This is a genomic window from Caballeronia sp. DA-9 (assembly GCF_051615025.1).
In the GTDB taxonomy this organism is placed as follows: domain Bacteria; phylum Pseudomonadota; class Gammaproteobacteria; order Burkholderiales; family Burkholderiaceae; genus Caballeronia; species Caballeronia sordidicola.
Window position 1 is genome coordinate 1,192,272 of record NZ_CP195132.1, and the last position, 57,671, is coordinate 1,249,942.

Sequence of the window (57,671 nt, forward strand, 5' to 3'; positions counted from 1 at the left end):
ACGGCATGACGATCACGCGCAGCTTCTCGTATTCGCTGGTGATCTATATCGCGCAGATTCCGGGGTATTTTTCCGGCGCGTGGCTCAATGAGAAAATCGGACGGCAAGCAACGATCGCCTCGTACATGGTTCTTGGCGGCATCTCGGCGCTGGGCCTCGCGCTTACGCGAAGCGATGCCGGCATCATGGCGTCCGGCGTGCTGTTATCGTTCTTCATGAACGGCACATACGCGGGCGTCTATGCCTATACGCCGGAAGTGTTCCCCACCGACGTGCGCGCGACGGGCGCGGGCATGGCCTCGTCCATCGGACGGCTTGGGGCGATCGCGGCGCCGATCCTGGTCGGCTATGTGTATCCCATCCTCGGCTTCGGCGGCGTGTTCGGCGCAACAACATTTGTGCTGGGAGTCGGCGCACTGGCAGTCGTGCTGATGGGCGTGCAAACGCGTGGCCGTTCGCTCGAAGACATCGCGGCCGCACAATTGCGTGGTTAGCGCGGCACGTTCCTGCGCTCTTGGGACCGTTCTTCAGCAAGTGGCCCCGCTATCAAGCCAGGCCTATTTTTAGATGGATGAATCCCCGCTTTAATACTGCGACTCATAGGATGGCCTTGAGCGCGATTGGACTTAGCATTGGCGTTTATACAAACCCTCTCCCGGCGTCTTACACTGATCCCAAGCTCATTGCGCACGCCGGGCCGCACAATCAAAGGACTTTCTCATGGCGCTCGTTCTCGAACGGAAGGAACTGATCTGTTCCAAGAATTTCATCGATGGGCAATGGCTTGCCGCTTCAAGCGGTGAGCGCTTCGCCGTCACCGATCCGGCAACGGGCGAACGCATTACCGAAGTCGCGGACAGCGGTCCCGACGATGCGCACGCGGCCACGGACGCCGCGGCGCGCGCGCTGCCCGCGTGGCGCGACTTGCTGCCCAAGGAACGCGCCGCCATTCTCCACAAGTGGAACGCGCTGATGCTCGCGCATCAGGACGACCTGGGAGCGCTCATCTCGCTCGAACAAGGCAAGCCGTTGGCAGAAGGCCAGGGCGAAGTCGCGTATGGCGCGTCCTATGTCGCATGGTTCGCCGACGAAGCCACGCGCATCTATGGCGACATCATTCCGCAGCAGCAACGCGGCAAGCGCATGACGGCCGTGAAGGAACCCATTGGCATTGTCGCCGCGATCACGCCATGGAACTTCCCGCTTGCCATGATCGCGCGCAAGATTGCGCCGGCGCTGGCCGCCGGATGCACGGTCGTGGCCAAGCCCGCTGAAGATACGCCGTTGACAGCGCTGGCGCTCGCGCTGCTGGCGCACGAGGCAGGCGTGCCGCCGGGCGTGTTGAACGTGATCACGGCATCGCGAGAAAAAGCCGTGCCCGCGGTCGGCGACTGGCTCGAAGATGCCCGCGTGCGCAAGATCACGTTCACGGGCTCGACGCCCGTTGGAAAATACCTCGCGCGAGAATCCGCGAATACGCTGAAGAAGCTGTCGCTTGAACTCGGCGGCAATGCGCCGTTTATTGTCTTCGATGACGCCGATCTCGACGCCGCCGTCGCCGGCCTGCTCGCGGCGAAGTTCCGCAATGGCGGACAAACGTGCGTATGTCCGAATCGTGTCTATGTGCAGTCGGGCGTCTATGCAAAGTTTGCTGAACTGCTGAGTCAACGCGTCGGACAACTCAAGGTCGCGCCGGCTTCTGATCCGTCCGCGCAGATCGGCCCGATGATCAATTCCCGCGCACTCGACAAGATCGCACGTCACGTTGACGATGCAACGTCACACGGCGCGCGCATTCTCGCCGGCGGCAAGCGCCTGCCTGAACTCGGGCCCAATTATTTCGCGCCGACCGTTATTTCGGATGCGACAGCGGACATGCTGCTGTGTTCAGAAGAGACCTTTGGTCCCGTCGTCCCGCTCTTTCGTTTTGAGGACGAAGCCGAAGCAGTCAAGGCCGCTAACGACACACCGTTCGGGCTCGCATCGTATTTTTATAGCCAGGACGTAAAGCGGATCGACCGCGTGTCGCGTGCATTGGAAGCGGGTATTGTCGGCGTCAACGAAGGCGCCCTTGCGAGCGAAGCCGCGCCGTTTGGCGGCGTCAAGGAATCGGGATATGGCCGCGAAGGCTCGAAGTACGGCCTCGATGACTACCTCTCGATCAAGTACGTTTGCCAGGGCGGACTGGACTGATGCGTTCGGCATGAGCGCCGGTTTGCGCACGCGATAAAATACCCGGAGTTCCCAACCGGCAAGGATCATTGTGAAACTCACCGACTACAAGGCGCTCACGTTCGACTGCTACGGCACGCTCATCGACTGGGAAAGCGGAATCATGAAGGGCTTGCAGCCGCTGATCGAGCGCGCGAGCCACCCGCTTACCCGCGACGCCGCACTCGAAGCACACGCGCGCCACGAATCGTCGCAACAGCTTTATACGCCCGCAATGCGGTATCGCGACCTGCTTCCCATTGTGTACAAGCGGATCGCCGAGGAATGGAATGTCCCCGTGACACGCGAAGAGTGCGTCACTTACGGGCAGTCTGTTCAACACTGGCCCGCGTTCGAAGACTCGGCACAATCGCTGCAATACCTGAAGCAGCATTTCAAGCTGGTGATTCTGTCCAACGTCGACAACGAAAGCTTCGCCCATAGCAATGCAAAGCTCGATGTCACGTTCGACGCCGTGATTACCGCCGAGGACGTGGGTTCGTACAAGCCGTCGCCACGCAATTTCGAGTACATGCTGGACAAGCTCAGCGGGATGGAAATTCAAAAGAACGCCATTCTTCATACTGCGGAAAGCCTGTTTCATGACCACAAGCCAGCGAATACGTTTGGACTGGCGTCGTGCTGGATTTATCGGCGGCATGCGCAGCAGGGCTTTGGGGCAACGATGAATCCAGGCGAACAGCCTCAAGTCGATTTCAAGTTCAAAAGCATGGCGGAGCTAGCACAGGCGCATCGCGAAGCACTGGCCAAGGCTTGAAGTGGTTTTAGTGCGCGATGTTGGTCGCGGGCCATCCCCGCTCAATAAACATCGCGCACGTAGCGCTTTTCCTTGACCATGCGGCTTACGTATTCGTGGGCCTTGTCCTCGCTCATTCCGCCCGCCTGAGCAACAATGGATTTCAACGCGGCATCGACATCCTTCGCCATGCGGCTCGCGTCGCCGCAAACATAGAAATACGCGCCAGATTCAAGCCACGCCCACAACTGCGCACCATGCTCGCGCATGCGGTCCTGCACATAAATCTTGTCGGCCTGATCGCGTGAAAACGCAAGGTCAAGACGGTTCAGCAATCCCTTGCGGCGCATCTCGTCGAGTTCATCGCCGTAGTAATAATCCGTGGCCGCATGCTGCTCGCCAAAGAACAGCCAGTTGCGGCCCGTATCGCCGCGCGCTTCGCGCTCATGCAGGAAACCACGAAATGGCGCCACCCCCGTGCCGGGGCCGACCATGATCATGGGTGCATCGCCGTTGCGTGGAAGCCGGAAATGCGCCGACTTCTGCACGAACACAGGAACATTGGCGTCGGTCGCTCGATCGGCGAGGAATGTCGACGACACACCCTTGCGATGCCGCCGCCCATTGTTGTACCGAACCGCCGAAACGGTCAGGTGAATTTCGTTTGCATGCGCCTTGGGGCTCGATGCAATCGAATACAAACGCGGCTGCATGCGCTTCAACATCCCGGTCAATTCGCTCGCGGAAAGCCTGACCGGAAACTCATGCAAGACGTCCGCCAACTGCTGGCCCCAGAGCCACTTCTTGAGATCCACCTTGCGATCGTCTCCGAGCATCTCCCTTAGCGCGCCGTTCTCCGCGCGCGCCGCGATAAACGCCAATGCGTCAGCGCTCGGACGGGCGATTTCGTAATGCTTGCCGAGCGCATCGGCAAGACGCATCTCGCCAGCGCCCGCTACTGTGACCAGCGCGTCCGCCGAAAGATGGCTCAGGCCAATGAGTTCATCGACCAGTTCAGGACAGTTGCTTGGCCAGACGCCCAATGCATCGCCAGCCTCATATTCAAGGCCCAAATCCTTTGCAAGCGAGAAGTAGCGCGTATCCTTCGTCGCGCCCTGCTTGTTAAGCCGCACGTTCTTCACCAGCCGCGACGCAGCCGGATGTGCCTTCGACGCAGCCGTTCCCGGCAGCACCGCGGGAATCATTCCGTTGGCGGAAACGGCATGCAGCGCTTCGTCTTCTTCCTTGATACGCGCGACGATTCGCTCGATCCATGCGTCGGCGGCGGCTTGATATTCGGTGTCGCAATCCACGCGATCGGCCAGCCGTTTCGCGCCGCGCTCGAGCATGCGCGCATCGAGCTTGCGGCCATGACCGCAGAATGCATCGTAGTTGCGATCGCCGAACGCGAGCACCGCGTAATGGACATTGTCGAGACGTGGCGCATGCTCGGCCTGCAGACCCGTCCAGAAAGCCTGGCCGTTGTCGGGCGCATCGCCGTCGCCGAACGTGCTCGTCATGAGCAACACATATTGCGCATTGGCGAGACCCGATACCGCGTAGTCAGCCATGCACGAAGTACGGATTTCGAAGCCGGACTCCATCAGTTGCGTGGCATAGCGCTCGGTCAACGACTCGATGTTTCCCGTCTGCGATGCCCACAGCAACGTGACCTTCGGCCGCGCCCTGACAATACGTACGCCTGATTCATGCCCCGCTTGTTGAACAGAAGTCAACGTCGCAGCGGCCGCTTCGGCGCGGCTGAACATGCCGGCAAGCAGGCCGTCGAACCATAGACGGGTCGCCGGAGCAAACGGCGCGCTGGCGGGAAGTACCGGAACACCGGGAGCCGCACGGCCTTCATTCGAATGCAAACCGCTCATGAAACCGGCGGCGTATAAACGTTCTGCATCGCTTAATTGGGGTGGCGGCGTCTCTGGAATGCCGAGCAATGTGGAGAGCGCATCTATGCGGGACATGTCCAGTTCCTGAGTGACGGCCGCGTGATCGGCGGCGGATTCATCATGCGTATCATCGGATATGGCCGTGCCGGGCTCGGGCGTCACGCGACTGAGCGTAACCGCGCAAAACTTGAATTCGGGCTGCTGCGAAATCGGATCGGTCGCATCGTTGGTCACGGCGTTGATGCACAGATCATCGCCATACACATCGTTCCAATGCATGGGCGCAAAGCAGTTGCCGGCGCGCACCCGGTCCGTCACGACCGCCGGCAACACGGCGCGGCCACGACGCGACCTGATCTCGACGGAATCCTTCGTTTCAATGCCAAGCGCCGCCGCGTCTTCCGGATGAATCTCAACGAATGGATTCGGGTTCAGCTTGTTGAGCATTGCGACCTTGCCGGTCTTCGTCATGGTGTGCCACTGATGCTGCAAGCGCCCCGTGTTCAGCACGATGGGATGCTCCGCGTCGGGCATCTCCGCAGGCTGACCATGCGGACGGGCTAGAAACACGGCCTTGCCGCTGGCGGTCGGGAAAACCAGTCGTGGACGGCTGCCGTCTGGCTGCTCCTTCAGCGTCTGATTCACGCCGTCATTGATGTACCGGAGAGGATTGCGGTCGGACGCACCATCTCGCGCAATGGGCCATTGCAGCGGCGTCTCGCGCAGCCTTTCATGGCTCGCGCCGCGAAGGTCGTAGCCGGTTTTTGGATTGGACGTGCGCACGATCTCCGCAAAAACCTCTTCCGCCGACGCATAGCTGAATGCATCGGCGAAACCCATTTCGCACGCCACTTCCGCCACGATCCGCCAATCGGGCATGGCCGCGCCCGGCGGTTCGATGGCCTTTTGCGTGAGCGTCATGTTGCGCTCGGAGTTGATCATCACGCCTTCGGCTTCGGCCCATAGCGCGCCGGGCAGCAGGACGTCGGCGTATCGGTTGGTCTCGGTATCGAGGAAGGCGTCCTGCGTGATGACGAGTTCCGCCGCCTGCAATCCCGCTATCACGGTCTGGCGATTTGCGACGCTCGCCACCGGATTGGTGCAGATGATCCAGCACGCCTTGATGTCGCCCGCGGCCATACGCGAGAACATGTCGATGGTGCCCTTCCCTAACGATGTCTTGAGCCTGCCTTCGGGAATGCGCCACAAATCCTCCATGAACTTCCGGTCTTCATCGACCAGCACAGAGCGCTGCCCAGGCAACCCCGGGCCCATGTAACCCATCTCGCGTCCGCCCATTGCGTTGGGCTGGCCGGTAAGCGAAAACGGTCCGCTGCCAGGACGGCAGATCTTGCCCGTCGCCAGATGAAGATTGCAGATCGCGTTCGTGTTCCACGTGCCGTGCGTGCTCTGGTTCAACCCCATGGTCCAGCAGCTCATCCATTCGGGCGCTTCGCCAATCCATTGCGCCGCGAGACGAATCTCGGCTTCGGCAATACCAGTGATCGCGGCGACTTTCTCCGGCGTATAGTCCGCGAGAAAGGCAGGCATCGCGTCCCAGCCTTCCGTTGCTTCACGGATAAAACCCGCATCCGTATGCCCGTTTTCGTGCAGCAGATGCAGCAGTCCATTGAGCAGCGCGAGGTCCGTGCCCGGCTTGATCTGCATGAAAAGGCCGGCTTTGTCGGCGGTGGCGTTGCGGCGCGGATCGACCACGATCAGCTTCGCGCCCGCCTTCACGCGATCCATCATGCGCAGGAACAAGATGGGATGGCAGTCCGCCATGTTCGCGCCGATCACGAAAAACAGATTGGTTTTATCGATGTCCTGATACGAACCCGGCGGTCCGTCCGCGCCCAGCGAGAGCTTATAGCCGCTGCCCGCGCTCGCCATGCAAAGGCGCGAATTCGACTCGATGTTGTTCGTGCCAACAAACCCCTTCGCCAGCTTGTTGACGAGATACTGCGCTTCTATCGACATCTGGCCGGACACATAGAACGAGAGCGCGTCGGGGCCATGTTCGTCGAGTATGGCGCGTAGCCGGCGGGCGGTATCGGTCAGCGCCTGAGTCATGGGCAACGGAGCCGGGTCCTGGCCGCGCGCGTGGCGAATGAACGCGCTTTCAAGCCGGCCCGATTGGCGTAGCGCGACATGCGCCGATTGCCCCTTGGTGCAGAGCCGACCGAAGTTGGCGGGATGCTCCTTGTCACCCGACACCTTGACCACTTGCCCGTCCTCGACGTGCAGGACCATTCCGCAGCCAACGCCGCAATAGGGGCAAACGGTCTTGACGCTGCCGGTGTTCATATCGGTCAAAGCCGGATTGTTTTCAAGCGGCGACCCATACATGTCCGTCTTCGACGCGCGCGGCAAATGCGTTGACCGAGTTCTCCGGGATCTCGAGACATTCGCCTGTGCGCAGATCGAAGTGATGCTTGTAGATGAGCGATGCAACCACAATGCGCTCGCCCAGATTGCCGATCAACCCGCGTGAGAGCACGGAGGCTTGCGAGCCCGGATCAAAGTTGTCGATGGCAAAGACGCGGCCGCCGTCATCGGCGAGATGGAAGACCGCGACCTGCACGCCGTTGACCAGCGCACACACGCCGGTGTTCGGCAGGATGTCGCTGAGCGCACACACAGGAACCCATGCAGCCGGGATTCGATCGATGTTCATGGGACGCTCCATCAAACAGTTTCAACCATCACAGGAATGCCGATCAATTTGCGCTCGGCGGGCGTGGCAGGACGAATCTGCCCGCGTTCCTCGACAAAACTCACGTTGTTGTCCGACGCGTCGCTGTTCACGAAGTGACGGAAACGCTTGCGGGTTTCAGGATCGGTGACGGCTTTCTTCCACTCGCATTCGTAGGTGTCGGCGACGTGCTGCATCTCGGCTTCGAGCTCGGCGGCGAGACCCAGTTTGTCGCGTACGACGACATCGATCAGATAGTCGAGGCCGCCCTCCAGGTTGTCGCGCCATACGCTCGTGCGCTGCAAGCGGTCAGCAGTGCGGACATAGAACATCAAGAAGCGGTCGATATATTTCACGAGCGTCACCGCATCCAGATCGGATGCAAGCAATTCAGCGTGGCGCGGTTTCATGCCGCCGTTACCGCATACGTAAAGATTCCAGCCCTTCTCGGTCGCGATGATGCCGACATCCTTGCCCTGCGCTTCCGCGCATTCGCGCGTGCATCCGGAAACGCCGAACTTGATCTTGTGCGGAGCGCGCAAGCCTTTGTAGCGGTTTTCGATATCGATCGCGAGGCCGACTGAATCGCCCACGCCGAAGCGGCACCATGTGGAGCCGACGCACGACTTGACCGTGCGCACCGCCTTGCCATACGCGTGACCCGATTCGAATCCGGCCGCGATCAGTTCTTCCCAGATGAACGGCAATTGCTCGACACGCGCGCCGAACAAATCGACACGCGCGCCGCCTGTCACCTTGGTGTAAAGCCCATACTTCTTCGCCACCTGTCCGACTGCGATCAGGCCATCGGGCGTCACCTCGCCGCCGGCCATGCGCGGCACGACGGAGTACGTGCCGTCGCGCTGAATGTTGGCGAGGTAGTAGTCGTTCGAGTCCTGCAGGCTTGCGTGCTCCTTCTTCAGCACGAACTCGTTCCAGCACGACGCAAGAATGCTGCTGACCGTCGGCTTGCAGATATCGCAGCCCAGTCCGCGACCATGCCTGGAAAGCAGTTCGCCGAAGGTTTTGATGCGCTCGACGCGCACCATGTGATAAAGCTCCTGACGCGAAAACGCAAAGTGCTCGCACACATGATTGTTGACCGCGAGCCCCTGCTTTTTCATCTCCGCCTTCATCACCTGCGTGACAAGCGACACGCATCCGCCGCATGAAGTGCCTGCTTTGGTCGCCGATTTCAACGCACCAATGCTCATTGCGCCCGCAGATACAGCCTCGCAAATCCGTCCCTTCGATACATCGTTGCACGAGCAGATTTGCGCAGATGCAGGCAGCGCGTCGACACCAAGCGCGGGTTTCTGTTGACCATCGGACGAAGGAAGAATCAGGAATTCCGGCGACGCCGGCAACTCGATGCGGTTCAGCATCATTTGCAGCAACGTGCCGTATTCGTTCGCGTCGCCGACCATCACGCCGCCAAGCAGGAACCTGCCACAATCGGACACCACGATCTTCTTGTAGACCTGCTTGCGTTCGTCGCTGAACTGATACGCGCGGCTTCCCGGCGTCTTGCCATGTGCGTCGCCAATGCTCGCCACGTCCACGCCCATCAGCTTCAATTTGGTGCTCATGTCCGCGCCCGCGAACGCGTGCTGTTCGCCGAGCAATTGCCTGGCGACCACGCGAGCCATGTCGTAACCCGGCGCAACAAGACCGAATATCTGTCCTTGCCACAACGCGCATTCGCCAATGGCGTAGATGTTTTCGTCGCTGGTCATGCAGTTGTCGTCAATCACGATACCGCCGCGCGCCCCCACTTCCAGACCGCTTGTGCGGGCGATTTCATCGCGCGGACGAATGCCCGCGGAGAACACGATCATGTCGGTATCGAGATGCGTGTCATCGGAGAATTGCATGCGGTGCGTACCCGCTTCGCCATCCGTGATAGCGACCGTATTCTTGTGCGTATGGACCGTCACGCCCAGCGCCTCGATCTTGTTGCGCAGCACGCGCGCGCCGCCGTCGTCGACCTGCACGGCCATCAGGCGCGGCGCAAATTCAACCACATGCGTCTGCAATCCGAGATCGCGCAGCGCCTTCGCGCATTCGAGTCCGAGCAAGCCACCGCCCACGACCGTGCCGGTCTTCGAGCGTGCGCCGCATGCCTTCATCGCCTCCAGATCTTCAATCGTCCGGTACACAAAGCAGTCGTCACGATCGCTGCCTGACACCGGCGGCACGAACGGATACGAACCCGTCGCGAGCACGAGCTTGTCGTAGCTCAGGACTTCCCCGCTCGATACCGTCACGGTGCGCGCGGCGCGATCTATCGATACCGCCTTTGCATTGAGTTCCAGCCGTACGTTCTCGCGCTCGAAGAATCCCGCCTCTACGAGCGACAGATCATGCGCCGTCTTGCCGGAGAAAAATTCCGACAGATGCACCCGGTCGTATGCGGGCCGCGGCTCCTCGCACAACACGGTGATATCGAGCCCATGTCCGGCTGTTTCAGCGAGGCATTCGAGCAGCTTGTGGCCCACCATTCCATGACCGATGACTACGATTTTCATGATCTGAGTGCTCTCAGTTTGCAATGCGGTTGTTGATGCCCAATGCATGCGCGCGCAATTCGTCCTCGCGTGCCTTGTGCTCGGTGCTAAAGCGCACGGCCAGCGCGCACAACGCGGAGATCGAGACCAGCACGCCAAGCGTCGCCAAGGTTTGCTGAACGTTGCCCAGGCCTTTCATCAAAAAGCCCGCGGCCACCGCGCCCACGTTTCCGCCCGCACCGATAATCCCCGCCACGCCGCCAAGCGCCTTGCGGTCGATGAACGGCACCAGCGCATACGTCGCGCCGCACGCCATATGCGTGAAGAGGCCAAAGCAGAGCATGGCGACCACGGCCAGGCCGACGCTGGTTTCATGCGAAAACCAGTACAGGCCAAGACCTTCGCCCGCGATCAGCGCGAACAACAAGGTCGAGCGCACGTCGAGTCCGCGGCGAGCCGCGAATTTGTCTGACAGCCAGCCTCCCAACGCGCGCGCGAACAGCGCCAGCAAGCCGAAGCTGCCTGCTGCGAGACCCGCGGTTTTCAACGAGAGATGGAAATGATTGACGTAGTAGATCGCGGCGATGTTATGAATGAACACTTCCACGCCGAAGCATGCGGCGTAAGTCACGAACAGCATCCATACGCGATAGTTCGCGCAGGCCGCGCGAAAGCTCGCCCAGCCGCCTTTCTTGCCGCCATCGATGGCTACGCCCTGCGCACGCAATTGCGCGAAGTTTCCTTGCGGGCAGTCTTGCGTCAGGCGCCAATAAAACACCGCCATGAGCGGCATGGCGAGAGCCGGCACCACGAGTGCGTAGCGCCACGCCGATGCATCGCTTGCGCCCAGTGCGAGCATTGCCGCCAGCAGCAGCGGCACGAGCGCCTGCGCTGCGCCTGCACCCGCGTTGCCCCAGCCAGCGCTCGTGGCGTTGGCGGTTCCGACCACGTTCGGCGCGAACATGACCGACGTGTGGTACTGCGTGATCACGAAGCTCGCGCCCACGGCGCCAATGCCCAACCGTGCCAGCAGGAAGCTCGTATAGCCGCCCGAGAGCGCCGCGCCGAGCACGGGAAATGCGCCCAGAACGAGCAGCGCCGTGTAGACCTTGCGCGGGCCGTATCGATCGCACATGGGACCGATGATCAGCCGCACCACGATCGTCGCCGCGACCGCCGCAATGTTGATGTTCGCGACCTGATCGATCGAAAGACCGAACTGGCGCTGGATCAACGGCATCAGCGGCGCGCAGGCGAACCATGCAAAGAAACACACGAAGAACGCCATCCACGTGAGGTGGAATGCGCGCATTGGCGCCGTGCGAAAACTGAAGAGATCGATCCGCGTTGCTTTATCTGACATGGCCGTTTCCACAAAAACAAAAAGGCGTCCCGTGATTCCAGTCGCTTGACTGAATCAGGGGACGCCGTTGTCCAGGAAGCCCGTTAGGGCCGCTGCAATAAGGTGGTGCTTGAGGCAAGGAGACCGGATCGCCGTTGATCCGCAGGCAACGTCAAATGCAAGGCGTATGCCATGCGAAGCAACGCGCCGTATGACAAGGCTTTCCGGGATTCCGAAGGAAATTTGGCAATTAACGCCGATGCCTTTTGATGCACCAAAGCACAGCTACGGTGCGCCGCAGCACTGTGCGCGTGCGGCCATTTAACGATGCACAAGCGGGCAAGCACGCACCGCAGGCACACATGCGTCGCGATCAACCTCTGGCCTGGATATTGCATTTGGATAGCAGCGCCTGACAACGACGTCGCGCGCTGACTTTCTTGTGCATGTCCTTTGAACGGACATGCGCATCGGCGATCCAGGACAACGGCGTCCCTTCGTGCACGAGCACGAGCGGATGCCGTTTTGTTTTGGAACGCCGCTAAAGGACATCATCCATCATGACTACCGGCAAGGTTACTTTGCTAAGCGCAGGCCCGGGAGACCTCGACCTGCTGACGATCAAGGCAGCGAAGGCGCTCGCACTCGCCGACATCGTCCTGCTCGACGATCTTGCGAATCCCGGGATCGTGTCGCTCGCACCGCGCGCACGCGTGATTCGCGTGGGCAAGCGCGGCGGATGCAAGTCGACGCCCCAGGCTTTTATCGAGCGGCTGATGCAGCGCTATGCGCTCAAGGGCCTGCACGTGGTCCGCGTGAAAGGTGGCGAGGCACTGTTGTTCGGCCGCGCAGGAGAAGAACTCGCTGCGTTGCGCCGTGCGGGGATTCCTGTCGATATCGTCAATGGAATCTCGTCGGGCTTCGCGGCCGCGGCGAGCCTGGGTGTGTCGCTTACGCATCGCGAGCATTGCCAGGGCGTAACCTTCATCACCGCCCACAAGCAGGATCATGGCGAACCGGACTGGTCCGCGCTGGCGGCAACCGGCACCACGCTCGTCATCTATATGGGCATGACGCGCATCGAGCGCCTTTGCACGTCGCTCATGAGCGCGCTGCCCGCCTGCACGCCCGCGGCCGTCGTTCAATGGGCGGGCACGCCGGCTGAGCGCAGATGGCTCGGAACGCTCGACCGGCTGGCTATCGACGCAACCGATGCCGGCCTCGGCAGTCCTGCCGTGATCCTCATAGGGCCGGCGATTGGCGAAGCCATGCAATGGGTCGCGCAACCGGCACCCATTCACCAGGTCAACCAAGAACCCTTTGACGCCCAGCGCGCCGCCTGACCGGATGGGTCCGCCCATGAAGTGCCTGCGCTGTCCGTGAACAAAAATACCGGCACTCGCCCCATGCTTCGCGTGCTTCTCGTCACCGACACCGACAAACCCATCGGCGATCTGCGCCAGGCGCTTGCACGCCTTGGCTACGACATGCTCGCCGAAGTCGCGACGCCGGCTGCGCTGCCGCGAGTGGTGGAAGAGCAGCGCCCGGATGTGGTGATCATCGATACGGAATCGCCTTCGCGCGACACGCTCGAACAGCTCGCCGTGATGAACGAGACCGCGCCGCGCCCGGTCCTCATGTTCAGCAACGACGCCGACCAGCAACTGATCCGCGACGCAGTCGGCGCCGGCGTCAGCGCATACCTTGTAGAAGGGCTCGAAGCCGGACGGCTTGCGCCCATTCTCGAAGTGGCGCTTGCGCGCTTCGCGCGCGAAGTGCAGTTGCGCCGCCGCCTCGCCGACGCCGAAACGGAACTCGCGGATCGCAAGCACATCGACCGGGCCAAGCGGCTCTTGATGGACCGGCGCAAGATGTCCGAGCAGGACGCATACGCGCTGCTTCGCAAACGCGCAATGGACCACGGGATGAAGCTTGCTGAAGTGGCCCGGCAGTTGGTATCGATGGCTGATTTACTAGGGTAGCCCGCACGACATGAACACTTCCTCGCCCTCTTCTTCCACTGGCAAGCCCGAGAAGACCCATATCCGCCTCGGCTTCGTAGCGCTGAGCGACGCCGCGCCGCTCGTCGCCGCGAAGGTCCTCGAGTTCGGTCATCGTCACGGGCTGACGCTCGAACTGTGCAGGCAGCCGTCGTGGGCGGCGGTGCGCGACAAGCTGCTGTCGGGCGAGATAGACGCCGCTCACGCGCTCTATGGTCTCGTGTGCGGCGTGCAGATGGGTATCGGCGGGCCGCAGGGCGACATGGCCGTGCTCATGGTGCTCAACCGCAACGGCCAGGCGATCACGTTATCGAACAGGCTCGCTCAAGCATTGGAACAGCTCGGCAACCTGAAAGACGCGCTTGCCACGCTTGGCCGCCGTCCTGTGTTCGCACAGACTTTTCCGACCGGCACGCACGCAATGTGGCTGTACTACTGGCTTGCGTCTCAAGACGTGCATCCATTGCGCGATATTCGCAGCGTTGTGATCCCGCCGCCGCAAATGGTCGATGCATTGATAGAAGGCGAACTCGACGGCCTCTGTGTAGGCGAACCGTGGAACGCGGTGGCTGACGCGCGCGGCGCGGGCAAAACGGTCGCGGTCACGAGCCAGGTCTGGCCGGAACATCCGGAGAAAGTGCTCGCGAGCCGCCGCGACTTTGTGGCCCGCTATCCGGATACATCGCGTGCGTTGATCCAGACCATGCTGGAAGCCTGCCGATGGCTCGACGACGCCGCGCATCGAACCGATATATCGGCGTGGCTTGCCGCGCCCGAAGTGGTCGGCGCGCCACAGGAATTGATCGCGCAACGGCTGCTTGGTCAGTACGATGCAGCGCAATTCCCAACGCAGCCTCCAGGCGTCAGCTTTTTCAACGATGGGGCCGTGAATTATCCGCGCGCCTCCGATGGTCTCTGGTTCTTCACGCAATTTCGCCGCTGGGCCATGCTTGCGGGCGATCACGACGACGCGGCCATCGCCGCCGCGCTCTGCCAGACGGCGCTGTATCGCGAGGCGGCGGCCTTGATGGACGTTCACGTGCCGCAAGAAATCCGTGCCGATCGTCTGATCGATGGTCGCGAATGGGACGGGCAGGATCCATCGGCCTATCTCGACGGCTTCACGCTGCGCGCGTGAAACGGGAGACGAATCGGCTACAAACCGACGGTCGGCCCACCGCGACAGACTCATACGTTTCCTGTTTACGTCGAAACTGGCCAAAGACTCGTCCGAATGGCCGATGCGTCCGTTTGCCTATTGCAACGCGTGTTCTTCTGACGGATGCTTCACAGGCCACCTCAGCGACGGCGCACGTCCGCTGATCAACCGGTGGAACGCAATGTGCTCTGAGGCATTACAAACCGTCAGATCACATCGTCAAATGAATTCGAGGCTGCCATGAGCACGTTGTCCACCGAGAAAATCCAGGCTGTAGTGAAGAAGGATGCGTCCTGGGTCATGGGCGCGCTTAAGAAATTTGGCGAGAACCGATGCGCGGCAATGGCTGCAAGCATCGCGTTCTACTCCGCATTTTCGCTCGCACCCACGCTGGTCATGGTAATCGCGGTGGCGGGGTGGGTGTTCGGGGCGGAAGCGGCGCGCGGCCAGTTGTTCCACCAGGTCAACGGCATGCTCGGCGATCAGGCGGCGGCGAGCGTGCAAAGCATTGTCGAAAATGCGCATCGCAGCGGCGGTACCGGAATAGCGGCGATCATTTCCTTCGTATTGCTTGCCGTGGGTGCATCGGCTACATTTTCATCGCTCAATACCGCGCTGAACCTTGTCTGGCCGCTTACCGGCGAGCAAAAATCGAGCGTTTTCGCCATGGTGCGGGTCCGGTTGATTTCGTTTGGCCTCGTGCTGGGCGTGGCTTTCCTCCTGATCGTCTCGCTCGTGCTCGATACCGCTATCCAGGCTATCGGCAAATGGCTGTGGGGCGATTCGTCGTTCGTGATAATCGGCGACCTGGTTCAGCTTGCCGTAGGCCTCGTCATACTGTCCCTGGCGTTTGGCGCACTGCTGAAATTCCTGCCCGATGCCCGCGTGCAATGGCGTGACGCGCTGGTGGGCGGCGTCGTCGCGGCCATCCTGTTCTCCGTCGGCAAGAAGCTGTTTGCGTTCTACCTGACGCACGCGGGCACGGCCAATTCATTCGGCGCCGCGGGCTCTCTCGCGGTACTGCTGATGTGGCTGTATTTCTCGGCGGCGGTGTTGCTGCTTGGCGCGGAATTCTCAGCCGCGCGGGCTCGCCTGCACGACCCGCGCGGGGCATGGGGCCAACAAAGCGGGCGCGTGCCGCCTGGAAGCCGCGCCAAGATCGGGTCAATGCTCGCCGGATCGACTGTTGCCGGGCGCCCCGCCGATATCTCCGTTGCAACCCGTGTGTCCCCGCCCGTACCCGGATCGGCGCGCACCTCGATAGAACAACGCACCGAGCGCTCACAAAAGCTGACTCAACAGGCGCGGAAAAAAGTATCCGCAATCAGTACCGCGCTCGCGGTCAGCCGGAAACTGGCTCGGGCCGAAACGACCGCCACGAAGGCAACGGCCCAGGCCATGCTCGGTTGCGGGAAAAAGGCTGTGCAGGCAAACGATCTGGTGCGGCGCCATCCATGGAGTGCCGTGTTGCTGGCTGGCGGCGCCGGTCTTGCACTCGCGCTTTTATCAGGGCGGGACCAGCCGCCGCGCATGGATTAGGTTGGGTCGTACAGGTGCTCGGCCAGTGCGCCTGGCCCGCAAAGCCCATTGCGCGGGCAGTCAATAACACACCCGGTTTGGTAATCCTCCATAACGCGTTGCTATAACGCCGAATTAGTAAAAAACTAATAAAGTTCGGATGCATCTTCCAATGAAAGTTCATTAACGGGAACTTTCATTCGCGGACCCGGTCGTGCACATTTCAATAGATGAATACCGCTCTAAACCCTTGACAGGCTTGACTACAAGGCTTCCTCCTGCATAGCTCGCAAAGTGTCTGATTTTCGAGACATGTTTAATTTTCTGGTTCTTCACTTTTGTAACGCTGCGTTATTCTCTGCGCCGGCAACAACGAATTTAAATCTTCGCGTGGAGAACTCGATGAAACGTATCGCACTGACTTCCCTTTCGCTGGCACTGCTCGGCGCAGCCGGCGCAGCCCAAGCGCAAAATAGCGTGACGCTGTATGGCGTGATCGACGCCGGCATCGGCTACGTGCACAACGCACAAGGCAACGAGAAGCTGGTTGGCATGATCAACGGCAACCTGTCGGGCGATCGTTGGGGCTTGAAGGGTCAAGAAGACCTGGGCGGCGGCCTGAAGGCGATTTTCCAGTTGGAAAACGGCTTTGACATCGGCACCGGCCGTCTGGGCCAAGGCGGCCGCGAATTTGGTCGTCAGGCGTTCGTCGGTTTGACCGCTGATCAGTACGGCACGGTCACGATCGGTCGTCAATACGACCCGCTGGTCGACATGGTGCAAGGCATCACGGCTGACAACTACTTTGGTTCAGCTTTCGCAACCCCGGGCGACGTGGACAACTACGACAACAGCCTGCGTGTGTCGAACGCTGTGAAGTACGTGTCCCCGAACTGGGCCGGCCTGCAAGTCGAAGGTTTGTACGGCTTCAGCAACCTGGCTGGCACGACGGGCCAAGGCCAGACGTGGTCGGGCGCCGTTGCGTATAACAACGGCCCGTTGGGCTTGGCTGCGGGTTACTTCTACTCGAGCAACCCGAGCGCTGGCCGCGGACCGGCATGGAACAGCCCGTCGTCGGATTCGCTGTTCGATGGCCCGATCAACAACGGCTACACCACGGCTCACTCGATCGGTATTGCTCGCGCTGCTGCCCAGTACGCAATCGGCCCGGTAACGGTCGGCGCGTCGTACAGCAATGCGCAGTTCAAGCCGGATGGTTTCTCGGCTTACACGGAAACGCAGAAGTACAACATTGGCAACGCGTTCGTGAACTTCCAGGCTACGCCGGCCCTGCTGTTGGGCGCAGGCTACACGTACGAGAAGGCAAGCGGCGATACGTCGGCCAAGTACCACCAGGCTTCGCTGGGCGCGGACTACTCGGTGTCCAAGCGTACGGACCTGTACGCTGTGGCGGCTTATCAGCACGCAAGCGGCACGCAAGCTACGTACACGACGAACGCAGCAGGCCAGACGGTTCGCGTCGATCAGGCTGCACAAGCTTCGATCGGTTCGTATGGCTTCGCGGGTACGAGCAACCAGGAACTCGTGATCGTCGGTATCCGTCACAAGTTCTAAAGTCAGATCCGGCGCGCGGGTTCAACAAAGCCGGCGCGCTCGTTTCGGCTTCGGTTCAAAAACAGCCATCGGCTTCCGTCGATGGCTGTTTTTTTATGGCTGACCGATCAGCCATGACGGCCGCACACAAAAAAAGCCCGCTGTCTTTCGACAGCGGGCTTTTGCGTTGCTGATTTCGTTCGGCTTCCCTCGGGGAAACCTACTGCTGCGATCGCCCCGTATCCGGCTGCATCAGCGTCTGGAACGGCGGCGCCGATGCAGCCGGCTGCGTCAACGCGTCGCCGTGCACCACGCGCGGCACGCTCGATATCGTTTCACGTGCCCGCAGCGGCACATTCGCGGGATCGGCCCACGTAGGATTCGGAATCTCGCCGAAGATCTGCCGCAACCGCTCGCCCCACGTACGATGGATCATCTGGAAATACTGGTTGTCGTGATCGAGCGTGGAGAAGCGCGTAACCCTCAGCGAGTCTTTCTCGTAGACGAGCAGGTCGAGCGGCAGTCCCACGGACAAATTGGAACGCAGCGTGGAATCCATGGAAACCAGCGCGCACTTCGCAACTTCGTCAAGCGGCGTGGCGGGCGTGATCACGCGATCGATAATCGGTTTGCCGTACTTCGACTCGCCGATCTGGAAATACGGACTCACCAGCGACGCTTCGACAAAATTGCCTGCCGAATAGATCATGAACAAGCGCGTGTTCGCGCCGCGAATCTGGCCGCCAAGAATGAAACTGCAATTGAAGTCGACACTGAATTCCGCCAGCGTCGCGGCGTCTCGCCGGTGCACTTCGCGCACCGCTTCGCCCACCAGCCGGGCCGCGTCCGCCATGGACGGCGCGTTGTAGAGCGTGAGTTTGTCCTCGGGCGCGGGTTCCGACAGCAACTGCATGACGGCCTGCGTCAAGGCCAGGTTGCCCGCGGCGAGCAGCACGAGAACGCGCTCGCCGGGCTGCTCGAAGACCGCCATCTTGCGGGCCGCGCTCACGTGGTCGACCCCGGCGTTCGTGCGTGTATCGGACAGGAAAACCAGTCCCTCTTCAACGCGCATTGCCACGCAATAAGTCATGCGTCGAATTCCTGAAAGAAGCAAACCAGTATTGTAAGCGCGCTCCCGCAGGACCGGGCCAGAAAGGTGCTGAAAAACATGTACTCAAACTCACCGTTCATTTACTTTTAACATATCGGCAAATGCGGCGCGTACTTGAGCCGAAAGAAGCACGTCACTGATCGGCCATTGCCTGCACCGACACATCCACGCTCATGCGTTCTTCCTTGCCACCAACCCGTGAACCCCGCACCGGCGCAGCGGCTTCGTAGTCGCGCGCGACGGCAAGCCTGCAGTAGCGGCCGCTGGCAAACGCAGCATGCGTCACATCCACCGATACCCAACCATCGTCGAGCCACACGTCCACCCATGCGTGGCTCGCGGCATGCGGGACATCGCCTGGATCGATATAACCGCTCACATACCGTGCCGGCACGCCTCGCGAGCGGCAGCACGCCAGCATCAGATGCGCATGATCCTGGCACACGCCGTTGCCGAGTTTCAGCGCTTCGGCAGCGGTGCTCGTCACGCCCGTCACGCCCGCCTTGAACTGCACCTTCCCCTCTATGTTCTCGGCCAGCGCAATCAGCGCCGCGGGCGAATCGATCTTCGGCACGGAATGCGCGAGTTCCCGGATGGATGTATCGGCCTCGGTCAATGCGGTGTGACAGGTGTAGTGCTGCAGCGGAATCCGGCCCGGGCCGTCGTGGAGCCGGCCGCCATCGAGCAAGGTGGTTTCGACCTGGCCCGTCACCGACAGATGGATCTCCGTGTGCGGCCTGGTCAGCACGAGCGTATGCAAGGTGTTGGCGTAGGCGTCGCGCGTGACATCGAGCTTGCCGACGGTATCGATATGCCAGCGGCGCACCATCTGCGCGGAGCCGTTGGCCGGCGTCATGCGCAGTTGCTGGATGGAATACTGCACGGGCACGGCGTAGCGGTAGCTCGTGTGATGCCGAATGGTCAGAAGCATGATGTTTCCCAGTGTTTCCAGTGCGGATGCGTTCAGGCGAGAGGCAACATGAGGAACGTGCGCATCACGCGTACGCCCAGTTCGTCGACCCGCTTCAGGAATTGCGTCAGATAGGCGTGCACACCCGTTTCAAGGATCTGGCGGATATCCGTGTACAGCACGTCCGCGCGCAGCTTGCCGGCAAAGCGCTCGCAGTCATTCGACGCGTTCGTGCGCAGCTTGTCGAGCGTTTCGCAAACGCCGTCCAGCGACGCCAGCAACGAACGCGGCATCTGCGCGTTGAGAATCAGCAATTCCACCACGCGCGAAGGCGTCACCACATCGCGATACACCTTCCGGTAGATCTCCAGCGCCGACACCGAACTCAATATCGATGTCCAGTAATAGAAGTCTTCCAGTTGACGCGCCGCTTCGCGCGAGTTGGGTTCCGCATCGGCAAAACGCACGTCCAGAATGCGCGCGGTGTTATCCGCGCGCTCCAGGTACATGCCAAGCTGGATGAACCAGAACGCGTCGTCGTGAAGCGCCGTGCCGACCATCACGCCACGGCACAGGTTCGAGCGGTACTTGACCCACTCGAAAAGCGTATCGGGACTGTTTTCGAGTTCGCCGGCCGCGAGCTTTTCGCCAAACTCAAGCCACGTGAAGTTGATGGTTTCCCAGGCTTCCGTGGTCAGCGTCCCGCGCACCGCGCGCGCGTTTTCACGGGTTGCGTGCAGACAGGAGATGATGCTCGACGGATTGCCCGAATCGGCGACCATGAAGTGCAGCATGTCTTCAAGTGAATCGGAACCGGGAAACCGCTCTTCAAAAAATGATTCGAGCTCCGAAATACGCAGCACCGACCGCTGCGCGCGCGCAATCTGTTCGGGCGTCTGCGGCAGCAGCATGCCCTTCAGGTTGATGTCGAGCATGCGCGCCGTGTTTTCAGCCCGCTCCATGTAGCGGGCCATCCAGAAAAGGTGATCGGCTGTACGGCTTAGCATCATGATGGCGTTCCGTTGTTATGCAGCGCCGAAAAGCAGCGCAACGCGTGAGGCCGTAGCCGTGCGGGTAGTTTCGCCGTGGCGGCTTAATCCACCATCCAGGTATCTTTCGTGCCGCCGCCCTGCGACGAATTCACGACGAGCGAACCCTCCTTCAAGGCCACGCGTGTCAGGCCGCCAGCCGCCATGGTCACTTCCTTGCCGGACAATACAAACGGCCGCAAGTCGATGTGGCGCGGCGCGATGCCCGACTCCACGAAGGTCGGGCACGCGGACAGCGCGAGCGTGGGCTGGGCAATATACCCATCGGGCCGCGCAATCAGGCGTTCCCGGAATGCCTCGATCTCGGCTTTTGTCGATGCCGGCCCGACCAGCATGCCGTAACCGCCCGCGCCGTGAACTTCCTTCACGACCAGTTCCGGCAAATGCGCCAGCGTGTACGCGAGGTCCTCGGGCCTGCGGCATTGATAGGTCGGCACGTTGTTCAGGATTGGCGTCTCGCCGAGATAGAACTCGATCATGTCCGGCACGAACGGATAGATGGATTTATCGTCGGCAATGCCGGTGCCCATCGCGTTCGCCAGCGCGACACGTCCCGCGCGGTACGAAGTCAAGAGGCCCGGCACGCCGAGCGCCGAATCCGTGCGGAACGCGAGCGGGTCCATGAAGTCGTCATCGAGCCGCCGGTAAATCACATCCACGCGCTTTGGTCCCTGCGTGGTGCGCATGAAGACGTAGTTCTCATCGACGAAAAGATCCTTGCCCTCGACCAGTTCCACGCCCATTTGCTGCGCGAGGAACGAGTGCTCGAAGTACGCCGAGTTGTACATGCCCGGCGTCAGCACGACCACGTTGGGGTCGTCCACGCCGGCCGGCGCAATCGAGCGCAGCGTTTCGAGCAGCAAATCCGGATAATGCGCGACCGGCGCGATGCGGTTCTGCACGAACAATTCGGGGAAGAGCCGCATCATCATCTTGCGGTTTTCCAGCATGTACGACACACCCGACGGCACGCGCAAGTTGTCTTCCAGCACGTAGAACTCGCCCGCATTTCCGGCGCGGACCACATCGACGCCGGCCACGTGCGCATAGACGTCCAGCGGCACGTCCACGCCCTGCATTTCCGGCCGATACTGCGCGTTCGTATACACCTGTTCCGCCGGAATCTTGCCGGCGCGGACAATGTCATGATCGTGATAAATATCGCGGATGAACATGTTCAGCGCCCGCACGCGCTGCCTGAGGCCAGCTTCGAGCTTGCGCCATTCGTCGCCGGGAATGATGCGCGGAATCATGTCGAAGGGAATCAGGCGCTCGGTGCCGGACAAGTCGCCGTTCACGGCGAACGTGATACCCACGCGCCGGAACAGCAGGTCGGCTTCCGCACGTTTGCGCGCGATGGTTTCAGGGCTTTGCGTGGAAAGCCACCGGGAGAACCGTGCGTAGTGCGCCCGCACGGTTTCTTCGTGACGCATTTCGTCGTAGATCTGCATCTGTGCGTCCTTTTCTGGTCGCGGCGCGAATGCCGCTATGGGTGGATGAAGGCGACACACAATTGCCCGTCGCCCGGCCACGCCTTGTCCGACGCGTTGGGTAGTTTCAGTATCCTCAATAAAGCAACAGCCGTGCCATTTTTTAATACTTGTTTTTACTCATTGTTTTGGCGAGTTAGGCGAATGCGCTGCTTCAAATGAGTGCGGCGGGATTTCGCTGGCGCGAAGCGTCGTCCACGCGACGCCCCCGTCTGGTGCACGGTAGGCTAAATTGCCGATCGCTTCAATGGGTATTCACAGGCAGGTTGATGCGGCGCACGGCGGCGCGCGTTGCATCAACCTGCGCACGCCGCGCCGGGTGCGGATCTGGTTCAGTTGCTTTTGGCGCCTACGGACGCAAGCCCTTCGAGCAAGGCGTGATGGAACGCGCGCGGATCCTGCATCTGCGGCGCGTGTCCGAGTTCCGGAAACTCAACGAGCTTCGCCCCGGCAATAGCCGCCGCTGCCTGTTTCGCCAACTCGGGATATCGCCCGAGCGTCGGCCGGATATCCGGCGGCGCGAGATCCTTGCCGATCGCGGTTGTATCCTTATCGCCAATAAGCAGCAACGTCGGCGTCCGGATCTGCCCGAACTCATAGACCACCGGCTGCGTGTAGATCATGTCGTACAGCAACGCAGAATTCCACGCCACGAGATCTTTCCCCGGCCCGCGATACATCCCGGCCAGCATCTGCACCCACGGCTCATAGCGCGCGTCCCAGTGACCCGCGTAATACGTGGACTGTTCGTACTTGCGAATGCCGTCGGCGGTGGTCTTCAACTCGCGCGTGTACCAGTCATCGAGGGAAATGGACGGCACACCCTTCGCCTTCCAGTCTTCAAGGCCAATCGGGTTCACCAGCACAAGCTGCTCGGTGTCCTGCGGGTACATCAGCGCGTATCGCACGGCGATCATCCCGCCCGTGGAATGCGCGACGAGCGTCGCCTTTTTCACGCCGAGCGCCTCGAGCAGCGCATGCGTATTGCGGGCGAGTTGCTGGAACGTGTATTGATAACGCGTTGGCTTCGTGGATTTGCAAAAGCCGATCTGATCGGGCGCAATCACGCGATAACCCGCGCTGGTCAATACATCGATGCTCTCCTTCCACGTCGCCGCACAGAAGTTCTTGCCGTGAAGCAGGACGACAGTCCGGCCGTTCGGATTCTTCGACGCCACGTCCATATACGCCATGCGCACGATCTGCCGCTGCGATGACAACGCAAACCTGCCGACCGGATACGGATAGTCGAAACCCTGCAACTCGGGACCGTAGACAGGGCCGTCGTTATCGGCGGCTGAAGGGGCGGCGGACAGGGCAGTCGCCGAAGCGGCGGGCGCACTTGAGTCATCCGCAAAAACAGGCGATGCAACCAATGAGAGCGAAGCTAAAACAGCGCAAAACATGCGGCTGATCAAAGTCATGGGCGCGCAAACTCGCAGATAAGAACAGGAAGGGCCGACACGCTCGGGCGCTTGAGCCGCGATGCCGCGGCGGGGGAATTTTATCGCGTGCTGGCGTTGATCGGGGCGGAGTGCTTTTGTGCTTACGTGCAGCCGCCGCCCGGACGCGTGCGCTTATACTGCCGCCTCGACCAAACGACCACCCTCGCCTTTCGCATGCAAATCCGCTTCCCGCAGTTCAAAGCGCGCTTTACAGCACGTTTCATAACTCGCTTTCCGCTCTTCCTGGCCGCGCTCGGCTGCGCGTTTTCCCTGACCGCTTTCGCTGCAGACTGTCCGCAATTCAGCCCTGGAGGCCAGACGCCCATTGTGGTGAACGCGAAGATGCGCGCGTCCACGCAGCAACTTTGCTATTCCGATTTCGCCGTCCTCCATTCCGGCATAACCCACGGCCCCTTGTGGTCGGCGGAACACCTCACGCCGGAACACATCGACGACGCCCGTGACAACACGCGCACAAACCGCTTTTTCGTCGATAAGAAACTGCCGCCCGGCGAAAGCGCCACGCTCTCGGACTACAAGCAAAGCGGCTTCGATCGCGGCCACATGAGTCCCGCTGGCGACCGGTGGGACAAGAAAGGCATGGCCGAATCGTTTTCGCTTGCGAACGTCGTGCCGCAAAACCCGTCGAACAACCGGCGCATCTGGAACACCACCCCATAAATATACTCATCTTGGGCGTGCCTACCGGCAGCGTCGGCTAGCGGGCAAAATCAAAACATCGCTGAACCCTTTAGAGAACGCTTGGTTTTGCTGTGAATCTCTCATTTGGGCAAGCCGGCAGCGCCGGCGCGTCAGCCTCAAGTGTGTACAACTCTGGAACCGCCCTTTGGGCGGCTGTCCACACCCCTGTGGTGTGGACAGCAGAGTTGTGCACACGGGGAGCAAGCAGTGGCGTCAGCGTGACAGAGCGGCGAAAAGGGAAATTTTCATCTTTCGACGCTAGACACCGCTCTCAGTCCTAAGCGTGTACCCGCGACGAGCGCGCATTCCTTTTAAACTTTGCTCGTGCCCGTAGCAAAGGGTCACATAAGGACCGCGCTTACAGTGTGGTAGTTAATCGGCTCTCCGGGGCTCAACGATGCAGACGTTTGTAGGCCGGACATTCCATTACAGTTGCGAAGGACTCTTTACGAGCCGCAGGTCAGACAACGCCCCCACTGCTCTGAATACACGTTACCTTTGCACCCAGAATCTGCGCAGGCCTTCCGCTCGACATCCTCCGTGCTACCGCAAACAAAACACCAGATGGACGTCGACTCTGACGTATTTGGCGCAAGCAACGCTGTCCGCAGTTCAATATTGTCATCGCTCGCCAATGAATACGAGCAATTGGGACATATGTAATGACGTTGCTTTCTATTAAAAAGAAAGTATTCTTCAAGCGCATCTGCTTTCAGCAGATCGACCACTATGGAAAATTCCCTCACGAGTCGGTAGTCTGCCCAATCTTCGGAGTGCATCTGTGAAAGCGGCGCCGTTTTCAAATAGTCATGTCGTACGCGCGCCCAATTTTTTTCCAAACCTAGTGCCGCGTTGATTTGAAGGACTGCAAGCATTAAATCAGAAACATGCACGGACAGTTTTTTGTCTATGCTATGCATAATTGCGTTTCTTTGTTTTCTGAGGTGCTCGAACCTTTGAATAAAAGTTTCAGTGATCTTGTCAGTCCGAATCGTATTGTGGACCTTAACAAGATCCTGAGCATCTATCGTCCGAAATTCTGAAAATGCAGTATCCGTTGCTGCGCAGCCTTTGGGCCAATCTCTAGGTTGTGCCGCCAATAGCAAATAAGGGCTAACTTCTACGATCTTCGCTTTCAGCAAGAATTCGCTTCCTTGCTGGGCAACAGACAATGCCGTGGACAATTGTATGCGAGCGGCACCCCAATATGCCTCTTTAATCTCATCAGTATCGACATCGTAGTAATCCGCGTCATCAATCTCTATCAGCAACGAGGTGGCCGTGTCCCATGCGTTATTCAAAAGAGCGACTCCTATAGACCGAAATTCGATGCCTGTGGGAATGTCGATAATCATTTGGTGACGTGGTGTAGTGTTATTAAATGCGCATGACAAATGCAAAGCCTAACTCGCTATTCATCTTTGCCAGTTAGCTTCCCAACTGACGTTCAGCGAGGCAAACACCATAGTATCATTATGTGATACTGAGACTTTGCGCCGGAATATATATGTTTTCTAGCCAATAACACAGAGCCACCGTTAATGGGGCGCCGGCCTGAGATTTCTCGAGGTATCGTCGAATTTCCAACTCATCACCCGGTTTGCAAGAAATCATGGCAGAAATAAACGCATCCATGCGGCGATAAAACTGTATTCCGACGTTCGATTCCCGATAACGCAACTTCAAATTCAGAAGGTTTAGAAATCCAGTGACTTCCGCCTTGCCGTAGTGGGCATCTATCTCCATAGTTTTACTGATCTGATCAAAATCGAAAATCACAGAGTCTGAGATCGCCTCAAAATATGGACATACAAGTTCATTAGCCACCCTGGAACCTTTTCCAAAACCTCCCGAATTGCATGACTCGCAAGCGCTCAACAAATTCAAAGGATGAACAGACAAAAGCGGGAATTTACTTTTCGGAAGGAAATGTTCTACCTTCACGCTTCCTCGCGAATTAATAGTATCAAGATCGCAGTACGGACATGCTGCGGGATGGTCATTGTCAATTCTGAAGTTGTCGTGAAATGATTCTCGCCTCAACTGCGGAAGCGTCAATGCCCTCCAAATTTCAGCGTTGTCAAAAAGAACACCATAAAGATAATCCGCGAACAGCATCTTCACGCTATTCTTAAGCTTCACGACCGGGAGCGAATAGTTCCCCCGGCTCAACTGATAAGCTTGATAATGAAATGTAACACCCAGCGCTCCCATTTCCGCAACGCTCGAATCGCGAAGAACCACGTTACAAGCATCTTCCAACGTAAAATTGTTTTTCGCGACAACCTGTTTTAATGCAATGGATACGACTTTGGCCTTCTCTGGCGGCAACGTCTTGAATGCGTAACAGTTCGTTAATGTCGTCGCTTCCCGTTTTGCGGACCCAAGGAGTGCGACAAGGGGGGCGACCAAATAATCGCCTAGCTTTTGCAACGCAGCCGCGTTTTTCTCATTTAAGACTTTCTTCATTTTTTCTTCTTCAAAAGCTGTTGAAACACCGCATATTTTGCGCTCGATTCTCCCAACTCGTTAAAAATCGTTTCTAACTGTGACGCAGTCGCTTGAGTGGCGTAGCGCAAGACTTGCTCTTCGACTGCATGTGGCTTGGGTGAGAAGAGTGTGTTCGTTATCCACGCCTCATTCGCAAGAAAAACAGTGTGTGATGGATTGGCGAAATGCCCCTGATTCGCAAAAAAAATCCATTTTTTTGGAACAGAATTTAGAAGCGAGAAAGAATGCGTCGCAATAAGTAAGTGCGCCTTATACGTGTTAAAAAATGCTAACAAGAGGCTTATCAGTTGCTTGGACCAATTGTTGTCTAAATGGATCTCTGGCTCTTCGATGATGACGAAAGAGTTGTCATGGATAGTGCCCAATATCGACAGCAGGCGCACGAAGAGCATCTTCTGCCCTGAGCTCATGTTACCCAGTGTTAGCGAGCCAATCGAGGTTTCGAGCTCAAAATCATTGATATATATCTCCTCGCCCTTTTCTCTTTCTAGGATTTCGTCCGAAAAATAAACCCAATTGGAGTCGCCGCCCCACACGCGGTCGGCGGTTCTTACCTTGCCCGTGAATCTTCCACCAATCAAGGATTCGAGTGTCTCAATGGCAGGATTATTGGATCGAGTTAGCTGAAGAAGTTTACTGATGGAGCTAGAGAATGACGGAAATAAGAAATGGTTGTTACCATACAGATTTTTTGTATCATATATGTCGAGGCGTCTATCGCCTATCCAATTATGACTGCGGGGACTGGGATATTCGCCGTGAAGCGAGAAAGCAGATATAATTATATTACCAGGAAGATAGTGTGATACGTCGTCATAATCTAGATCTCCCGAGTCCTCGATCGGTTCCCCTCGGAAATTTTTTCGTAATATCCCATTAACGAAGCCGTCAACTACGAGTCTAACGCCATCGAATGGAGCCTCCTTCGAAATTGAACATTTAAGTGTTTGTCCGCATTTGTCTTCGAAAGAATACCCAAGGCTGAAAGCTGGCGGGAGAAGCTCCGGTTCACGCTCGATTCGATGGAAAATCTGTGCGATGAACGACAGAAGCGCAGTTTTTCCCGAGCCATTCGGACCTGCGAACAAAGAGATCCCAAGATTGCCGTAGACATCTTGCAGGAAGCCCTCGCCGACAGTGTTATCGAAAGCAATGTTGACGTCGCTGAGCTGTCGATACTGGCTGATATATATTTTCTCGATGCGCATTGTGATAGGTAATCAGTAATTTCCGCGTAAATAAGGGATCCAGCATCGTATTAGGCTGTTAGTACTGCTCTTCAATTGACATTCTATATTGGATTTTCCACTTGAATCACCCCCAAGAGGGATTTTAGAGTCTAACGCAATGCGCTATTGAAACCCCCTGAATCGGAGTATCGGAGGTTGACTTAGCGCTGGCATACTTCGAATGTCTACAAAGGTCCGATTTATCCCGCCGATCGTCGAGCGGAGTCGCCGTCTTTTGCACCTCGGTATGAACGGCTGGTCTCGCACGTTGGTCGCCCGTTTCAGCGGCGATCGAAGAACGTCGGCAAAGACCGAACACTCGCCTCACGAAGCGGAGAAAGGAACGGCCGTTGTACTTCGGAAGGGGCCGTTGCGGTTGTAAACGTCCGAGCGGCCGCTCCGGGTCGATCAGCGGCAGTCGCGGACATTAACCTCACGGCGGATAGAAACCGCCGTCCGGGTTTTCCCAAGAACCGTGTCAGCAGTTTCACTTACCTGACACACTTTTCACTAATTGTGGCACCCGACAAAAGCTCTAGGGCGCCACAATTAGTGAAAAGTGCATCGTCGGATTGAAGGCGTTTTTGGGAAGAGTGGCACCGAGTGGTCAGCATGTGCCAAGGAAAGTGAAATACCCCTCTAGTTCTGCCGCGGTAAATGACAAATCTGCAGGATTCTCATTAATACCTGAATGGAAAGTCTATCGCGGCGCAGACAGATTGCCACATTGCTGGTCAGTGACGAGGAAAACCGGCCATTTCCAGCGGTTCGCGTTCGCGAAATGGATTTTTGCTGTAAGTCGTTCAAGGGACGTCGAGGATGAGGTAGCACGAGTGCTCAACGTGTCATTGCGAGGCGCGGCTAACAATCAAGGGGACGCAGCGTGTACGAAACAATTGAAGATATTCAGGCTATTCGAGACGTCGCGACCGAGTCAGTTAGCCTCGAGTTCAAAGCTGGAGCCAAACTCGACAACATGAATGATCGGGCGCGAATGGATTTGATCGCAGACGTTACAGCATTCGCCAATGCGGGGGGTGGCGCGCTGATATACGGCCTCGGCGAAATTCGACGCGACGGCAAGTCCCATGCTGGCGACATCTCGCCAGTGCAAGACGCGCGCATGACGCAAGATCGGCTCAGGGAGATCATCGTCTCCAACACAGACCCAGTGCTGCGCTGTTTCACTATCACGTACATCGCGGCTGGCGGCGGATCGATCTTCGTCGTCAAGGTCGAAGAAGGGGATACCGCATATCAAAATGGCTGCGACCGCAGGTATTACGGTCGCATCGACGCATCAGCTCAACCGATGCACGGGTTCGCCATTCGCGATCTCATGAACCGGCGCACGCGGCCGCATGTGACGGCATCATTCAGAAAAATAACGCGCGGCGACATTCGAGGTGACCAACGCGAGTATGTACTGCTGGGAGAACCAAGAAACGAAGGGAACCTCACGGCACACCACTGGGCGCTGCGTGCCGCGATCCCGGATGTGATTGCCGCACATGCGCGGTCACGGTAAGCACCCAATAGAGGGTCTCGGCTACTCATGGTACCGATACTTGTCTGAACGATCGGATGGCCGAACGCTCGGATATTGCCCGGCGAGACTTTTGATCTGCGCGAGAACTTTCATGAAACCGCACAACTGATTTTGAGCGTTGGAAGTCGCGATCAACGGCGAATCATGGATCACTCGCCTGCGGTGTACCGGGAACTGTTCGTAGACGACGCTCCCAAGCTCGAAGGCGAGCTACCGTACGCCGACTGGTGCGACTTCTGATCGGCTGACGAAGCAACTTGGATCGCGAGTCCGACGAGCAAGTGTCATCCCATCTGTTTGTTCGCAGCCGGATACTCGATGCCCCGACGAGCGTGACCGGTGTGCGAGCATGAGCAGGCGCTCAGCGCAGTGATAGCCAATGTCCGAGATGGGTTCATTCAGTGTCAGTGCCAATTGGGAGACAAAGATGCGGGATCTTACTTCAACGCGCGAGGCGCGACCCCACAAGGGTCTGGAACAGTAGAAGGATGTCGACCTTGGTGCGGCCGCCGCTAATAATGGACAAGAAAGTATTAAATTTCATCGAGACCTTCTCGCCTCTCCTCGGATTGAGTAGCACAAAGTTTTTCCACTCGGCTTCATGCCCCTCAACGGACGCCGCGTAGCTCAAGAGCCAATAGATGGCCACTTGGCGATAATCTGCGGAAGAGAAGCGTTTGACGCTGCACTTCACCTCTACAAGCGTACTTCCGATGGCGAAGTCTCCGTAGCCACTGGCAATCCATTCAAGGCCCGGAATTCGCGGGCGGATGACGACGGGATGCGCGCTCGCGCGGCTCATCTCTGTCATCGAGTTGGCGAGGTTCCTGCCGACCGTCTCGGCTAAAGCTTGGTCCCATGCGGTTAGTTGATCAGGCAGCTTCGCATCGAAATACGCACGCTGCCGCCGGAGCGTTTCAGCGAAGCAGCTTAGCCAGTCGATGCTCGCTTCTCCCTCAAGTAGCGTTTCTCCCACCGTGTAGCCGAGCTCGAAGAGCATTGCGCGCTGCATCGTCGACAGAAGCAGGAGTTCCGGCCGGAGTGGCTGTACCTGGACTGTGAGCGCCGAATTGTTTAGGTGCGCGACGATACTCGGCGTCAATTGTGGAAACACCTCATCAAATACGCCCGGGATTTCGCGGGCAACGGTGCGTGGGTCAAACTGCATCGCTTATCTCTTTGGCCCAGTTCATGAACACGGTCGAAAACCGTGGCTCCGCGCCGCGCGGCAGCTTGCTAAGCTTCATTTTGTCTTTAGCTTCGTCGAAAGGGAGCTCTATCCCAAGCGCCCATGATTGGCTCGCCGCACGCTTCACCTGCTGCCGAGCCTTGTCTCCCTCATCAGCGAATGCAAAGGATGTCAGCCAATAGAGCCGCTGACATTCCGGACTCATTTGCTGCCAGCGATTGCGCAGGGAGTTGAACGCGACAGCGTCGCGCCAGCCACGCCAACAATCGATGCAAGCGCGCCGTACCGTATCCAGTTGCGTTGTATCGAAAAGCTGGCGCACAAGCTGCACACGGGCGGGCGTACTTTGGAAACGCAAGCAGCGCAAGTAATGGAGCCGACTGGTGTCGGCTTGCAGCAGATGCGCCGAGTGGACGGGGACTTCATCGAGAAAATGGTCGAGCTGTCCGTGAATTCCGGAAAATCTAGCGTCGCTTCGTAGGTTCGCGATGCCCCGCATGATGGTGGAGAACGAAGAACGGAAGGCGTGGAGATTCCGCTGTTTCAGCAGCGTCGCCGCGATTTCAAGTGCGACGGTCGGCTCATGAAGCCGTATTGTCCGACCGATTTGGGTCACCAGGAAGGAGTCCGGCAGAGCCTTTTCCAATTCACGATTCAAAAGCTGGCGCACGTGAAGTGTCTCGACGGTCTCCACGAGCGACTCGTAGTCTTCCTCGGCGTTGTCGGAGTACGGGTCGAACTTGAGGTCGATGCTTCGGAGTTTGGCAGCCTCGATATCGTCGCCGCCAAGTTGCGACGCAACGTAGTCTCTATAGTGCTTCGAGGACAAGAATACGGTTTTGGACTTGTTCAAACTCAAGCCGTAATCCATCAGCCCTTGCGCAAGAATGCCAAGCGCCCGGTATGCCCCAGAAGTGTTGTCCGCAATCAACACATAGTCGTCAACATAGCGGCTCCAGTGCAATCCGCGAGCTGTAAGTGCGGCATCCACTTGATTCAGGAAGAGCTCTGCAAGGATCCGTGCTCCTTGGCCACCGACCGGCAGACCGAACGAGCGCCCTGCAAAGAGTTTGCTGAGAAGAGCGTTGACCTGTTTCGAGACTGGCACGGCGTCGCCGCCGAGACCGTTGATCAGGTTCTCGATGTAATGGTGAGAGACGTGCTCGTAGAAGCTCGATATGTCGGTTTGAACGACAACCGCCGCATCACCTGCCGCGCTTGCTTGAACAGCTGTGGCTTCCTTGAAGGCGCGCCATGATCTGTTCTCGTCGAACAGTTGCTCGTCTCCAGTCGGTAAGAATCGGTAGGAGTGGACATTGGGGGACCGCTGTTGTTCAAGCGCCTCCGCTATGGCGATGGCCAGTCCGTTTAGGTAGATGTTCCAGAACAGGTGAATCTTTGTCACAACCCGAAACCCGGCCGGGCCGGAGGGTGCCAAGAGTCGCTCACTATGGACGTTTAGCTCCGCAATTCGCTCGTAATTGTCCTTGGCCGAATCGCTGTCGCGAAGTTCCGAGTAGAAACCGTGGGCGATGGAAGCAAGCGCTTCGGCCTCGTCGCCGCAGAATCGAACATCGATGTCAAATGGCAGTGTGTCGTTATCGCCGTGCTTCGCAACTTCGCGAGCAGCACGTTCGAAGTGATGTAGTTCCGGCTTGAGCAAAAAGACCTCCCCAAAACTGTTGTCGCCCCCTGTCTTTGAGCGTATATCCCGTCTCGCTTCACAATGATAAGACACAAAGCTGATCGTCGAGGGCGACCGGCCTGCGTAACGGCTGCTACCACTGGCAAACCTGACATTTGTGGCGGCATAGCGAATTCCCGGGTCGACTTCTGCCTCACGGGGACAGGTCGTGACGGCCCACTCCGCTAATTCGACGTCGAATCTAGTTCGGCTATGACCGGTCGGTCGAGCGTCTCATCTCCGGCGGCCCGCTGAATAGGGATCTCCAGGCTCAACCTCACGGTCGTCACGGCATTGATGCGGTGCTCGAAATCCGACCTATACGGCGGTCGCGATTGGGCTATCTGGTTGGGTGCCAACGGGCTCGTGGAGTTTTCGATAGGCATTCACAAGCGCCGGCAGGGCCTCGTGCTCTTCCGGTGTGCCGAAGCGGCCCACAAACCCGTCTAACGCGACCAACAAGGAGCAGGCTGCGAGAGCCAAGGTGTCGGCAAACTGCAAGTAGTCGGGGCCGATGTGCAGACTGGTTATCTTCCCTGTGGCGCTAACCTCAACGTGGTGCTGAAGAGAGGTGGCGGACGGGTGGGCGTCCTGAGAGAGAGATCAGTAGACAATTGTATAAAGGTCGGACGGGCCCAGGCTTCTGCCAAGCCGTGAAGGTCAATGTCCTGGTGCTTCCCTGGCGCGCCGATCTCGTCGAGCAACGCTTCGAGCGCCGCTTCCGTTTGGTTGGCACCTGTAGCATATCCCGCAACTCGGACGCGACCTGTCCGCGGAATCGCTGGTGCCCGCCATCGAACGCGTCGACGAATCGCGTCCACGGCGCTTCGCCCTTCTTGAGCTTAATTTTCGCGCCCTGCGACAGCACCATGTCGCGAGAGGCGGCCACGCAGTACAGCGCAGTCTCGAAAATCGATCGCACCATCGCGCGCGACGGCGCACGCAGTCCCCTGGCGCCCAGGAGCACAGCGCCCTCGAAGTCCTGAACGGCTCGCCCCAAAAGGGTGACTGCGAACAGGTCGGCGTCACGCTGTTGGATGTCGCGCGGCACGATCAGCAGGGCGATGGCGAAGCTGTTGATCTGCTCTACGAGCGCCGCATGGCCGGGGCAGTAGTCCCGCAACGCCTCATCCGCGAGGGCGTTAATGTGCGTGGATGGGAAGCCGTCACGGCTCAGAGTCATGGTTTTCTCCTTGACCTCGAAGGCTGTCGACGCTGATCCTGCTCCCCATTGAACTGTCAGGTCAAGGTTGGTGGCGATCGGCCCGTGTCGGACACAGAGCGAACATACACTCGCTCCAACCTGAAAAGGTACCCGCATTGAGGTTATTTGGTCGCGCAGGGCGACAAAATCGCGCTTCGCTGGATCTTTCTAGCGGCGTATGCTGGAGGTAACGCTAAATACCGACGGAGAAGCGAAGCATGCGAGCCGACCAAGCAGGAAAACTAGTTGTGTTCGTGTCCAGTGGGGAATTTCTGAAGCGGGCAAACGAAGCAATCGGTCAAGCCTGTGACGATTTGCGCGCGCATGGCATCGAGCCGGTCAGGATAGATCGAAAGACCGGCTACATTGTCGGCGGTGTGACTTGCAATCCGCAGCAGCCCGCCGAGCCATGCGACTGAAGTTCCGCTAATACAGCGCTACTAACACGCCGACAACGCCCACGATGAAATCTGCCAGCGTCCAAATCGGTTTTCACGCATCGACTTGATCCGATCTTCAAGTGCTTTGCGCTCAACGATCTCCGCATCCCGCTTCGCCTGACGTTGTGCCGGTTCGTTGGGCAACCGAACGCGCCACGTCGCATATCTTTCAGAAATGACTTTTGCGCATTGTTCGGCGGTTCTACTAGTGGCCGCCAATTCGTGAGCTATGCGCGACGCCCACGCGAACGCGTGCTCCAAGTTTTCCGCTTCATCACGGAAATCGTACAGCGTCGACCGCTGCTATATCTCGATGTGATTGATGACGCCCGCGCGCAGATACAACAACAGCACGAGTGCCCCAAACGCCGCAATCTGGCGGGGACCGGGCATAAGCCAGTGCGCGACTTCGTACAGATATAGTCCTTGAATCAAATCGGCGCAAGGTTCCCATTCGTCCGTTTCGACGCATCGAGCATCAAGGGTTATTTCGCCCGACTTAGTGTATTCCTCACCCGCACGAAACCTCATCAAACGAAAGCTTCTGTTGCCTGCTGTGGCCGAATGGACAGGGCCGCAATCGCGGTGAGCCGCAAGCGCGTGAATAGGTCCGGCGTGACCGCCTCCGCGATGGTTTGCGGCGCGGAGGCCCCGAATTGGCGAAGCACACGAACGGTGGTCATCGTCATTTCGGCTGACATTCGATAGCGGCTTGCATCGCAAGCTGTTGAGAGAGTCGCGCCGAGGTTATTTTCATGCCCCAAAATTCGCAATGTCGGTGGAGCTAACGCCTGACGGTTTGCTGGATGAAGCGGCCTCCTGAATGGCCGAGCCACGCACCGGGTGGATGTCCCTTCGTGGCGGACCACGACCGACGGCGATCGGCTCACATCGACCCTCAGCGGACTTCCAGCTCGTCGAAGCGTCAATGGCTCTTCGCAAAGTGCAGCGGACGTTCATCGGGCGATGTTCGCTACGACTCATGGGCCTTTTCCGCCGCTCGCACCGTACTGCGAGGGGTTTAGATTTGTCGGCATCGAACTGCTACGCGAGCATTTCGACATAGCTCGGCATCGGCTCCGCTTAGCCGACCGTTCTGAGCAAACCAACCCATCCGGTGCGCGGTAAGTAGTCGCCTACAAATCACTAGATTTCGCTATGCTTCACATCGCCTATAAGTATGAGGGGTTGCGCCGGGAAGATCATTACGGCTTCTCAGACAGTGACCGTTTCCAAAAAATCAAAAAGAGAACCGACTTATGAAACGTCTTCTGAGTAATGGCTATTTTCCTGCGGAGCTGCCCCCACCGTTTCAAAGCAGTGAGTATGCGAACCTTCTGACATCGACCCCGCCAACGAGCGCCCCTTATCTCACTGCGAAAGATAAAGCGCCAACCTATGTTTCCCAGCCCACAACATACAACCTTGCTCGCGCCGGTTCCCTGCGACGGGTTTTAACAATTCCCAATCCAATCAATTTTTACCAACTCGCAAGTGTGATGGATTCGAAATGGTCGATATTAGAAAACCACTACAAGAAATCGACGCATGCTTTAAGTAGGCCAAGAAGAGGACTACCTATATTAAACAATAGGGCGTTTGAATGGAGCGGGAGTTTCAAAGATATAGCATCTGAACGTTCGACCATTCGCTCCGGTATGCGATATAGCCTATCGGTCGATATCAAATCTTTTTATCCTTCTATTTATACGCATTCAATTGCATGGGCCCTCCACACCAAAGTCAAGGCCCAAGCGAACACTGGATTTTCCGATCTGCTGGCAAATCAGTTTGATAGACTGATTCAAAATTCACAATCGAAGCAAACCAAAGGAATACCCATTGGACCGGATACGTCCTTTTTGGCGGCGGAGATACTTCTAGCGAGCATGGACTCGTTAATCAAGAAAAATATCGGAAAACGATATTTCAGATATTTGGATGACTACGAATTTTGTTTTCGAACCTCAACGGAGGCGGACTCTGCACTTTCCACCTTCCAGGAGATACTTGGTAAATTTGAGTTAAACGCGAACGAAGTTAAAACCAAAATTGAAGGTCTACCGGGGCCTTTAGAAAGTCCTTGGCTACGTCCACTTCGCGCAGCCGGCATTGCTGGATATAATTCGCCTGCACGTCAGAGAACTGACCTTTTTGACTTTTTCAATTTGAGCATCGAAATGTGGAAGCAGTTTCCACAAGAGGCAGTGATTCGTTACGCTGTAACCAAAACATGTGGCACGCAAATCGCGTTAAGCAGTTGGAAACTTTATCAAGAGCTTCTTTTTCAATGGGCGATGGCCGAGCCTGCAGTACTACCGATGGTTATCGACTTACTTCTAGTCTATAAGAATAACGGTTACGAGATAAGCTTGTCGCCACTTGAAGAACTGCTAACCGACCTAGTATCTACTCATGCGCCAAGAGGGCATACTAGCGAGGTAGCGTGGGCCTTGTGGGCACACCTTTTATTTGGAATTAGTGTGTCTTCGCGATCTTCGCGAACTGTTTGCAAGTTGGACAACTCCGTAATTGCATTACTGGTATTGCAAGCGCGCAAAAATAAACTCCTCCCGGCTACCGCCAACGTTGATCTCTGGAAAAGTAAAATGACGCCCACTGAGCTAACTGGCGAGAATTGGCTACTTGCTTACGAAGGGCGCATAAAAAAATGGTTGTCTCCGGTCGCAACTAAAGAATATGTGAAAACAGCGGTGGGATTCGGATATCTTGGTTCTGCTGGAGTGTCGTTTTACGACGAAAACAAAATAAAAACATATTCCCCTCGTGATTTGAAACTTTTGGCACTCAAGCTCACGCTTACGAAGGGTGCAGGCTACTTTTAGTTTTCGAAGGAAAATTCACTTTCGGCCAGCAAACCTGTCCAAAAAAACCCCCTATGTCCGAAACCCCCGGCCAAAAATCGAAAGGGCTAGGTTTTAGACATTGCCGCGAAGGGTGCCCATTATCGAGCGATATTGGACGGCTACACCGGGCGGTCACACAGGATGTGGCGCGGGGGCGTGTCTTTGGCCTTGCTCTTGCGTGGCCGTCGAAACCATCCGGCATCTTTGGGCGACACATAGCATAGGCTTGCACCGGTACGGGAAAGGCGGACCAATGCTTGACGGGCAGTTGATGGCTCATCCAGTCGTTTGCCGACAGCTTGTAAGAGACCGTTCATGCCACGTGCTGCCTCCCACGATAGGCATACACAGCTTGAAATTCGCCAGGCTGCGATTGGCGGCACGCGGACCCGTTTCGGTCATTGACATCGGCATGGGTTAACCGGCCGTTATTTGGGTATAACTGCCAGTCGGCGGCTTTACACTCCGCTGACCAGCATCACGGATTGCGCAACACGCCAGTTAGAGCGGCACAGCTGGCGTCGGTGCATCAGTCCTTTGCATTGAGGTACGACTCTTGGAATCGCACCCACTCCTGAGGCTTTCCATTCCCGTAGAGCGTTCTCATCTCAATGATTCTGAGATGCGATCCTTGCGGCAACACGCGTGCTCCAGAGGCCCAATGAGCCGGTGAAGATCGGATATTTATCGCTCTATTCGCGATGATTTCGTCTCCAACTTTCGGCAGCGAGCCATTGCGCTGAGGATCGGCATACGAGAAGAATGAACTACTCGCACCTACATCACGAAACGCAACCCACGTGTTCGCAAACTTGACCGGATTCGAGAGCGCAGCGATACGATTGATGGTGTTCTTAAACGGGGAACCGTCTCCCACATATGTCAGCGCAATTGCCGGTACGTCCTTGGCGTTGCTGCCGATCGCAGTCTTGTCCCAACTGATGGACCAATTGCCGTCGTCAGTGGTCGTGAGCGTAGCAAGATCCTGTTTCATTTCATTCAACTGGTCGAGACGTGTTTTCGCCTTGCCATACCACTGCTTGGCATCTGCGCACCTTCGTCCTGCCGCAGTGACGCAGTATTGGTCCAGTTTCGATGACCCGACAGACGAGTAGTTTTTCTTTACATAGGATTGCCCGGCTTGCACGAGTACCGCTCCGCCCGAATCCACGAACGCTTTCAAAGTCTCTTCCGTACTTCCCCCGGATGCGGCAACAGCTAGGCCACCGACGGCACCGGTCATCGCCGCTTTGCGAGCGACTGCGTCAAGGCTCGTCGACGGCATTTTTCCGGCAGCAGTATTTCCCGCGGACATTGCGTAGGCATAGGCGCCAGCCTTCAATGACAATTCGACATTGCCACCGGAGCTGTGATATGTGCGCCAAGCGGCAAACGCTGCTGCACCTGCCGGACCTCCGTACGCCGTCGCAACCGCCTGCGCGGCCGTAGCGAGCAGTTCATTTTCCTGTGCCGCCTGTGCAGCATTCTTGTCCGTTGCCTGAGCGCCCTCGGTGCCGTAATGCCAGAGAGCGTCCACAACCTTTCCGTCCCGAATCCGCTGCTCAGCATTTGTGAGAGTTTCGGCTTGACTATGTCCTTCTCGTTCCGCGAACCTAGCCGCGGCATGCGCCGCGTCAACTACGTCGTTGGCGGATTTGGCAAGGTTCATGGCGACATCAGAGACCGCTTTATCGCCGAATCTCAACGTGTTCGCTATCGCGATTTGCATATCCTTGGGCAAGACCTTCTCGAAAGCTTGCAGATTCGCTGCCGCCTGGATCGCCGAAGGATCGTTGAGGGCCGTTGCGAGGTCGTGCACCGTCGCGAATGGATCGAGCGGATTCACTGGACCGATGTTAGAGCCGGGAATCAAGCCGCCACCGCAGGTGTCGCAGATCCTCCCACCTCCCGGAATAGAGATGTCGATGCACCGGCCAACCATAGGCGCGACGGCCAAAACGATACCGAGAAATAGGTTACGTAAAGGTTGCATTTGGCCCTCCGGATGTGCACCACGAGTCGGTGCGTTTCACAACCGCTCTCTTGGTAGTTTGCGCGGTGAGTCTTATTTTTCGACATCTTGTTTGTCGAATGCAACGGTGCCTCTAAGCTGCGGAACAGGTGTCACCGCCACGCCAGGACGCGCTGCACATACGGTTTCGCACAACGCGCATTTGACCATTGCCATACAGGATCAGCTCGCGCTGGAATCAGAGCTCAGCGAATCCAACGGCCCACCAGGGTGCAGTCCAGCGCCCTACACGACAGAACGTGTTAGGACATCTTCCATTAGGAGCCGCACCCTGAGTCCGCTGCGATAAGTGTATGACACTGCAAAACCGTTGCGCTCGGGTGTTACCCGGATGGCAGGCTGGCTTATTGGTAGTGCACGACGAGTCCGACGTTGATCCCTTGTCGATCGGTACTAGCCTCAGCGAGGCAGGTGCGTCGGTGCTGCGCAATCAGGAACCCGTCGTCATTGCAAACGGAATGGCCGGTCGACGAGTTGACGCGACGCCTCAATGTCCAAGAGAGGCCATCGACCGCATCTCTTCATGGCCGATTGCCGAACTTCGAATTTCAAACTCCGGTTGGGCGCTGCAATCGTGCGGCCAACTTCCGCGCCCGACGCATATCCGCCCTTCGACCCGACTGCAGCGCTACGGCAGCTTCCAAAGTGGAACAGCCATTCGAGCACCGTTCTCGGGCGGCAAGTTCTCGGCCTTTGCCGACGTTCAGGAAACGATGTGGGAGAGGCAGCTACCGGTCGGTTTCCTGCCGTTCGCTCGTCGATGACTCCCAATGTCAGGTCTCAAGGTCAGCCAACGCGTGCTCGCGACCCGTCGCAGCCACTCGAGCCACGGATGCCGCCAAGGCAGCTTCCGGGCTGCAACGGTCATTCGAACACCGGCTTTTTTTACAAGTCGATATCAGCGGTAACGGAAACACATATACTCGCATTCCACGTCCGTACGCTTTCCGGCTCAATCCGCACGCGATAGATACTTTGCCTGCGCCTTCCTTTCAACCGTTGGAAAAGAGAAAATTTACGTGGATATTGAATCTGTTTTCTTCGAAGTATTCAAGGATTTGCCTTTCCCCTATAGTGCTGTTGATTTCGGCAGGCTCAACAAAGCACTCTCCGGAAAGCCTCATTCCCATGTCGAAATTCCGCTTGACGCAGCGCCAGATAAGCGCCGATTTTTGGTCGCGAGTTGGCGAGGCTTCCTGAATGATACGCAGATGCCCTACGCCGTGAAAGAAGAAGTCGCCCGTGCAATGCCACTAAGAAAATCAGGGAAAGCAACAGACTTGCTACGTGCTTCTCCAATACATGCGAAGGTTAGATCTACGATACAGGTCGTAGACAGCCGTATTGTGTGGGAAGAAGAAAGTTACTGGCCAGTCGCGTTCTCGACAGTACTTACTCAATTCAACGGGCTCGTAACTGTTCATCGCTTACTGATCGAAGCCCGTCGCACCGAGACAGCTAAGGCTCTTGAGGCACAAGGTTACGACGCGGGTGTAGTCGAAACACAGTCGGAATTCCCCCGCCTCCTTCCGACTAGGCAGCATTATGCGTTTGCTTCGCTAGGAGCATGGTTGGGGGGTGCGGTGAACCTGCAGTACTTTGGCTACTACGCAACCATTCGGCAGATTCACCATCGCGACCTGAACCGAAAATATCTGGACCGCATAGGGTTCGATGAAACGACGATCGATACGATCGACAAAAGTGGACTGATCGCTGTCCCGGCCAGTTTGCTAGCACCTTTGGTTGAGGCCCAAGGTGGATCGCACCTGTTTGGTTCACTTCCAATTGACGAAGTCAATTCAGCCAATCTTCCGGCGATTCCACTTGATGAATTTTCGAGGCATACACGTGAGGATGTGCTGCCTGGCATCCTTGTCGACAAGTATTATCGCGCTCCCTTCTGGGCCAGAAAGCCGGAACGCTTAGGCCTGTACGGCGCCGAAAACGTCTTGCGCGATCATTACAAGGAGTTTTACGCAGAAATCAAAATCACTCAGTTGTTGCGTTGCAAACATTATTGCATCCCGATAATCGAAGTATCGAGCATCGATGAAATACTGGGATACACCGGAAAGATACCGGTGCGAGACGAGTCGGGCATGTTTTTTCGAGGTCAAACGGCCCTGCATACTCTCGAGCGAGAAAGTAGCGTGAGTAGCTTACTCTTTGCGGATTCATGCGCTACCGAACCTTCTCTCACAACATCGGCTTCCCGCAAGCTTTCCTACGCTTACGATGACATGCATTACGTCCTTCGCCAGTTCGCTGAGCAGCACATTTACAGGTCCGATCGTCGGTTGATACCAAAACGAGCCGAGAACTGGCGTGATCTTGCTTCTTCTCCCCAATGTGAGGTGGACTACGCCATCATGGCACTCGCCCAACACTACGGTGTCCCGAGTCACGGTCTTGACGTAACAACGAGCGAAGATGTAGCAGTTTGGTTCGCCACTAACGTTTATCGCAAGGACGCGACAACCGGTATCGCCAGCTACGAAAAAATGGATGCTTCGAGCTGGCCTGACGATCCGCAACAATGGCCAGTCGTTTTCGCTTGTCAAATGGTCACGAATACCATTCGACCATCATTGCGCGACTGCGAAGAACTAGAGGACTTCGGTATTTTGGCAAAAAGGCCGGCGCTACAGTCTGCGAAATTCTTCCATGGTGGCCACAGCGACCATCAAAACCGTTTGGCGGAGAGTGTAGTGTGCGCTTTCCGCCTTCGGCCAAATTTATACGTAACAGAATCGACGTTTGAGTCTCTGTTTCCACCGCCGCACGACGATCCGGCCTACCAATTCATGCTGGATTTTGCGCAAGAATATCCTAAAGCTTGGGGCGATTACATCAATCGGTTTCATTCCTTGCCAGACGAGAGCTGATTGGCGAGAGACATTTCAATGGGATTGCCCTTTGTGGGATCGGGTCCATTCGTCATCCCGCATAGCACTCGGCCTCCTTCACACGCAAGCATGAAAGGGTTGTCCAATATCGCGCAAGTAAATGTAGTATTCGGTCTTAGTGAACGAGCACATGGTCGATGGAGAGGCGACTCCGATAGGAAACCAATGGCTTTCTTATTGCAGAGCCGACTTGCGAACGTCTGTGTGCAGCTTCGACGAACGTCCAGTGGCCGGAAGTACTCGCTCGGTATCTAGTGAATTATCGGCCGTACGGTCCCGATCGAACTGCGTCGGCGTGCGGCCGATAAGGGCCTTGCGAGGTAGCCTACTTGTCCTGGGATGAACGGCTGACGATTTCCGTCACAGCCGCCTTCGAATCGCTTTGGAGCGGTCAATATGCTCTCGTGACCGCAATGAAGGGTCTGTACAACACCGGGCCGCGTAAGGCATAGGATCGTCGCAGAAAATTAACATGAACAAGGAAGACTCTGTCGGCATGCGCGGCTATTCGAGTCCCAATCATAGCTGTCCGCCAAGGGCCGACTCCCGTCGTCTACATCCATGAAGGCGTAGCAACACGGCACGGACAACTTCGTGCAGCCCCGCCGAATACGGCGGTTGTCCATCGGACTATTGGTCCTGTATGCACCTTCTCGAAACAGTTTTAGCCTCTATTAGATCAGTTGGAGATTTCCTTTCCCGCTGCGGACTTCGTGAACAAGACGTCCCCGTAAACGCGCATCGCCAGGGAATACTGCGGAACCTCGCCGAGGTGGCGAGCGACCGCGTCATTGGCCTTCTTCGTTGCATCAAGGACTGTGGCGCCAGCTTCCCACTCCCGCAGGAACGGTTCAAGCCAGTTATAGGTCACCATCACATCGAGCGGCCATGGAGACGCAATGACAGCGCGACTGCCTGTATTCAGCAATTGCTTAGGGAGACTGGTGGTCGAGTTGTCCCACGGGTTCTTGTCAATGCGGCCTCCGCTACAGATAAACAAGATGACGACGTCGACTCCGGCCAATGCAGCGGCAAGAGCCGACGGTGTCTCGATGAGATCTTTATCATCACGAATGCTGTGCAGATACCGGCCCTCCCTATTCAGGCCTCCATGCGCCGTCATCACGACTAGGCCGGCGTCCTTCATATCGCTCGGAAGGCGACGGCCGGTATCGACCATGAAGCCGAAAGCCTCGAAGCATCCGCTGAGGCGCCTGAGTGCGATATCAAGCGTCGGTTCACGCTCGAGTTCCTCTTGGTTGACATCGTCCTGATCCAGGACCACCGATGCACCTCCCAGTCCGATCTCCGCACTTGTCTCAGCCGAGATCCACGCCTTATAGGCTCTTCGATCGCTGTGCCTGGCCGCACGTGCCGTCGAAAGCCAGCTTAGAGACGGGACTATGCCAATGGCTGCCGCCGTACCTGCGAAGTAACCAAATGCCCCATCCTCAGGTTGCATAACAACAAGGTTCGCGGTCAGTTGTTGTAGAAACGGCTCAGCCACCAGAATGAGCTTCTCGGATTGGGGCAGGCAGACGTCGAGCGCCTCCATCGTCATGTAGAAGATATTATTCCCTTCACTCCGGTCGACACGACCGTAGTCCCTCGGATAATCCTGCAACCATGCACGGAAACGGTGACGGAAGCTTTGCTCATGCCTAGGCTGTTCGACGGTGCGGACCTGGCCGTCAGAAACATAGGTGACCGTCAGCTCACCTTGATTGTCCAAGGCGAGGAAGGCGACATTCAGGCCCGCTTGATTCAGCTCCGCAGCATACCGAACTGGCCATTCCACCGTCATCGCTGGAGCTTCGCCTACCAACGCAACGGTGTGATCAGCAAGGAGTTCAATAGCAAATGCGTTTTCGTTGGGGATCGGTTCGCCTTGCGGTCCAGAGTCCAACAAGCGCCTCGCCGCTAGCTCAAGGACAGTGTAGTCACGCGCGACGTCCGAGGCGTACGCTGCAGGCTCCAAATCGTTGAACATCGTCAGAACGTCTTTAGCGATAGGCTTTGCCGTTGAGACAGTACGAACCATGTCGGCCATGCCGACTCCGACTTGTTTCAGCGCCGTGTCCAGGGTGGCTCGCACCTCCGGCGAGACGCTCACGCCTGCGCCTTCCGCCTTGAGCATTGCTTGCCCTAGGAGCATAGCGAGAGGAACCAAGCGTCCCCGTTTATCAAGCTCGCCCCGACAGGCCTCAGCGACTTCGGCAAGAAATTCACCAAGCTGGTCAACAGCGGTACCATCGATTTCCATGAGTCGCACGCCCAGTTCAGCGCTTACATAATAAGGGTCTTTGTCGGCGTCGAACCCGAGGTCGAACAGAAGTGCCTTCATCGCCGGAAGGAACGAGCGAGAAAGTTCAAAGAGTCCCAAATCACGCAAGACGCGATGGATGGAGTAGACCTCGTGCCAAAGGTCTGCCGTTTCGACTTCAACGTCAACGGCCAAGGCACACGCCAAGCCGATGAGAGCAACGACATGATTTCGGCATCGATGATAAACGTCGCCGAACGCGTGCCAGGCCAAGCGACAACGATATGCACTGGACTGCCCCATCAGCAGAATAGCCTCAGCAAGGTTGCGCGCCCGCTGAAACTGTCCCGCTGTGGCAAATTGGCTGGACAAATGCCGCATCAGCCGAATGTCTTCGTCGTGCTCGTGTGTCGCATGAGGGCAAATGGCACATGCGAGAAGTACCAATCTCTCCATGAACTCCAGATCAACATCCTCGCCGTTCTGTCCATCAGCGAGTCGCACCATTCTGTCGATGTAGCGCACGACGTCGTCAGGATTAGCGGTCAGCAGCTCACGAGGGACCACAGTCACGCCGGGTTCGCTTGCACCCTGTTCACCCAGCCAGACGAAACCGTTCTTCATGGATGTTTCAACGGCCTCGTTGCTCAAGGGACTATCTTCATCGGCATTAGCACTAGGCCGCGCCCGTTGCACACCCTGCTGAGCGAGGTCCAACATCGTGAGCGCGACTAATGGAATACCCATATCACCACACGACTCGACCGAAAGCAGCGTGGTAAGCCTCGATCGAACGCTACTGTCTTCGGGGTAGCGCGCAAGAAATCGGAAGACCGCCTGGAAGAGATGTCGGTAGTCGTCACGATCGTCTACCGGCACGAGCTCCCTAAGCATCATCGATTTGATGGACAACAAGACAATTTGGGTGGCCTGGCGGCCATACCGCTCGGACGAGGTGATGAGACTTGCGACTTCAGCAGCTTCCCATGGATTCTCGGCGCTTCGGGCATGCATCGCGCAACAGACAACTGCCAGCTCTAGCCAGTCCTGCCCCCATGCTCTCGCGTCTTCGATAGCGAATTCATAATCCGGATTTTGGACAGACAGATGTTGTTGCAGGGCCCGGTGGTGGTCGGTGAACCCAGCAGTGGTGAACTGGTGCGATTGGCCTGATTTCTCCTCCCGAGAATTCATGAGAAGCCGGCGGTCACGGTTTTCACGCAGTCGCTCCGAGTGAGGAAACAATTCTGCCAGTCGCGCATCAAACCGGGCGATTCGTTCGTTATCTTCAAAGTACGTCGCGAGTTCGAGACCTTCCTCCAGCCAAAGTTGGTCGCCGACACCATCAGGCCCTTCAGGTAGGATCTCAGACGCCAGTGCATCGTCGCCAGCCTGGTGCGCAAGTCGAGCAGTCTGAATGGTTGCCTCAGCCTTGAGCGTTGCGAGGTGTGGTCGTAGCTGAGCGATGATGTCGAGTGCCTCACTATCAAGTCCAGCTCCTCGTAGCAACTGCGCAAGCGCGTGGAGTCGCGCACCGACCGGCAGTGCCAAGCTATCAATTTCTGTCATCACCTCCGTCAATCGACCCTGGAGCGCCATGGATCTCCATATCTGGGCACGCGAATTAAACTGATCCTCAGGGTCGGCCTCGGACCGCAACGTCGCGACGTAGCAGTCGTCAACAGAAAGCAGTAGATCTACATTGGTTTGTTTTTGAGCGGGCACTCCCGGGACGTGAACTAGCCCATAGCCAGCGAACCCTTTCATGATAGGAACGATCTGTCGACAAATCGAAGCTACGTGCGGCACCCACCGATCTTCCTCAATGCGGACGGCTGTAACCCCGAATGTCGAAGGCAGGTCGAGTGATGGATCTCGATACTGGCTAGCGTCTGCGACGGCAACGAGACGCCTTTCTCCTTGCTCCTGCACCGTGCGCAGCATGTCGGCGATTTCGAGCGACGGACTGTTCATAACGCGCAAAAGTCGACGAAGAACGGGTTTCTCTTGTTCGTCAATTTCAAAGCCACGCAATTCTTTGACTGCATGCGTCAACGCAATGAATACGGACTCTTCCGTGTGCCTGCTTACGGTCACAGGCGGCAGGATTATTGTCGCCCCAGTAAAGACGCCGCGCCCATCCTTGTCCACCGCTTGCAGAAGTAAAGAGGAAACGCTTCGGCCCACCACCTCCGCGAACGAGCCGCCTTGAATCAGGTCGGCACAACCTAGGTCGAAGCCTTTGCCGAATAGCTGGGCGGGGTTAAAGCCTTGAATGACATGGCTCGCTGCCTTGTCTTGTTCGTTCATGTGGATTTCCCCGAATGTCGTTCCATGAGCCTAGCGCATCTATGGCGCTACCCACCAGTTGTTACTTCGCACGTTTTGTAGAAAGCCTCAAGACTTACGAAGGCCTTGACGGAAGGTGGCGGTCAAGCAGATGCCCACGTTAAGCTGACTATCGATCATTCAGAGTTAGATGTTGGAAGTCCGCAACGGGTCGCGAGCACGCGTTAGCTAACCTTGAGACCTGACATTGGGAGCCATCGACGTGCGAACGGCAGGAAACCGACCGGTAGCTGCCTCACCCACATCGTTTCCCGAACGTCGGCTTTGGCCGATGACTCGACCTCGATCCCCGCGGGTTCAACGGCCGCTTCCGAGGCGCAACCGACCCCTGAATGTCCAAACCCGGTTGCCAGCGAAGGTCGCTTGTCGGCCGTAACCCGGTCCGACGTTGAACCGGCGGAGTGCGTCGCCATTGATCGGTCCGCGTCGGGCAGAAGTCGACCCGAAGCGACGTACGCTCCGGCTGACTGAAAGGCCGGTTTTCGCGTGACTACGGTCGCTCAATCAATGTGATCGCCCATGTCACAGACCCATACCAGGCTGCACATATTTATCAATTCGATAATTCTTTAAATATCGAATGCAATGGTCTATCGTTGCGTCCATGGACTCAAATCTCGTTGTACGCGCACTGAGCACGCTCGCCCACGAATCGCGCCTCGCGATCTTCCGCATGCTGGTCGTCGCCGGGCCGGACGGCATGGCTGCTGGTGAAATCGCGAAGCAGCTCGGGCTTTCTCCTTCCAGCCTGTCATTTCACCTCAAGGATCTGTCACATGCAGACCTCGTGAAGCCACGGCAAGAAAGCCGCTTCATCATCTACACCGCGAATTTTGACGCGATGACAGGCCTGATCGGCTTCCTGACGGAGAACTGCTGCGCCGGCGCGACCTGTGCCCCGAGCGCCCTTCCCAGCTGCTGCGGAGATACAACATGAAGCGCATGCATATCCATGTCGCGGTCGAAGACCTCAACGACAGCATTCGGTTCTATCGCGCCATGTTCGGCAACACGGAACCCACGGTTCTCAAGAGCGATTACTGCAAATGGGAGCTGACCGATCCGGCCGTCAATTTCGCGATTTCGCAGCGTGGCGCGAAACCGGGCGTTGATCACATCGGCATCCAGGTTGAAACCGACGCAGAGTTGGAAGAGATGAATGCGCGCTTCACTGCGGCAAAGCTGCCGGTACAGGAGCAGACGGAGACAACCTGTTGTTACGCCAAGTCGGATAAGGCGTGGACGGTCGATCCGCAGGGCGTCGCGTGGGAGACGTTCAGAACCCTTGAAGCTGCACCGGTCTACGGCAAGTCCCGCGATCGAGCGCAGGAACACGCACAAGCAACGGCCGCATGTTGCTCGCCTGTTGAATCCATCGTGACTGTCCGGGGTCGCACGTGAGCGATAAACCTTACTCGATTCTGATTCTCTGCACGGGCAATAGCTCGCGGAGCATCATGGCCGAGGCGCTGTTCAACGTCTTGGGGAAAGGGAAGTTTCGGGCGTATAGCGCCGGTAGCCATCCCTCCGGCGCGGTCAACCCGTTTGCCATTGAACGATGCGAAGCGCTCGGCTACGACACGTCGGGGTTGCGTAGCAAGAGCTGGGATGAGTTCGCAACGCCTGACGCTCCAAACATGGATTTTGTGATCACGGTCTGCGACCAAGCGGCGGGCGAAGTCTGCCCGATCTGGCCGGGCAAACCGATGACGGCACATTGGGGTTTTGAAGATCCGGCCGCGTTCGAGGGCAGCGATGAAGACAAGCGCAAGGTATTCACCAAGGTATATCGACAGATCATGAGCCGTGTGAGCCAGTTCGTGAATCTGCCCCTCCATGTGCTTGACAGCAACGCGATTCAACATGAGATGCGCGCGATCGGTGAAAGGCCTGCCGAGGAATCAAATGAGCAGCACTAACACGGCGGTTGGCAGCGCACGGCCAGCGATTGGATTTTTCGAACGCTACCTGACCGTCTGGGTTGCGCTTTGCATCGTGGGCGGCATTCTACTCGGGCAGGTGCTTCCCCAAGTATTTCAGTCGATCGGCCGCATGGAAGTGGCACAGGTCAATCTTCCAGTCGGCGTGCTCATCTGGGTGATGATCATTCCGATGCTGGTCAAGATCGATTTTGCCGCGATGACGCAGGTTAAAAGCCAGTGGCGCGGCATTGGCGTCACGCTGTTCGTGAACTGGTTCGTCAAACCATTCTCGATGGCGTTGCTCGGCTGGATCTTCATCCGCCATGTGTTCGCGCAGTGGCTTCCCGCCGATCAGCTCGACAGCTACATCGCCGGGTTGATCCTGCTGGCTGCAGCCCCTTGCACAGCGATGGTGTTCGTCTGGTCGCAGCTCTGCAAAGGCGATCCGTATTTCACGCTTTCACAAGTCGCGCTGAATGACTCCATCATGATCGTGGCCTTCGCACCGCTTGTCGCCTTGCTGCTTGGTTTGTCGGCCATCACGGTGCCGTGGGAGACGCTGATTATTTCGGTCGGTCTCTACATCATCATCCCGGTCATCCTCGCTCAACTGTTGCGCCGGTTGCTGATGGCTAAGGGCGAGGCGCATTTCCGGAAGATCGTCGCACTCCTCGGCCCCTATTCGATCTGTGCGCTGCTCACGACGTTGGTGCTGCTCTTCGCCTTCCAAGGGCAAGCGATCATCAAGGAACCACTCGTTATTGCGATGCTCGCGGTGCCGATTCTCATTCAGGTGTTTTTCAATTCCGGCCTCGCCTACTTGTTGAATCGGCGGCTTGGTGTCGCACATTGTGTTGCGGGACCGTCCAGTCTGATCGGCGCGAGTAATTTCTTCGAACTCGCAGTAGCCACGGCAATCAGCCTGTTCGGTTTCCATTCGGGCGCGGCGCTGGCCACGGTGGTCGGCGTGCTGATCGAGGTGCCGGTGATGCTACTGGTCGTCGGCGTCGTCAATCGCTCCCAGCACTGGTACGAAGCAAAACACAGCATCAAAGGACAACGCATATGAGCGTCACGATTTATCACAACCCGGATTGCGGCACGTCGCGTAACACGCTGGCCATGATCCGCAATTCGGGTATCGAGCCGATCGTCATTGAGTACCTCAAAACTCCGCCAAGCAGGAACACGCTTAAGGATCTGATCGCCCGCGCCGGGCTCACGGTACGCGCTGCGCTGCGTGAAAAAGGCACGCCTTACGCCGATCTGGGCCTGGGCGATCCATCAGTGGCCGATGAGCAATTGCTCGACGCGATGCTGGAACATCCGATCCTCCTTAATCGCCCGCTTGTCGTCTCACCGCTTGGCGTGCGCCTTTGCCGGCCCTCCGAGGTCGTTCTCGACATTCTGCCCGCAGCGCAAAAGGATGCTTTTGCCAAGGAGGACGGCGAACCCGTCATCGATAGCGAAGGACGCCGGGTTCACCAATGACACAGGATCTTCCCAACGTCAGCACGCCGCACCTCGACACGCCGGATCTGCGCAAACTCAAACCGCGCGCCGCTTCGCAACACGCGCCACGAATTCTCCTGCTCTACGGTTCGTTGCGCCCCACGTCGTACAGCCGCCTTCTGACGCTGGAAGCCGAACGCATCCTGCGCCATTTCGGCGCCGAAACTCGGGTCTTCGATCCGCACGGCTTGCCGGTGACCGACAGCGTCGGTGCGGATCATCCGAAAGTGGCCGAACTGCGCACAGTGCCGGAGTGGTCGGAAGGACAGGTATGGTGCAGCCCGGAGCGTCACGGCACGCTGACGGCCGTCTTCAAGAATCAGATCGACTGGTTACCGCTTGAAAGCGACGGCTTCCGTCCGACACAAGGCCGCACGCTCGCGGTGATGCAGGTGTGCGGCGGATCGCAGTCGTTCAATGCGGTCAATGCGTTGCGCGTGCTCGGCCGCTGGATGCGCATGGTGACCATTCCGAACCAGTCGTCGGTGGCGAAGGCCTGGCAGGAATTCGATGCTGACGGACGGATGAAACCATCGGCTTATTACGATCGTGTCGTCGACGTGATGGAAGAGCTGTACAAATTCACGCTGCTCGTGCGCGATCGCTCGGATTACTTGACCGACCGTTACAGCGAACGCAGGCAAGCGCATCCGGAGCTTGCTACGACGCTGGCGAGCGCTGCAATGAACCAAGAGGCGGTGAGCGTCAACGCCGATACCGATGACAGCGAAACAGAGTGACGGCCCCCGCGGCGCTATCGCGACATGGGCGCTCGCAGCCGCGCAACTCGTGTCGTGGGGCTCGATCTATTACGCGTTCTCCCTGTTTGTTGTGCCGATGGAAAGTGCGCTGGGCTGGAGCCGGACCGCCACAAACGCAGCGCTCTCGATCGGTCTGCTGATCTCGGGACTCGCGGCCTATCCCATCGGAACCTGGATCGATCGCGGCCACGGCCGGCGCGTCATGGTCTTCGGGTCGATTCTCGCTGCAGGAATGTTGGCACTGTGGTCGCAGGCTCATAGCCTCGCGATGCTTTTCGTCGTTTGGGCCGGTCTTGGTGTTGCGATGGCTGCCACGCTCTACGATCCGGTCTTCGCGGTGGTCACACGCGATTTCCCTGACAGCTTTCGCACCAGAATCACGCTGATCACCCTGGTCGCCGGTTTTGCCAGCACGGTTTTCATTCCGCTAACCCAAGGCCTCATCGGATGGTTCGGTTGGCGCGGCGCATTGCTCATGCTGGCTGCGTTCAATTTGGCGATCTGCTTGCCGCTCCACGTTTTCGCGATCGGCCGAGATGCGCCCCGCGATGACGAATCAAATTACAAGGCGACGCAGAAAGCTGTCAATTCAGCGGCTACACAGCGCGCACTGCGCACGCCAGCATTCTGGGCACTTGCAGTGTGCTTCACGGCCTACTACGCGACATTCGCCGCGCTCACGTTCCATCTCGTACCGCTCATGATGGAGCGGCGCGTATCGCCAGCACTGATCCTGACGACGATGGCCGTTATCGGCCCGGCACAGGTTTTGGCGCGCATGCTGTGGTTCACGATAGGCCGCAACCTGCGGCCGTCGATCGTGGGTATCGTGATCACGATCGCCTTCCCGGCTTCGGTCATCGTTCTCATGTGCGCCGGCACGTCTCCGGCGTTACTTATCCTGTTCGCGATCGTCTACGGCGGCGCCAACGGCATGATGACGATCCTGCGCGGGACGATCGTGCAGGACGTGATGTGGACAGAAGGCTATGGAGCCGTGAGCGGACTACTCTCGATGCCCTCGAATATTGCCAAGGGCATTGCACCGATTTCCGCCGCCGCGATCTGGACGGTCGGGGAAAATTATCTCCCTGTCGAATGGAGCGTGTTGCTGGTGTCGCTGGTTGCAGCCGTTGCGTTCATGCTGGCGACACGTCTCGCCTCCGAGAAAAAGCTCGGCGGCCGCCAAGTCAATTTCGAGTGAGTTTGCTGCCATGCAGATACGAACAGCCGATGAGGCCGACCTGTGCGAGATCCAAAGCCTTTTACGTGCGAATAACTTGCCTGTAGAAGATGTTTCGAGCGCGCTCATCGAAGGATTTCTCGTTGCAGAAAGTGCAAGCGGATCGGTTATCGGCATTGGAGGACTTGAACAGCTCGGCTCTAGCGTGCTGTTGAGATCACTTGCTGTCGCGCGGGGGGCGCGTGGAACAGGAATCGCACGTGCACTGGTAGCACGTCTCGAAGACAACGCACGCTCCTGCGGGCGACAAGATGTTTGGCTACTGACAACGACGGCAGAGCGATTTTTCGAGCGAGCCGGTTACGAGCGGGTGAGCCGCGAAGACGTCCCCGCGGCAGTGCGGTTATGCAGGCAATTCGCGGCGCTGTGTCCGTCGACGGCCTCGTGCATGCGAAAGCGGCTGCGCACGGCATCCTCCGAACCCATCGCCGAGCGCCCGGTATCAAACTGATTTCCGACGCTCGACACGCGCTCGTCACTGGCTCCTGTTGGCCGAACCCGGTCCGATGTTGACTTGCAGAAGTTGGATGCCATTAATCGGCCCGCGTCCAGCAGAAGTCGACCCACAAGTGCCGGTCGTGCCCGCACGACTTCAATGGCCGCGTGCGAGGACGGCCCTTCATATTTTCAGCCGGTACGGCAGCATCTCGGCGAATCCGGTCATTTGCCTCCGTCCACAACTTTCTGGCAATGATCTCTGTTGCGCAGTTGCACAATCGAAATTGATCGATTTAAGTCTCCCGGACATTTCAGTCGGCCGCACCTCTTTACTGGCCTGAGACACCGTCATCTCGGCTCTCAAACTGCGCGTTCTCAAAAAAAGGGTCTCTTGACCCATTAGTGATTCTGGAGCCCCGTAATATTGCTCCAATAAAGCTCGCGGCAGAGCGATTCCGCTCAACCATGTGTTCAATGAAGAAAACGTTGTGAAAAACAACGTTGTCGAAGAAGTCTCGGTCGTCATCCTTCGACTTCGCCTTCCCAAAATCAGTTGCGAGAGTTCGAAGGGTTTGCAAGATCTCGTTTGCTTCCTCGAGCGCTTCCAGCTCAATCCCCGATAGGACATTCGTAGGTTCAAGTATCGCGCCCGCAAAACCACGTAAAGTATGGCGCACGATCGCTGCGTCATGAAGACCACCGTAGTCTCCAAGCGAGATAACTCCTTTCATGATTCTGCGCCCGTTAAGGACCAAGCTCGTTCCGTCCTCGAATTCCAAGCGCCCAGTACGCATGAGGGTCAGTTCGTGTTTCCCGAGTTGACCGATCGCGCGCCCCAATCCTCGCGCCAAATCAATGGCGAGATACAGATCATTACCGCCAATGGTTTTTCCTGTAGGGGCCTTCTTCTTCAGCTCGAACAGCGCCAGCACGTCATCTGTCTCGATGATCAGATCAGCGTCACCGGCACGTTGGCGACCGGGGCCTTTGATGATTCCGCTGCGGCATCGGATCCCGAGTTCTCGCATACGTGTGACGAGCCGCGTCTCAAACGCAACACCGATCAGGCTGCTGGCATTGCGATTCGCATGTGTCAGTCGGCAACTGATTAGCCGCTCGAAGAACGGTGGCCCCAGCAGGATCCTTCCTGGTATCCAGAATCGCTTCTTCGACGCCGCCACAATGACGCTGTGACGGGTTTGAGCGCGTGCTGCGTCAGAGGGGAAAGCGTAGCCGTGGTTGGCCCTCTCTAGCGAGAAGGAACCAAGCAACGCTTTGCTTCTACTTGAACCTACCAGTGATTCGAGCGTCTTGGCGAAGGTACTCCTCGCAACAAAAGTCGAAGCTACATCATGTACCGAGGCCGACTGAAGAAGCGCCCAAAGCTTCTTGGCATCGTCCACGTCCCAACCCAGGGCAGCATCGGCCTCGGCAGTTCGAACCTGATCAAAAATTTCCTCAATGAGTCGGCGCGCAACAGACGGGGTGCACTGCGGGATCGTGAACAATTCGTCGTAGGTCACGATACGGCGAAGCAATTCCAGGATATAGCCTGGCTTAGGCGGAAACATAGTCTCGTAGGTAGAGAACGGCTCGACGTCGAACAGGGCGCCGAAGTGAATGGCAGTCTGCAAGATATCCTGCGGTGAACTTCGAAATCTTGCATTGACTCGATCTCGACCAAGCGTCTTTAACGCGTACCGAAACAACAAACCATAAGGGATCGCGCGGTCCATCTTCGCTCCCATAAGGTCCGGCGTTGGATGAAGTCTCAAGCGCGCTATTGACTGCTCGTACATCAACGCCAGTATCCCATTTACCATTTGAAACGCGCGCTCGTCACCCAGCGCTATCAATGGCTGGAAGAGGCTTGCTGACATCGCCAAAGAAATAGCTGGAGTTGGTGTCTCCGCTTCATTTCCTCGCATGTTCACCGCTATCCCTCGGCCATTGAAGAAATGTACGGCCTGAGCCAGGGTAACGTTCCGAGGTTCTAAGCGGCGCTCACCGAAGTCGACAGTCCATCGAGGGAGGTGGGTAAGCGCTATCGCCACTGCGTTAGTCCACCGCTCATCGTCCGCATTCAATACAGGTATTTCTTTTGCGCGGTAGAGAGCATCACGTAACATATGGGCAGCACCCCAATACGGCTGCAGAGGAATCCTTTTCAATAGGTGCGCGTACGTTATCTGCTCAGCGAGCTGTCCGAGAACGCTCGGAACATCGTCGGTCAGCGTAGCCCAGTCTGCGATCTCGTCGGGTTGCTCGGCGTGCAAGGCGGCCTCAATTTTCGCAAATACCTCCTCATGAGAAATTTGCTCTTTATCAGAGGCCGTGTCCGCTATGTTGGATGCCTTCTCCAGTACTTGCCGAAACGTATCGAAGAGTGGAAACGTGTGTGCAACCTTCTTCATTCTAGGGAAAGGCCCAAATTGTTCCAGTTTGTCGATGTTCGTATCGCTACGACATCCCGTGCAATCGGCCCCGCATCTCGGCGCACAATACGGCGAGCCGCCTAGTCCTTATCTTGGCCGATAAGAGGCTTGTCGCTTTGCGGACTCAATGGGAAACGCATCGAGCCCCAAGTCCGTACCCGATGGCGGTTGAATGTGCCGTTGCCGGATGTCTCGACGCATCGCGTTGAAAAGCCTCCGATACGCGTCCTCTCGGACCTCCCGTGAAACGCCATCGCGAATCGATTTCGATAAGGCATTTGCGGCCTGCACAACAGAGTCCGGTGCAATCAGCCAAAGTTTTCGGATCGTACGGAGATAAGCGTCGACGCCCGCTCCCTCTGAATCGGCAAAGATACTTTCTATCTGTACCGCCACCTCAAGATATGCATCGCGTCGCAACTCGTATTCTGCCCACGAGTTGGCGTTCTCTGCGAGTTTCCCGTCCAGTTCCGCTTTTTGATTCCCAATCAGCAGATTCAGTCGCCCGTTAATGAACGGTGACCAGAGGCCGAGTAACAGCGAGACACTTGCAGCAACTAATGCTGCGATGACCACTGGAGTGTCCAACATTTTCAGGAGCTGAAGAGTTGATTGCATGCCAAGCAGAGTCCGGTGGTTCGAAACGCCTGATTCTAAGCGAACTATCGGCGACGTTCTCTAATCATCCGCTACTCTCCTTCCGATGGACAGCTGCAGGAAGTCCTCGTACAACTCCACCGGCATCGACGTCAACGAGGGCAATCCGGTGGTTTCATTCAACACGGCAGACCGAAGGGGATTTTTGCTGAACTGCCCGCACCACGCCTTCCCGACAATCCCCTCAAATTGAGGATAAACGGTTGACAAATCGTGACGACCGAGAATTCGGGACGTGAAGCTATGAGGTTATTTGGTCGCGCTGGCGGCGTTGTCATCTCTTACATAGGACGCACGCAGCGCGTCACGCCGTAAGGTCCCGACAGGCGAAGGGGCCTGTGGGCAAGGTGGGGCAGCATCTCATGGGTTTGCAGCAAATAGGCCCGTAGGAAGAACGCCCTGCTCGATGACGGGCCAGTCCTCGCTCCAGTCGAACTGAAAGGCCTCACCCAGTGGAAAAATCAGCGGCACAAAGGTGCGTCGCCCAGCGGGGCGCGCGTGCTCTTCCCTCGGCTCACTCAGCCCGCTTGAATACAGGGAGAGTCTCGGTCTTGCAGCATAAACCAGTCCAAAAATTTTGCCACCCTTCCAACAGTCAATTAGCGTTTTGCACCTCCACATGATGCTGGACCTGTGTGACGCGACTCACCACGAAGAGTCACTCAGAGGCGCGTGCGCCTCCCGAAAAAACCCCTATGCAGCAAACGGATATCTCGCGAGCAACAGGTTGAGCCTACGGCGTTAAGCAAAGCCAGCGGGCGGTAATTCACTTCAAGATGCGCGCCAGCACAAGCCAGACAAGGCTTTTGGTCCGCCCCTTTTAAATAGCTGCTTTATAGAAAGGAAAGAAAGGTTGAAAAATGCGTGGGAATCGTATCAGATTCAAAGCTGAATTCGGGACTTCCGAGCTGACAGCGTTTTTAACTAAACCACGGATTATGTCCACCAGAGCGACATCAAGAGGCCTGCCATTTATGCACTCCCTTCACGGGCATCATCATGTTTGGGTTTTGGTTGAAGACCGGGACCGGATAGGGCGCCTCGAGTATCTTCTCATTGCGAAGGGTGACTTCGTCTGGCCCGTTTGGCGTTTCTTCAAGACTCATCTGCTGGAACTCGCAAGCGAAAGAACTTACGCGCAGGCTCTGGGCATGCTGGTCGACTTCATCGGTGCAAGGGGCGACGAATTTCAATCGATAGAGTCACGAACCGGGTTTTTCCAATCCTTTGCAGGGGCGGTGCTATTCGGAACAGTTCGAGATGGCAACGATCCGACGAATCTTTGGTGGTACCCGCGCTCGATTCGTCGAGCGCGCAAGCTGCTGCGCTGCGTATGCACTGTGAGCGACTGGCTTTCCGACCGCTATCAGACCACGGCTATTAATCCATTCACTAGACAGGCCACTCTCTCTGAGCAAATAGCATTTTGGCGACGATGGAACAATAAAACGGCCTCGCAATTGCTCTCTCATCTTACCGGACGCGAACCGGCGAGAGTATCTTCAAGCCGTGCCCGACAAGACTCGCTTCCCCGACGAGAACCCCGAACTCTCGAAACACAACCCAGCTTTCCAGATCATCGGATGCGCGACCTTCTGCTTGACGGTTTCGCGCTTTCTAGCGACGACATCACTCGCCCGTTGTGGAAGCGGTGGAATGTCCGCGACATCATGGTCACTCTGCTTTTACACTATGGTGGCCTACGCGTGTCGGAACCCTTTCACCTGTGGGTCGATGATGTATTCGTGACTCAAGACAAGCCAGACTTTCCAGTAGTTCTTGTCCACCACCCTTCCGACGGATTAGTCCAGCTTCCCGGAACACCTTTCGTAGCGAGCAACGTGACGCGCGCCGCGTACCTGCGAGCTCACTACAACATGACGCCGCTCACCCTACTATCGGGCAAGCGTCACGTTGGATGGAAAGAATCCTTGCTCACTCGACCAGCGTATAAGGCGTTTGAAGTCATCTGGAGTTCCCTGAAAGCGGCCTCCTTCTTTCTTTACCTATACCGACTCTATATCACGCACGTACGTCCCACGTTTCTGAACCATCCGTTCCTATTCTTCAATCAGTACGGTGAACCCATGGCTCCAGCGGCGTTCAGGAAGAGTCATGGCCGA

The 57,671-nt window shown here is 57.5% G+C and carries 41 protein-coding genes and 2 pseudogenes (2 of these 43 cut by a window edge); 23 read left to right on the plus strand and 20 right to left on the minus strand.

Annotated features, from left to right (window positions below; genetic code table 11):
• The 3 genes from ACRWA7_RS11805 to ACRWA7_RS11815 all read left to right on the plus strand — a co-directional run.
• Positions 1–494, plus strand: partial view of an MFS transporter gene (locus tag ACRWA7_RS11805; protein WP_060818568.1) — the 3' portion only. 886 nt of this gene lie to the left of the window's left edge; the window shows 494 of its 1,380 coding nt (coding positions 887–1,380); its start codon lies beyond the left edge, outside the window; its stop codon occupies positions 492–494.
• Positions 495–720: 226 nt separating this feature from the next.
• Positions 721–2,193 carry an NAD-dependent succinate-semialdehyde dehydrogenase gene (locus ACRWA7_RS11810; RefSeq protein ID WP_438391183.1) on the plus strand — a complete coding sequence of 491 codons (1,473 nt, stop codon included), beginning with the start codon at positions 721–723 and terminating at the stop codon, positions 2,191–2,193.
• Positions 2,194–2,263: 70 nt separating this feature from the next.
• Positions 2,264–2,989: a haloacid dehalogenase type II gene (locus tag ACRWA7_RS11815; RefSeq protein WP_438391184.1), complete on the plus strand. Its 726-nt coding sequence runs from the start codon at positions 2,264–2,266 to the stop codon at positions 2,987–2,989.
• A gap of 41 nt (positions 2,990–3,030) precedes the next feature.
• Here ACRWA7_RS11815 and ACRWA7_RS11820 read toward each other — a convergent pair whose 3' ends face one another.
• The 4 genes from ACRWA7_RS11820 to ACRWA7_RS11835 are packed head-to-tail and all read right to left on the minus strand — an operon-like array spanning position 3,031 to position 11,437.
• Positions 3,031–7,179 (minus strand): molybdopterin-dependent oxidoreductase, encoded by a 4,149-nt coding sequence (locus ACRWA7_RS11820; protein WP_438392765.1) that lies wholly within the window; start codon positions 7,177–7,179, stop codon positions 3,031–3,033.
• Between the two features lie 22 nt (positions 7,180–7,201).
• Positions 7,202–7,549 carry a nitrite reductase small subunit NirD gene (gene nirD / locus ACRWA7_RS11825; protein ID WP_438391185.1) on the minus strand — a complete coding sequence of 116 codons (348 nt, stop codon included), beginning with the start codon at positions 7,547–7,549 and terminating at the stop codon, positions 7,202–7,204.
• Positions 7,550–7,560: 11 nt separating this feature from the next.
• Positions 7,561–10,095 carry a nitrite reductase large subunit NirB gene (gene nirB / locus ACRWA7_RS11830; RefSeq protein ID WP_438391186.1) on the minus strand — a complete coding sequence of 845 codons (2,535 nt, stop codon included), beginning with the start codon at positions 10,093–10,095 and terminating at the stop codon, positions 7,561–7,563.
• Positions 10,096–10,108: 13 nt separating this feature from the next.
• Complete coding sequence (locus tag ACRWA7_RS11835; RefSeq protein WP_438391187.1) at positions 10,109–11,437, minus strand: MFS transporter; 1,329 nt, start codon at positions 11,435–11,437, stop codon at positions 10,109–10,111.
• A 536-nt stretch (positions 11,438–11,973) separates the two neighbouring features.
• On the opposite strand from ACRWA7_RS11835, the gene cobA reads away from it, so the two are divergent.
• The 5 genes from cobA to ACRWA7_RS11860 all read left to right on the plus strand — a co-directional run bounded on the left by cobA (position 11,974) and on the right by ACRWA7_RS11860 (position 17,668).
• Positions 11,974–12,759: a uroporphyrinogen-III C-methyltransferase gene (cobA, locus tag ACRWA7_RS11840; RefSeq protein WP_438392767.1), complete on the plus strand. Its 786-nt coding sequence runs from the start codon at positions 11,974–11,976 to the stop codon at positions 12,757–12,759.
• Between the two features lie 63 nt (positions 12,760–12,822).
• On the plus strand, positions 12,823–13,398 hold the full coding sequence (locus ACRWA7_RS11845) for an ANTAR domain-containing response regulator (RefSeq protein ID WP_060818561.1): 576 nt from the start codon (positions 12,823–12,825) through the stop codon (positions 13,396–13,398).
• Between the two features lie 10 nt (positions 13,399–13,408).
• Complete coding sequence (locus tag ACRWA7_RS11850; RefSeq protein WP_438391188.1) at positions 13,409–14,554, plus strand: CmpA/NrtA family ABC transporter substrate-binding protein; 1,146 nt, start codon at positions 13,409–13,411, stop codon at positions 14,552–14,554.
• A gap of 261 nt (positions 14,555–14,815) precedes the next feature.
• A complete protein-coding gene (locus ACRWA7_RS11855; protein WP_438391189.1) occupies positions 14,816–16,114 on the plus strand; it encodes a YihY/virulence factor BrkB family protein in 1,299 nt (432 codons plus the stop codon).
• A 381-nt stretch (positions 16,115–16,495) separates the two neighbouring features.
• Positions 16,496–17,668 (plus strand): porin, encoded by a 1,173-nt coding sequence (locus ACRWA7_RS11860; RefSeq protein WP_438391190.1) that lies wholly within the window; start codon positions 16,496–16,498, stop codon positions 17,666–17,668.
• 199 nt (positions 17,669–17,867) lie between these two features.
• Here the strand turns inward: ACRWA7_RS11860 and ACRWA7_RS11865 are convergent, their stop codons facing one another.
• From ACRWA7_RS11865 to ACRWA7_RS11885, 5 genes are all read right to left on the minus strand, one after another.
• Positions 17,868–18,737 (minus strand): peptidase, encoded by an 870-nt coding sequence (locus ACRWA7_RS11865; RefSeq protein WP_438391191.1) that lies wholly within the window; start codon positions 18,735–18,737, stop codon positions 17,868–17,870.
• Between the two features lie 154 nt (positions 18,738–18,891).
• On the minus strand, positions 18,892–19,689 hold the full coding sequence (locus ACRWA7_RS11870) for a transglutaminase family protein (RefSeq protein WP_438391192.1): 798 nt from the start codon (positions 19,687–19,689) through the stop codon (positions 18,892–18,894).
• A 32-nt stretch (positions 19,690–19,721) separates the two neighbouring features.
• Entirely contained in the window at positions 19,722–20,675 is a 954-nt protein-coding gene (locus ACRWA7_RS11875) for an alpha-E domain-containing protein (protein WP_060818760.1), read from the minus strand.
• Between the two features lie 86 nt (positions 20,676–20,761).
• The gene (locus ACRWA7_RS11880; protein WP_438391193.1) at positions 20,762–22,168 is read right to left on the minus strand and encodes a circularly permuted type 2 ATP-grasp protein; all 1,407 of its coding nucleotides are present in this window, start codon (positions 22,166–22,168) and stop codon (positions 20,762–20,764) included.
• Positions 22,169–22,539: 371 nt separating this feature from the next.
• The gene (locus ACRWA7_RS11885) at positions 22,540–23,613 is read right to left on the minus strand and encodes an alpha/beta fold hydrolase (protein ID WP_438392768.1); all 1,074 of its coding nucleotides are present in this window, start codon (positions 23,611–23,613) and stop codon (positions 22,540–22,542) included.
• A gap of 213 nt (positions 23,614–23,826) precedes the next feature.
• On the opposite strand from ACRWA7_RS11885, the pseudogene ACRWA7_RS11890 reads away from it, so the two are divergent.
• A pseudogene (locus tag ACRWA7_RS11890) lies at positions 23,827–24,318 on the plus strand (DNA/RNA non-specific endonuclease); the annotation flags it as partial.
• 482 nt (positions 24,319–24,800) lie between these two features.
• Here ACRWA7_RS11890 and ACRWA7_RS11895 read toward each other — a convergent pair.
• From ACRWA7_RS11895 to ACRWA7_RS11905, 3 genes are all read right to left on the minus strand, one after another.
• Positions 24,801–25,709 carry a hypothetical protein gene (locus tag ACRWA7_RS11895; RefSeq protein WP_438391194.1) on the minus strand — a complete coding sequence of 303 codons (909 nt, stop codon included), beginning with the start codon at positions 25,707–25,709 and terminating at the stop codon, positions 24,801–24,803.
• A 118-nt stretch (positions 25,710–25,827) separates the two neighbouring features.
• Positions 25,828–26,823 (minus strand): hypothetical protein, encoded by a 996-nt coding sequence (locus ACRWA7_RS11900; RefSeq protein WP_438391195.1) that lies wholly within the window; start codon positions 26,821–26,823, stop codon positions 25,828–25,830.
• On the minus strand, positions 26,820–28,073 hold the full coding sequence (locus ACRWA7_RS11905) for an AAA family ATPase (protein WP_438391196.1): 1,254 nt from the start codon (positions 28,071–28,073) through the stop codon (positions 26,820–26,822). The genes ACRWA7_RS11900 and ACRWA7_RS11905 overlap by 4 nt, the downstream gene beginning before the upstream one ends.
• A gap of 904 nt (positions 28,074–28,977) precedes the next feature.
• On the opposite strand from ACRWA7_RS11905, the gene ACRWA7_RS11910 reads away from it, so the two are divergent.
• Positions 28,978–29,622 carry an AlbA family DNA-binding domain-containing protein gene (locus ACRWA7_RS11910; RefSeq protein ID WP_438391197.1) on the plus strand — a complete coding sequence of 215 codons (645 nt, stop codon included), beginning with the start codon at positions 28,978–28,980 and terminating at the stop codon, positions 29,620–29,622.
• 463 nt (positions 29,623–30,085) lie between these two features.
• On the opposite strand, the gene ACRWA7_RS11915 is transcribed toward ACRWA7_RS11910, so the two are convergent.
• The 3 genes from ACRWA7_RS11915 to ACRWA7_RS11925 all read right to left on the minus strand — a co-directional run bounded on the left by ACRWA7_RS11915 (position 30,086) and on the right by ACRWA7_RS11925 (position 33,699).
• Positions 30,086–30,811, minus strand: coding sequence for a hypothetical protein (locus ACRWA7_RS11915; protein ID WP_438391198.1), 726 nt, complete (start codon positions 30,809–30,811; stop codon positions 30,086–30,088).
• Positions 30,801–32,495 carry an RNA-directed DNA polymerase gene (locus tag ACRWA7_RS11920; protein ID WP_438391199.1) on the minus strand — a complete coding sequence of 565 codons (1,695 nt, stop codon included), beginning with the start codon at positions 32,493–32,495 and terminating at the stop codon, positions 30,801–30,803. The genes ACRWA7_RS11915 and ACRWA7_RS11920 overlap by 11 nt, the downstream gene beginning before the upstream one ends.
• Positions 32,496–33,066: 571 nt before the next feature.
• The gene (locus ACRWA7_RS11925) at positions 33,067–33,699 is read right to left on the minus strand and encodes a hypothetical protein (RefSeq protein ID WP_438391200.1); all 633 of its coding nucleotides are present in this window, start codon (positions 33,697–33,699) and stop codon (positions 33,067–33,069) included.
• 239 nt (positions 33,700–33,938) lie between these two features.
• Between ACRWA7_RS11925 and ACRWA7_RS11930 the strand changes: the two genes are divergently transcribed.
• Both ACRWA7_RS11930 and ACRWA7_RS11935 read left to right on the plus strand, forming a co-directional pair.
• A complete protein-coding gene (locus tag ACRWA7_RS11930; RefSeq protein WP_438391201.1) occupies positions 33,939–34,139 on the plus strand; it encodes a hypothetical protein in 201 nt (66 codons plus the stop codon).
• A gap of 1,280 nt (positions 34,140–35,419) precedes the next feature.
• Entirely contained in the window at positions 35,420–37,006 is a 1,587-nt protein-coding gene (locus tag ACRWA7_RS11935; protein ID WP_438391202.1) for an RNA-directed DNA polymerase, read from the plus strand.
• Between the two features lie 550 nt (positions 37,007–37,556).
• Here ACRWA7_RS11935 and ACRWA7_RS11940 read toward each other — a convergent pair.
• A complete protein-coding gene (locus ACRWA7_RS11940) occupies positions 37,557–39,020 on the minus strand; it encodes a hypothetical protein (RefSeq protein WP_438391203.1) in 1,464 nt (487 codons plus the stop codon).
• A 332-nt stretch (positions 39,021–39,352) separates the two neighbouring features.
• Between ACRWA7_RS11940 and ACRWA7_RS11945 the strand changes: the two genes are divergently transcribed.
• On the plus strand, positions 39,353–39,823 hold the full coding sequence (locus tag ACRWA7_RS11945; RefSeq protein WP_438391204.1) for a hypothetical protein: 471 nt from the start codon (positions 39,353–39,355) through the stop codon (positions 39,821–39,823).
• A gap of 255 nt (positions 39,824–40,078) precedes the next feature.
• A complete protein-coding gene (locus ACRWA7_RS11950; protein WP_438391205.1) occupies positions 40,079–41,947 on the plus strand; it encodes an FRG domain-containing protein in 1,869 nt (622 codons plus the stop codon).
• A 700-nt stretch (positions 41,948–42,647) separates the two neighbouring features.
• Here ACRWA7_RS11950 and ACRWA7_RS11955 read toward each other — a convergent pair.
• Positions 42,648–46,541: a CHAT domain-containing protein gene (locus ACRWA7_RS11955; RefSeq protein ID WP_438391206.1), complete on the minus strand. Its 3,894-nt coding sequence runs from the start codon at positions 46,539–46,541 to the stop codon at positions 42,648–42,650.
• A gap of 643 nt (positions 46,542–47,184) precedes the next feature.
• Between ACRWA7_RS11955 and ACRWA7_RS11960 the strand changes: the two genes are divergently transcribed.
• Genes ACRWA7_RS11960 through arsN2 form a run of 8 tightly spaced genes read left to right on the plus strand, consistent with a single transcriptional unit; the run spans position 47,185 to position 52,469 of the window.
• Positions 47,185–47,517 (plus strand): ArsR/SmtB family transcription factor, encoded by a 333-nt coding sequence (locus ACRWA7_RS11960; protein WP_438391207.1) that lies wholly within the window; start codon positions 47,185–47,187, stop codon positions 47,515–47,517.
• Positions 47,514–47,981 carry an ArsI/CadI family heavy metal resistance metalloenzyme gene (locus tag ACRWA7_RS11965; RefSeq protein WP_438391208.1) on the plus strand — a complete coding sequence of 156 codons (468 nt, stop codon included), beginning with the start codon at positions 47,514–47,516 and terminating at the stop codon, positions 47,979–47,981. The genes ACRWA7_RS11960 and ACRWA7_RS11965 overlap by 4 nt, the downstream gene beginning before the upstream one ends.
• On the plus strand, positions 47,978–48,499 hold the full coding sequence (locus ACRWA7_RS11970) for an arsenate reductase ArsC (RefSeq protein WP_438391209.1): 522 nt from the start codon (positions 47,978–47,980) through the stop codon (positions 48,497–48,499). Before ACRWA7_RS11965 ends, ACRWA7_RS11970 begins: the two co-directional genes overlap by 4 nt.
• Positions 48,486–49,571, plus strand: coding sequence for an ACR3 family arsenite efflux transporter (gene arsB / locus ACRWA7_RS11975; RefSeq protein WP_438391210.1), 1,086 nt, complete (start codon positions 48,486–48,488; stop codon positions 49,569–49,571). Before ACRWA7_RS11970 ends, arsB begins: the two co-directional genes overlap by 14 nt.
• Positions 49,568–49,993 (plus strand): arsenate reductase (glutaredoxin), encoded by a 426-nt coding sequence (gene arsC, locus ACRWA7_RS11980; RefSeq protein WP_438391211.1) that lies wholly within the window; start codon positions 49,568–49,570, stop codon positions 49,991–49,993. Before arsB ends, arsC begins: the two co-directional genes overlap by 4 nt.
• On the plus strand, positions 49,990–50,754 hold the full coding sequence (gene arsH, locus ACRWA7_RS11985) for an arsenical resistance protein ArsH (RefSeq protein WP_438391212.1): 765 nt from the start codon (positions 49,990–49,992) through the stop codon (positions 50,752–50,754). Before arsC ends, arsH begins: the two co-directional genes overlap by 4 nt.
• Complete coding sequence (locus ACRWA7_RS11990) at positions 50,735–51,979, plus strand: MFS transporter (RefSeq protein WP_438391213.1); 1,245 nt, start codon at positions 50,735–50,737, stop codon at positions 51,977–51,979. Before arsH ends, ACRWA7_RS11990 begins: the two co-directional genes overlap by 20 nt.
• Positions 51,980–51,989: 10 nt before the next feature.
• Positions 51,990–52,469, plus strand: a complete 480-nt coding sequence (gene arsN2, locus ACRWA7_RS11995; protein WP_438391214.1) for an arsenic resistance N-acetyltransferase ArsN2 — start codon at positions 51,990–51,992, stop codon at positions 52,467–52,469.
• A gap of 316 nt (positions 52,470–52,785) precedes the next feature.
• Here arsN2 and ACRWA7_RS12000 read toward each other — a convergent pair whose 3' ends face one another.
• From ACRWA7_RS12000 to ACRWA7_RS12010, 3 genes and pseudogenes are all read right to left on the minus strand, one after another.
• Positions 52,786–54,870, minus strand: coding sequence for a hypothetical protein (locus ACRWA7_RS12000; RefSeq protein ID WP_438391215.1), 2,085 nt, complete (start codon positions 54,868–54,870; stop codon positions 52,786–52,788).
• A 108-nt stretch (positions 54,871–54,978) separates the two neighbouring features.
• On the minus strand, positions 54,979–55,509 hold the full coding sequence (locus ACRWA7_RS12005; protein ID WP_438391216.1) for a hypothetical protein: 531 nt from the start codon (positions 55,507–55,509) through the stop codon (positions 54,979–54,981).
• A gap of 392 nt (positions 55,510–55,901) precedes the next feature.
• Positions 55,902–56,064, minus strand: a pseudogene (locus ACRWA7_RS12010) (IS21 family transposase); the annotation flags it as partial.
• A gap of 458 nt (positions 56,065–56,522) precedes the next feature.
• Between ACRWA7_RS12010 and gmtY the strand changes: the two are divergent.
• Positions 56,523–57,671 carry the 5' portion of a gamma-mobile-trio recombinase GmtY gene (gmtY, locus tag ACRWA7_RS12015; protein WP_438391217.1) on the plus strand. 255 nt of this gene lie beyond the right edge of the window, so the window shows 1,149 of its 1,404 coding nt (coding positions 1–1,149); it begins with the start codon at positions 56,523–56,525; the stop codon falls past the right edge of the window.

Excerpts from the sequence above, each read along its gene's own strand:
- ACRWA7_RS11905 (WP_438391196.1), bottom strand. The coding sequence starts at position 28,073 with ATGCGCATCGAGAAAATATATATCAGCCAGTATCGACAGCTCAGCGAC.
- ACRWA7_RS11885 (WP_438392768.1), bottom strand. The coding sequence starts at position 23,613 with ATGTTTTGCGCTGTTTTAGCTTCGCTCTCATTGGTTGCATCGCCTGTT.
- arsB (WP_438391210.1), top strand. The coding sequence starts at position 48,486 with ATGAGCAGCACTAACACGGCGGTTGGCAGCGCACGGCCAGCGATTGGA.
- ACRWA7_RS11855 (WP_438391189.1), top strand. The coding sequence starts at position 14,816 with ATGAGCACGTTGTCCACCGAGAAAATCCAGGCTGTAGTGAAGAAGGAT.
- ACRWA7_RS12000 (WP_438391215.1), bottom strand. The coding sequence starts at position 54,870 with ATGAAGAAGGTTGCACACACGTTTCCACTCTTCGATACGTTTCGGCAA.
- ACRWA7_RS11960 (WP_438391207.1), top strand. The coding sequence starts at position 47,185 with ATGGACTCAAATCTCGTTGTACGCGCACTGAGCACGCTCGCCCACGAA.
- ACRWA7_RS11935 (WP_438391202.1), top strand. The coding sequence starts at position 35,420 with ATGAAACGTCTTCTGAGTAATGGCTATTTTCCTGCGGAGCTGCCCCCA.
- ACRWA7_RS11850 (WP_438391188.1), top strand. The coding sequence starts at position 13,409 with ATGAACACTTCCTCGCCCTCTTCTTCCACTGGCAAGCCCGAGAAGACC.
- ACRWA7_RS11925 (WP_438391200.1), bottom strand. The coding sequence starts at position 33,699 with ATGACTCTGAGCCGTGACGGCTTCCCATCCACGCACATTAACGCCCTC.
- ACRWA7_RS11965 (WP_438391208.1), top strand. The coding sequence starts at position 47,514 with ATGAAGCGCATGCATATCCATGTCGCGGTCGAAGACCTCAACGACAGC.
- nirD (WP_438391185.1), bottom strand. The coding sequence starts at position 7,549 with ATGAACATCGATCGAATCCCGGCTGCATGGGTTCCTGTGTGTGCGCTC.
- ACRWA7_RS11945 (WP_438391204.1), top strand. The coding sequence starts at position 39,353 with ATGACACTGCAAAACCGTTGCGCTCGGGTGTTACCCGGATGGCAGGCT.
- arsN2 (WP_438391214.1), top strand. The coding sequence starts at position 51,990 with ATGCAGATACGAACAGCCGATGAGGCCGACCTGTGCGAGATCCAAAGC.
- ACRWA7_RS11820 (WP_438392765.1), bottom strand. The coding sequence starts at position 7,179 with ATGAACACCGGCAGCGTCAAGACCGTTTGCCCCTATTGCGGCGTTGGC.
- ACRWA7_RS11930 (WP_438391201.1), top strand. The coding sequence starts at position 33,939 with ATGCGAGCCGACCAAGCAGGAAAACTAGTTGTGTTCGTGTCCAGTGGG.
- ACRWA7_RS11915 (WP_438391198.1), bottom strand. The coding sequence starts at position 30,811 with ATGCAGTTTGACCCACGCACCGTTGCCCGCGAAATCCCGGGCGTATTT.
- ACRWA7_RS11810 (WP_438391183.1), top strand. The coding sequence starts at position 721 with ATGGCGCTCGTTCTCGAACGGAAGGAACTGATCTGTTCCAAGAATTTC.
- ACRWA7_RS12005 (WP_438391216.1), bottom strand. The coding sequence starts at position 55,509 with ATGCAATCAACTCTTCAGCTCCTGAAAATGTTGGACACTCCAGTGGTC.
- ACRWA7_RS11835 (WP_438391187.1), bottom strand. The coding sequence starts at position 11,437 with ATGTCAGATAAAGCAACGCGGATCGATCTCTTCAGTTTTCGCACGGCG.
- ACRWA7_RS11880 (WP_438391193.1), bottom strand. The coding sequence starts at position 22,168 with ATGCAGATCTACGACGAAATGCGTCACGAAGAAACCGTGCGGGCGCAC.
- ACRWA7_RS11955 (WP_438391206.1), bottom strand. The coding sequence starts at position 46,541 with ATGAACGAACAAGACAAGGCAGCGAGCCATGTCATTCAAGGCTTTAAC.
- ACRWA7_RS11865 (WP_438391191.1), bottom strand. The coding sequence starts at position 18,737 with ATGACTTATTGCGTGGCAATGCGCGTTGAAGAGGGACTGGTTTTCCTG.
- ACRWA7_RS11900 (WP_438391195.1), bottom strand. The coding sequence starts at position 26,823 with ATGAAGAAAGTCTTAAATGAGAAAAACGCGGCTGCGTTGCAAAAGCTA.
- ACRWA7_RS11875 (WP_060818760.1), bottom strand. The coding sequence starts at position 20,675 with ATGCTAAGCCGTACAGCCGATCACCTTTTCTGGATGGCCCGCTACATG.
- ACRWA7_RS11940 (WP_438391203.1), bottom strand. The coding sequence starts at position 39,020 with ATGCAACCTTTACGTAACCTATTTCTCGGTATCGTTTTGGCCGTCGCG.
- ACRWA7_RS11990 (WP_438391213.1), top strand. The coding sequence starts at position 50,735 with ATGACAGCGAAACAGAGTGACGGCCCCCGCGGCGCTATCGCGACATGG.
- ACRWA7_RS11845 (WP_060818561.1), top strand. The coding sequence starts at position 12,823 with ATGCTTCGCGTGCTTCTCGTCACCGACACCGACAAACCCATCGGCGAT.
- ACRWA7_RS11895 (WP_438391194.1), bottom strand. The coding sequence starts at position 25,709 with ATGATTATCGACATTCCCACAGGCATCGAATTTCGGTCTATAGGAGTC.
- nirB (WP_438391186.1), bottom strand. The coding sequence starts at position 10,095 with ATGAAAATCGTAGTCATCGGTCATGGAATGGTGGGCCACAAGCTGCTC.
- arsC (WP_438391211.1), top strand. The coding sequence starts at position 49,568 with ATGAGCGTCACGATTTATCACAACCCGGATTGCGGCACGTCGCGTAAC.
- ACRWA7_RS11860 (WP_438391190.1), top strand. The coding sequence starts at position 16,496 with ATGAAACGTATCGCACTGACTTCCCTTTCGCTGGCACTGCTCGGCGCA.
- ACRWA7_RS11870 (WP_438391192.1), bottom strand. The coding sequence starts at position 19,689 with ATGCTTCTGACCATTCGGCATCACACGAGCTACCGCTACGCCGTGCCC.
- arsH (WP_438391212.1), top strand. The coding sequence starts at position 49,990 with ATGACACAGGATCTTCCCAACGTCAGCACGCCGCACCTCGACACGCCG.